The organism is Mucilaginibacter sp. OK268 (genome assembly GCF_900103125.1).
Lineage (GTDB): Bacteria > Bacteroidota > Bacteroidia > Sphingobacteriales > Sphingobacteriaceae > Mucilaginibacter.
Window position 1 is genome coordinate 1 of the sequence record NZ_FNJV01000008.1, and the last position, 57,671, is coordinate 57,671.

Here is a 57,671-nt window from a genome sequence, read left to right on the forward strand (position 1 = left end):
GAAATAAAATCATCCATCGAATCTTCGCTGTTATTAAAAACCAAGTACCTTACCAAAAGCATTTGTTTGTATCATAGAAATCGCAATGACATATTTAAAAAATTATTAGAAAAATAGTAGGACTAGTTTTCGTTGATCAATATATCTTTGGCCATAATCATCGGCACACTGATATACTTTTTCTCCATGTAATTGATCACCTTTTCCAGGATCTCGCGCGATTGCTCATCCAAACCCTGCACCTCATCGGCAAAAACAGAGTTGATGGCCGTATTGCGGATCTCCTTGATCTTTTCGGGTACCTGGCGCATGGCCACTTCAATACGGCGTTGTTTTAGCTGGGTGCAAAACTCGGCGATATTCTGCTCGATAATAGCCTCGGCATGAACCAGTTCCTGGTAGCGCTCCTGCAGGTTACGTTTAGCAACCTCATTAAGGGAATGCACTTCGATAAAGTTAACCGGGAACTGCTCCAATACTTCGGGAGCGGTATCATTAGGGATGGCCAGGTCAACAATGGTTTTACGGCTGGTTTCGCCATTAAGCAGCGATTGGTATATTTCGGTAGTGATGATAGGCTCCACTGCCGATGTACAGGTAATGATCACATCAAAACCTTTATTGTATGTTTTTAAAGCCTTCAGGTCAAATGCTTCACCACCCAGGTCGGCAGCCAGTTCGGCGGCTTTTGACAGGGTACGGTTAAACACCGCGAAATTGGTGAACTTATGTTTTTTAAGATATTTGGAAATATTGCGATTGGTTTCGCCTGCACCAATGATCAACACACGAGCATCGGTAGCACACAGATTAAGGTCGCGCAGTTTGCGGTAAGCCAGTGATACTACCGAGATGGGGTTTTTAGAGATATTGGTATGGGTATAAACCTCTTTAGCTGTTTTTACCACACAGCTCATCACCATGCGTAAACTGTCGCCGGTAAGGCCTGCCCCTTTGCAATGCTCGTAGGCTTTGCGCAATTGGGCCAGTATTTCCTTTTCGCCAACGATCAAACTTTCCAGCGAGCATGAAGTACGTAAAAGATGTACCATGGCCTCCTGCTCTTCATAGATAGAAGCGCTGGCCATAAAGGTACTCAGGGAATGATCACACAATTCGGTATTAAATGATTCGATGAACTTCCGGGCAAAATCCTTGTCGACCTTATGAGCGGTTGTCATAATAAATTCAACACGGTTGCACGTAGCCAGATAAAATATCTCCGGAATCCCAAATTGAGTTTTTACCTGTTGAAGTTTTTCTGTCAGATTTTCCTGGCAAACCACCAATCTACCTAATTCCTTCAGTTCAATCTGTTTGTGTGTAAAAGCAATAACCTTTAAATACTTCAAAGCAGTTTTAAATTTGACCGAACAAAAATATCACTATAAATGACATCCTATGTCAATACTTTGTCATACAGGGCTATTTAGAATGTTTATAAATTATGTGGTCTGACCGTAAAACAACATTAAAACTGCTTAAAACATTATTTAGCAAAATAATGTATATTACATAATGCATCTGATCAAAAATATAAGCCTGATTATACTGGTAATTGGGTATATGCTTGCAGGCATCAATCATTTTATCAATCCAACAGCATATTATCGTATCATCCCGCATTATTTGCCCTACCCGGTAGTTATTAACATGGTAGCGGGCGCTGCCGAAATATTACTGGCCCTGCTGCTTATCCCTACCCAAACCAGGCCATTGGCGGCTTATACCATTATACTCATGTTGATTGCTTTTTTACCGGTACACATTAGCATGGTAAGCGATGCACCGCTAAAGCTGGGCAAACTTACTGTAACACCATTATTGGCCTGGATACGCCTGGCACTACAGCCGCTATTGATGGCCTGGGCATGGTGGTACACTAAATCGTAATTGGAAAATGGATTTTGGAGCAAAGATTTTGGGAGCAAGGAACAAAGATATTAGGAACAAAGATTTGAAGAACAAAGAAGAACAAAGATAAAGGACATTGAGAACAAGGATGGAAAGAACAAAGAGCAAGGACATAAAAGAAGAAAGAAAAATCCTTGCTCCTTGTTCCAAAAATCCTTACTCCGGAAAAGCTCCTTGTTCCCAATATCCTTACTCCCTTTAAAATATAAAAACAACCTATGGATCTGCAAAGTGTCGAAATGCGTAACCTGGAAGTACAGGATTACCAGGAACTCAAAAAATCAATGAAATCGGCCTATATGGATATGGATGAGGACTATTGGGATGCCAATTCCATTAAAAGGCTCATTAAGTTATTCCCCGAAGGCCAGATCTGTATCACCGTAAACAATGTGGTGGTAGGTTGCGCGCTATCAATTATGGTCGACTATCAAAAATTCGGCGATAACCATACCTACAAACAAATAACCGGCGACAGTACTTTTAAAACCCATACCGACAAAGGCGATGTGCTTTATGGTATTGATATTTTTATCCACCCCAATTATCGCGGCCTGCGCCTGGCCCGCCGATTGTATGAGGCCCGCAAGGCCCTTTGCGAAAAGCTAAACCTCAAAAGTATCATCGCCGGTGGCCGGATCCCCAATTATCAGAAATATCAGAACGATCTGACACCCCGGCAGTACATCGATAAGGTAAAGTATAAGGAGATCTATGACCCTACCCTGTCGTTCCAGCTGGCCAATGATTTTCACGTACGCAAAGTGCTGCGTAACTACTTGCCCGAGGATAGCCGCTCCAAAGGTTTTGCCACACTCATCGAGTGGAACAATGTGTATTACGAAGAGATCAGCACGGCCATCAACCAAAAAACAGTAGTACGCATAGGCCTGGTGCAATGGCAAATGCGTAGTTATAATAACATCAGCGAACTGATGAAACATGCCGAATATTTTATCGATGCGGTAAGCGATTACCAGGCCGATTTTATCCTATTCCCCGAGCTGTTCAACACCCCGCTGATGGCCGATTATAACCACATGGATTCGGCCAAAGCCATGCGCGAGCTGGCCAAGTACACGCAGCCCATTATCGAAGAGTTTTCTAAACTGGCGGTATCCTACAACGTAAATATTATTGCGGGCAGCATGCCCTTCATTTTTGAGGATTCGCTGTACAATGTATCGTACCTGTTCAGGCGCAATGGCAGTATGGAGGAAGTTTATAAGATACACCCTACCCCGGCCGAGATCAGCTCATGGGGTATGCGCGGCGGCGATGAGGTAAAAGTATTTGAAACCGACGCCGGTAAAATAGGCATCCTGATCTGTTATGATGTGGAGTTCCCGGAACTATCGCGCATATTGGCCGGCCAGGATATGCAGATCCTGTTTGTCCCCTTTTTGACCGATACACAAAACGGCTATAACCGGGTGAAATTTTGCGCCCAGGCCCGTGCCGTGGAGAATGAATGCTATGTAGCCATTGCAGGTTGCGTAGGCAATTTGCCGAATGTAAATAATATGGGTATCAGCTATGCCCAATCGGCGGTGTTTACACCCTCTGATTTTGGTTTCCCTACCAATGGTATCCAGTCCGAGGCTACCCCTAACAGCGAGATGATCGTGATTGCCGACGTCGATCTGTCCCTGCTGGATGAATTGCATGAATACGGCAGCGTACAAAACCTTAAAGACCGCCGAACTGATCTGTATAATATTACATTCAACGGTAAAAAAGTATAGTTTGTCGAAATATTTAATAAATCAAATACTACTTATATAAATAATATTTACATTCAACACGGGTTAAGCCCGTGTTGAAATAATGACACCTAAACCTGTTACCCTATCCATGAAAAATATTTTTTTGCTATTGCTGTTCATCATTGCTGGCTTTGTAACCCGTGCCCAGGACACCGTTAAAAAGGTAGTTACCCCGCATTTTAATATCAATACGAATACGGTGGTCAAAGACTCCACCGGGAAGGCCTATACCTTTAAGGATTGGATTGGATTAACCCGTACGGGCGAATATGTTTTGCGACCCGATGATATGAACAATGCCAATACCTCGTTTACCCTTATTAAAAAAGGCGCTATACCGCCTAAATACCTCACAGCTGTCAATACGGGCAATACGATACCGGCTGGTCAAAAAAACCTTTCACCGGAGGAGGCCGAAGAACAACGCATGGCATCGTATCCAAAACCTATGGAATCGGAAAATTTCACCATAGGCCAGCAAATAGAATCATTCACTACCTCTGATATGAATGGCAAAAAAGTAAAACTTAAGGATCTGCGCGGAAAAGTAGTGATGCTTAACTTCTGGTTTATTGGCTGTCCACCTTGTAGGAAAGAAATACCCGAGCTAAATAAATTGGTTGAGTTATACAAAGACAATCCCAACGTTGTTTTTTTAGCTGTTGCCTTAGATGCCCGGTGGGATATCAAGGATTTTCTGAAAACAACGCCTTTCAATTTTGATATTATCGACGATGGTCGTTTAATTGCCAATATTTATAAAATACACCTTTACCCCACCAGTGTGATATTGGATAAAGAAGGTAAAGTAGCCTTTCATACGGTAAGTTTTGCAGCAAACTCACCTTACTGGATGAAAAAGACCATCAACGAGAGTTTGAAATAGAAAGCAAAGGCTACTTGGCCCATTCAAGCGTCCGCGCTTACTTTTCTTGATCAGGTAATCGTAAGACGCTTACTTTCATTATAGTTCAAGCGAAAGACGCTTGAACTGGCGAGGGGTTGTATTGTGAAGGAATTTCTTTTACCATAACATACTATGATTATACAAGAATTAATAAAAATCTTAAAAGAAAAAGGAGTAAATGATAAATTATATACATTCGATGGCGCTTCTCAGGAGGACAAAATTGTACTGCAATTGTCGACAAATCACTATGCAAATAATAATGATTATAAAGAGTGGCGTGTTTTTTATTTTGAAAGAGGTGTTAGATATGATGAAAAAGTATATTTTTCTGAAAACGAGGCTTGTATCGATATGTTAAATAGGTTGATTCATTACAAAACTCATTGAATATTCCCTCAGCTTTCGCACGCGTGCCGCGTGTACTACTACTAATTACCCCTCTCCATTAACACCAAAAAAGCGTAATTTCCACCCATGATCCGTAAAGATAATTTAGCCTGTGGTCGGTGTTATCACCGTACCACTCATAGCTAAACTTGATAACGCCTTATATGAAGCATATGTAATAGTGGTACGGTGATAACACCGACCACAGGCTGAATAGAATTAAAAAAATGAGTACACAAGTTACATATACAAACGAATTGGGAAGTATAATTACGCCTCAACAACGAAATTCATTGACTAATTATAACAAACTAACCTATATTTCAGGTAATCTTAAAATAATTGAATCCTATGAACAAAGCAGAAATATAAGTTATAGAACTGTTCGGTATTTCATGGATGAAACAGAAGATAAGAATATCATCCTACAGCAGAATAGTGATGTTACTAATAATGCAAGTTGTATAGTATATTTTAATAAGCAAGAAACTAATGGATTTAATTTATGGGATTGGGAAAGTTATTCTAAAAAAGGTCACCTATATTTCAAAGGCAAAGAAGTGTACGATAGTCAAAGTAGACTAATTTTTACTTGTTCATTTGATTTAGTTACAAACCAACTTCAGGATGGGGCATTCAAAAACTACTACGGTAATCAATTTGAGAACCCAAGTGATGTTTTACTTTTAGAGTTTACTTATAAAAGTAGCGGCGATGTAGATTTAATATTTGATTGTAATGGAAACTACGGCCATACAAAAAGCATTTCCCTTAATGAGTTTTTAGCTGATACACAGTTTTCACAACAACAATTTCCATGGGATCAACATGAATATTACCATGCAATAACTCCATACTTGCCAACTGGTAATTTATAGAACTTTGATCTTGGCTTGCGCATGCGTGTGCATCTATCGGTTCCTTCTCCATTAACACCAAAAAACCGTAATTTTCACCCATGATCCGTAAAGATAACTATACCTTACCCGGCGCCAAGGGTCGCCCTATGCTCATTGATGTAACGTATGACGATGCGCTGAAAAACGCGCCGGTCGTGATCTTCGCGCATGGATTTAAAGGGTTTAAGGATTGGGGTACGCATAACCTCGTAGCCGATTATTTCGCCCGTAACGGTTTCAGGTACCTCAAATTCAATTTTTCACATAACGGCACCACACCCGATCATCCAACCGATTTTGCCGACCTGATAGCCTTTAGCGATAATACATTTTCCATTGAACTGGAAGATCTGGATACCATTATTGATTTTGCCTGCAGCGGCGCGGGCATGGCAGCTGCCGGGGGCGTATCTTTGATAGGCCACAGCATGGGCGGCGGCATCAGCATCATTAAATCAGCCGAAGACAGTCGCATCAAAAAGCTGGTTACCCTGGCCTCCATATCCGGTTTCCGCAACCTGTGGCCGCAGCAAAGCGAAGCGCAATGGTACCTGCAGGGCATTATTTATATGCAAAACTCCCGCACCGGGCAGCAAATGCCGCTCAAATCAAGCCTGCTGGATGACCTCGACAAACATCCCCTACGACTGAATATCCAGGCCAAAGCAGCCGAAGTAAAACAACCCTGGCTACTAGTACACGGTGATATCGACCCGACAGTACCACTGGATCATGCCCGGGAACTACACAAGACTCAGCCCAAGGCCGAATTGATGATTATCAAAGGCGGCGACCATGTTTTGGGCGCATCGCATCCGTATAGTGGAGACACGCTACCTGCCGCTTTACAAGAATTTTGCGACAGGATGGTAGCCTTCTTTCGGGGTTGACCCAGCCCGCTTGGAATTTGCCTTCAGTGAGGGTAATCCTCATCTTCATGCGTCATTGCGAGGAACGAAGCAATCCCCGATAGGCAGATCCGCTTTGTAAGTAGGGGATTATTAATATTGTTAATTATCTTTAAAAGGCATTAATGAGCTCCCTCCGGTCGGTTGTCCACGCTTCGCTCGCAATGACGGTATTTTTTACATATTTCTTCCCTTTCTTTCCGCCACAGGCAAAGAGAGGGGGCAACTGGCCTCTCCTGTGCAGGAGCGGGTATACACCATGCCCAACCGTCATTCCATCGTCAATAAACACCCAGGAAAAAACTTACCGTAACTTTAAACAGTTAACCCTATCTTAATCCAAATACTATTAGCTTACTATGAGTTTAGAAGGATCACGAAAAGAAGGAAAAAAATACCTTAACGTTATACCAACCGACGAGGCCGGTTTTGATAAAATGCTCCCCATACTGCGGCAATACATCAACAACAAGGCCGAGAATATTCCAAAGAAAACATTAGGTCCTTTTAAAACCGACACTACCATTTACCAAAGCCCGCCGGCCAGTGGCCTGCGCATTACCTGGATAGGCCATACCAGTATATTGATTGAGATAGATGGCAAACGCATCCTCACCGATCCGGTTTGGGGCGAACGCGTTTCTTTTTCCAAATTCATCGGTCCAAAACGCTTTTTTCAACCACCACTTTTATTAAGCGAATTACCTCCGCTGGATGCCATCATTGTATCGCATGATCATTATGACCACCTGGATAAGGATACCATCAAATTTTTCGCTGGTTCTGCCACTCCCTTCTATTGTTCTGTAGGTGTGGGCCAACATTTGCGTAAATGGGGTATTGCTGATAATCAAATCACCGAAATGGATTGGGGCAATAGCGCGGTCATCGGTAACGATCTGGTGGTTACGGCTACACCATCACGCCATTTCTCGGGCCGGGGCATTACCGGGCGTAATGAAACCTTATGGTCGTCGTTCGTGATCAAAGGTCCTAAACACAATATTTATTTTGGTGCCGATTCGGGCTGGTCGCCCAGTTTTGCGGAGATCGGCGAAGCTTTCGGGCCATTTGACCTCACGATACTGGAAGTTGGCGCTTACGGCAAATACTGGCCCGATATACATATGGGCCCCGATCATGCCTCCAACGCACACCTGGCCCTCAAAGGCAAACTGATGATGCCCGTACACTACGGCACATTCAGCCTGGCCCCGCATGCCTGGTACGAACCCATTGAATGGCTAACCGACCTGGCAAAAGATAAAAATATAGAACTGTTTGTGCCCAAACCCGGCGAACCAACCGAAGTAAAAGAAGCCTACAACTCCAATTGGTGGAAACCGTTTTTATCGTGAATTGTATCCGATTGGAAATTGATCAATACTTATTGTGTTCAAAACAAAAACCAAACGCTGTCATTTCGAACGAGGCACGAGGAGAAATCTTCTTCGATATGCAATCGGTGCTTTGTACACAGCAGAAGATTTCTCTTTCGCGCCACCCACAATCCACACCAGCTCTATCGAAATGACAACCATTTTTATTTTATTCATTTAGTGACGCTGCCTTCGTATCTGTAATTAAACATGAACCCGTCACCAAACATATCTTGATATTTTCGTATCTTTATACAAGTACCAGCCCGGGATTCTCTAAACCAGAAAACCGGGCTGTTTCGTTAAAGGGAAAAAGGGAACAAAAATCGACCGTTTTATATTCATATATTTGATTACAAGCAAGTTAATACTTTTTAAACCTTTCAAAACACATCAAAAATTTGTTAAAAAGTGTTAAAACGGCGTTAAAACTTTGTTAAAATGGCCAATAACCAAGCGTTTTTACCCTGTTTTTATGCAGAAAATTGTTAAAATTTAAGGTTTAAAAAGTTTTTCTACTTAACAAAGTAACTTCGGGCGTTTGCGATAATCAAATAGCCGAACGCATCACAAAAAATCCTGATCAATGGCTCAAACATACATACTGGTAATTGAAGGTAAACCCCAGGGCCCCTTTAGCATGGATGAGCTAAAAACCCTCAAAGTAAAACCTACCGACTTTATAAAAACCCCCGAAATGGACGATTATAAAGAGGCACAGGAAATTGCCGAACTGCGTACCCTTTTCGGCTTTGCCAAACCCTCGTTGCTCATGCAGTATTATGGCAGTTTTGACCAGCGCCTGCTGGCTTCGGTTTTGGATTGGTTTATACTTTTCGGGGTGTTTGTGATTATCGCTTTTATTGTGGTACTGCTGTTTATCCAGGATAAAGAAACACGTATTATTGTATCCTTCAGCATTTTGGGTATTATCCCATTAGCTAAAGTGATCTACCATATTGTGATGGAAAGCTCGGCCAAACAGGCCACCTATGGCAAACAAATGCTCAAAATCAAAGTAGTTGATATGAACGGCGACCGTATCAGTACGGGTACAGCTATTAGTCGTAATTTGCTCAAGCTGCTTTCTGCATTGCCGTTTTGTTTAGGTTATGTGATTGCCTTCTTCAACAAAAAACAGCAATGCCTGCATGATATGCTGGCTAATACCCTGGTGATCAAGGAAAGGCTGTTTTAAGAAAGCTGCTAATCCTTATTTTTCGCCCTTAAAAGTCTTATAAAAAATAGGCTTACCCAGGCTGTCCTTTTTGAATACAGACAGTTGTAAACTACCAGCCGGTTTAGATAAGGAATCGCCCTTCAACAGGGGTTCAGTGATATTAAAAGTAGAGGTATAAAAGAAGTTACTATAGCCAAAAGATATATCCTCATTGATATTTAACTTAAAACCGGTATTTGACTTTTCGGCAAAAAACACCTTAAACCGGCTGCCGTTTGCTTCAATTTTAGTAATGTGGGAGTTGATCTCATTTTTATAGATCCGGCCGCTGTACGACCAATTATCCGTATTGAAATAAACAAATAAGCCTATAACTAAGATTATGAATACTGTACTTATTAATCTTTTCATGTGTATAAAGTTATATAAACATTACAAGCTTTCCACTTTGCAAGCGTTTAACCTTTAATCCTATTGCTTATCTTTGTATCTTATTAATTTTCGCTGCATGAATACTGATGCTGTTAAATTGCTTCAAGGCCGTTATTGTAATTCACTAACCGAATATTCGCGTTTTGTTACCCGCGAGGTGAACATTGGCGATGTGCCCATGGGCGGCAATAACCCTATCCGGATCCAAAGCATGACCACTACCGATACCATGGATACCATAGGTACGGTTGAGCAATCTATCCGCATGGTTGATGCAGGCTGCGAATATGTACGCATTACCGCACCCAGCATCAAAGAGGCCCAAAACCTGGCCGAGATCAAGAAACAGCTTCGCCAGCGCGGATATAATGTTCCGCTGGTTGCCGATATCCATTTTACCCCCAACGCTGCCGAAGTGGCCGCCCGCATAGTTGAAAAAGTAAGGGTAAACCCCGGTAATTACGCCGATAAAAAGAAATTTGATCAGATAGATTATACCGATCAGGAATACCAGGGCGAACTGGAACGCATCTACAAAAAATTTGCGCCCCTGGTTAATATCTGCAAGGAATATGGTACCGCTATGCGTATCGGCACTAATCACGGCTCCCTGAGCGACCGGATCATGAGCCGTTATGGCGATACCCCGCAAGGTATGGTAGAATCGGCCATGGAATTTATGCGGATGTGCGAAACCCTGAACTACTATAACCTGGTGATCTCCATGAAATCGAGCAATCCGCAGGTGATGGTACAGGCTTATCGTTTACTGGTAGACACCATGGTAGCCGAAGGAATGAACTATCCGCTGCACCTGGGTGTAACCGAAGCCGGCGACGGTGAGGATGGCCGTCTCAAATCGGCAGTAGGCATCGGTACTTTGTTAGAAGACGGCCTGGGCGATACCGTACGTGTTTCCCTCACCGAAGAACCAGAAGCAGAAGCCCCGGTAGCTATTGAGCTGGTGCGCCGATATACCGAGCGGAAAGCAGAATGTGAAAAGCAAAAATCAGAAGAAAGAGAGCTTTCGGCTTTAAGCCTTCAGCCTTTAGCTTCTCATAACCCCTACGAGTATAAAAAACGTCACACCTACGAAGCCAACGCGTTTATTGGCGGGCATATGGTGCCAAGGGTAGTAGTTGACCTGTCGGCCAAAAACTTAAAAGATCCGGCTGTTTTGAAGGATGCAGGATACCTGTATTCGCCATTGTTGGATAAATACAATATGGCCGAGCAATCGGTTGATTTTGTTTACCTGGCCGATGAGTTGCCATCGTTTGTGTTCCCAAGCAACTTAAAACAGTTGTATAACTATAACACCTGGCAAAAACTGACCGATAAAACCAATTGCCATCCGGTATTTTCGTTAACAGAATATATTGCACCGGACACCGATCGTTCGTCCAAATTAAACCTGGTGAGGATATTACCAACCGATATTGATTCGGATGAGTTTGGTTCACTCCCGTTTGATAATTCATTGGTATTTGTATTGGAAACTAATGCCCTGCATGGCATGGCCGATCAACGTTCCCTCTTTTTTAAACTCGAAGAACTTGGATTGGAAGTGCCGGTGATTGTGAAAAGGAGTTACGAATTTGAAGAGGACCATGGACCATCTACCATGGACCATGAACAAACAGACTTAACCACTAAACTCCAACTGTACGCCGCTACCGATCTGGGCGCCCTGTTGGTTGATGGCTTTGGTGATGGGATATGGATAGATGCGCCGGAATTACCTGCTAACGTTATTACTTCAACAGCCTTTGGTATTTTACAGGCCACCCGTTCCAGGATCTCCAAAACGGAGTACATATCGTGCCCAAGTTGTGGTCGTACTTTGTTCGACCTGATGGTGACCACCCAGATGATCCGCAGCCGTACAAGTCATCTCAAAGGCCTTAAAATTGGCATCATGGGTTGTATTGTGAATGGCCCGGGCGAAATGGCAGATGCCGATTACGGTTATGTAGGCTCTGGTACCGATAAGGTAACCTTGTATCGCGGCAAAGAAGCTGTCAAAAAAAACATCAGCTCGGCAAACGCACTTGATGAACTCATCGGCATTATCAAGGAAGATGGTAACTGGGTAGAGCAGGAACAGGCATAAAACAGAACAGGGCTGACCTCGCGCCAACCCTTGTTCAAAGTATAATTAAAAAAGATCATTTATCGCTTTAAATTGAACGCCATTGCGATCAGCTTTTTGTTTTCGGGGTTGTCCCTGTTTTCATTCAGCTTGTTAGACAACTCATTTAAAGCCAGCTTTGTTTTTTCTCGTTTCAAATTTAGTTTGGCGTTAATAGTTTCTTCATAAATCAGCTTCGCATCATCGGTATAAAACCTGATGATTTGTATTTTTGGTTGATTAGCGTTACTCTCTACCACCCAAAAACCGTGGGTAGCAGGTGTTTTGATTTGAGCCTGGCTGCATACAGCGCTTATCAGGATCAATGCGGTTAACATGATTGTTTTCATAGCCCGTTTTATTTAATAATCTAAATTAACCAGGCCAGATCCGATAAAGAAGCGATGCCGTTACACAGCCATTATTTGCATACAAACAACATTTAATGTAGCGCTATCAACATTTGTCAAAAATAATTACCCTTGTTAAATGTTTTATGGTTGTATGTCGATGAAAGTGTGCGGTTTATCGCATTTACGGAAAAGATTTTACTTCTTTCGGCCGATATCAGGTAAATTAGCTTTATGAATAACAGGCTCGATATCCGGCTGCAAAACATCAAGATACCACGGGTTTATCAGCACCTGTTGTTTTGGGGCGTGGCTTACTTTCTGATAGCCAGTATGTACTCGGTACAAACCAGTTTTAGCATATCTCTGCGGAATAACCTCATTTTTATGCCGGTTCAGGTTGCTTACTATTATGCTATCGCTTACTGGGTAATTCCGCGTTACTTGTTTGTTAACCGGTATTTTATGTTCATTCTGCTGTTGCTGCTACTGGTTGTTATTTCTACATTGGCAACCAGGGCTGTCGGTTTAACATTCGTGAATCCGTATGTAATCAGGGTAATGCCTAGTATCGGTCAGGAATTTATCAGGTATAACCAGTTGCCTTTTTTTACCAAACTATTTGATATATCAAGTCTCGTAAACGCCTTTAAGGGGGTAAACCTCATTATTGGTTTTGTACTGGCCATTAAGTTATTTAAGATGTGGTATGAGCGTAAACAGGCTTCGTTAGAGGCTGAATTAAGCGCGTTGAAGGCACAGGTTCATCCACACTTTTTGTTTAATACCCTAAATAACCTGTATGCGCTTAGTCTGGATCAATCTCCCAAATCCCCGCAGTTGATATTGGGATTATCTGACATTTTACGGTATATGCTTTACGAATGCAATGCCGATGAAGTTCCGCTTGAGCGGGAGATATTCATGATGCAGCAATATGTAAAGCTGGAAAAGCTGCGATATGAAGACCGTATAGACATCAGTTTCACCATTACCGGCGATCTGCGGAATAAACTGATAGCGCCATTGCTCATACTCCCCTTTATTGAAAATGCCTTTAAACACGGCACCAGCGAAAAAACCGGGCAGGTTTGGATAAACATCAGCGTAAATGTTACCGGCAACCGTTTTAAATTGAAAGTAGCCAACAATAAACCCGATCATCATACCGAGGAGGCTGAGGAGAATACCCGTGGGCACATTGGTTTAAAAAATGTAATGAAACGGCTCGATCTGCTTTACCCTGCTACCTCAAAATTAAAGATCATGAATGAGGCCGATACCTTTCTGATCGTGCTTGACATGCAGCTGAATATGGTTAAACAGTCCGAAAAACAATTGGTAAACGCATGAAGATCCGGACACTAATAGTTGATGATGAGCCTCACGCCATCGCCGTGTTGGAGAAATATCTGGCCCAGTTTAATCAAATGGAACTGGTAGGGAAATGTTCGGATGCTATACAAGCCTTCCAACTGCTGCAACAAAAACCGGTCGACCTGATGTTTTTGGATATTCAAATGCCGGGCATTAAAGGCACCGACCTGCTCCGGAGCCTCAAAAATCCACCCAGGGTAATTTTCACCACCGCTTACAGCGAATACGCGTTGGAAGGCTTTGAGCTAAACGCGGTTGATTACCTGCTGAAACCCATTTCGTTCGAACGTTTTTTGCGTGCTGTTGATAAAATTTACCAGTTGGCAGAAAGCAGGCACAATCCAGTGATTACTCATGAAGCGCCGGTGAGCGACCGTGAAACATTTATCTACCTTAAGGTTGAACGCAAAACTATTAAGGTAAACGTAAATGATATTTTATGGATTGAAAGCCTGCGCGATTATGTAAAAGTGGTGATCAAAGATCAGGTGTATATCACACGGCAAAAGATCAGCATACTGGAAGAAATGCTTCCTGAAAATAAATTTGTGCGAATCCACCGGTCGTTCATTGTAGCGCTGGGTAAAATCGACTCTTTTTACTCTTATAGCATTGAAGTTGCAGGTCATGAATTACCCATTGGTCGTAATTACAAACAGGATGTTCAAAAAAAGCTAAAAGCCGAACGGCTACAGTTTGACTCATAAGGGTAAAATAATTTTGCACTATCTTTGAAGTTCATGAGTAATAAAATAGCTGTTTTAGATATTCCTGCCACACTTCAACGATACACCGGCGCCAACGGTAATTTTGGCGTTATTCATGATAACTGGAACCAGGATGATTTCGCTATATTAAGTAATGAAACCGGGGTACAGCATGGTTTACCCGTTAAAACAGATTATTATTCGGTTATTTTATGTCTGAGCGGCAGCTGTAAAAAAACTATAGGTCATTTTGTTTTTGAGGTTTATCCTAACTCTATCCACCTGGTGTCACCTGCTTATATTACCTCTTTCGAAGATGCTTCTGACGACCTGCTTTTGTACCAGGTGCTGTTCAAAAAGGAGTTTCTATCCCATAATTTCCTGAAAGAAAATATCCTGGATAACCTGCTGGAAGTAAATCCCGACTATCCCCCCATTTATGGTCTACCAAAAAAAGGAGTAACATCCCTAAAGGCTTTATATGAAAAGATAAGCGACGAATGCAGGGAGCAAGGGGCTTTCCATTTACAGATCCTGCGCCTGCTGTTAACCGACCTGCTATACGAAATGAACCGTGCCTGCGAAAGTTGTCTATTGAATTCAACCCGCCATTTGAGTAAACAATATCAACTGGTGTATAAATTCAAAAAACTGGTAGAAGAAAAGTTTCTGGCCCTGAAAACTGTGCAAGAATATGCCGACGAACTCTTCATTTCGGCTAAGTATTTAACCGAAATAGTGAAGAACGAAACAGGGCAAAATGCACTACATGTTATCCATAACCGGCTGTATCTGGAGGCTCAATACCTGCTATCGTCATCCGGCCTTAGCATTAAAGAAATAGCCGAGCGGCTTAACTTTGATAACAGCTCACATTTCAGTCGTTTCTTTAAACGATTTGCCGGTTATAACCCTTCAGAGTTTAAGCAGCTACAATAAAACCGTTCGATTTTTTCGATCCAAAACACCTTTCATGACCCTTGCCTGACGGTAAAACATATCTACCGGAAAAATTGGTTCTTAAAACCGATTTATTGAGATTGATACGCCTCACTATCCACAGTATCTTTGTTATGTCAATAAGAAATAAAGGTCATGAAAAAACAAAACTTAAACTTACTAAAAGGCAGGTTACTACAGCTCTACTGGGAAACCTATCAGATTTTAACCGTCATTTACAGATAATCTTTTATCGCTGTAAATTCTATTATATATAATACATCAACGTATTGATTGAGGACACATCAATCTTTGATCAATACCAGAAATTAACAGCCGTTTAAGGCTTCTCTATATATTGACACAGAAAAACAGGCAGACTCTTTAAAGTCTGCCTGTTTTGTTTTACACCTCGCTCCAACTCAATCCACCGGAGTAAACTCAGCAAACATGTTTGCTGTTTCGCTTAAACTATTCAGGCTTACATAATCGCAAACTTCGGCATATTCGGCCCACATTTCATGAACAGCTTTGTTCTGATGGGCCTGGTTAATGGCTTCAGCACTCAACCATTCAAAAACTTCAATAATGGTTCCATCGGAGGTTTCCATAATAATGGGCTCCCGATCTGTCACCAATCCCTCCTGCTTAAGCCGGGGTACGTGGGTTTTGGTGAGTTGCTTTAAAGCAGCTGTTTTTCCAGGTTTTGGTTTATATGCCACAATAACTATTCGCCCCATAATTGTCATATTTTACAGCAATTTACAATTTTTAAAACCCACATCATATTCTGTGGTTAGCTTTATACATATCAAAACATTAAATCAACCTGACCATGGCAAAAAACGTTGCAGATCAATTGGTAGAGATGCTGGCAAACGCCGGTATAAAAAGAATATATGCTGTTACCGGCGATAGCCTTAACGAAGTAAATGATGCCGTAAGACGGGAGGGAAATATACAATGGATACATGTGCGCCACGAAGAGGTTGGCGCTTACGCCGCCGGAGCCGAAGCACAACTGAATGGCCTTGCGTGTTGCGCGGGCAGCAGTGGTCCGGGCCATGTACACCTCATTAACGGTTTGTATGATGCGCACCGGTCTGGCGCGCCGGTTATCGCCATCGCTTCAACCATAGCTACTTTTGAATTTGGTACAGATTATTTCCAGGAAACTAATACCATAAAGTTATTCGATGATTGCAGTTATTACAACCAGGTAGCCGCTACCCCCAGGCAGTTGCCACGTATGCTACAGGCGGGTATACAAAGCGCGTTGCATCAGAAAGGGGTGGCTGTAATTGGCTTGCCTGGTGATATTACCAGTATGGATGCTGTGGAGATCAATACGTCGACCCAAAACTTTAACTCAGTGCCCGTAATCAGACCCTCAGATGCTGATCTGCAGAAACTATCAGCCTTGATCAACCAGCACCAAAAGATCACCATTTTTTGCGGTATAGGTGCGGGCGAAGCTCATGATGAAGTGGTGGCCTTATCGCAAAAACTTCATGCTACGGTAGCTTATTCTTTCCGGGCAAAAATGGATATCCAGTATGATAATCCTAACGAAGTGGGTATGACCGGGCTTTTAGGTCTGCCATCGGCCTATCATAGCATGCATGAAAGTGATCTGCTGATATTGTTAGGCACCGATTTCCCCTATACACCATTTATGCCTACTGATTGCAAAATTGTACAGGTAGATATTAAGCCGGAACGTATTGGTCGCAGGGCTAAAATCGATGTGGGTTTATGCGGCGACGTCAAGGATACGTTAACAGCGCTGCTTCCGCTGATCAGTCAGAAACAGGATGATAGCTTTTTAAAAGCCCAGTTGAAAGTATATGCCGATGTAAAAAACAAAATGCAAACCTATGTAGACGACAGCGGCGAACAGGACAAGATCCACCCTGAATTTGTAGCCAGTGTATTGGATAAAATAGCTGCCGATGATGCCATATTTACGGTAGATACGGGCATGTCATGTGTATGGGGTTCCCGTTACATTAATGCCACAGGCAAGCGAAAAATGATAGGCTCTTTTAACCATGGCTCTATGGCTAATGCCATGCCGCAGGCCATTGGCGCGGCCCTGGCTCGCCCGGGTCAGCAGGTTATAGCACTTTGTGGCGATGGGGGCTTATCGATGTTGCTGGGCGATCTGGCTACCATTGTTCAGTATAAGCTTCCGGTTAAGATCATCGTTTTTAACAACCGGTCTTTAGGCATGGTCAAGTTGGAAATGGAGGTTGCCGGCCTGCCCGACTGGCAAACTGATATGTATAACCCTGATTTCGCTTTAGTAGCGCAGGCTATGGGTATGAAGGGTATTAACGTTAAATATCCGCAGGATGTTCAGGAGGCAATTGCAGAGGCACTGGCTTTTGACGGCCCGGCCTTAGTTAATGTGTTTACCGACCCGAATGCGCTGGCTATGCCACCCAAAATTGAATTTGAACAAGTGAAAGGCATGGCCGTATCGATGACCAAACTGATGCTTAACGGCCATATGGACGAAGTATTGGATACTGTAAAATCAAACTATAAACACTTAAAGGATCTGTTGTAGGCTCCTAAATAAAAACTTCGTAAGTCTAAAAAATCATGTCATTGCGAGGAGGAACGACGAAGCAATCTCGTAGCTATTCTTATCTGTGAAAACACGAAGAGATTATTAATGCTGTTAATTGTTTTCCAAGCTATTAATGAGCTCCCCGCGGTCGGTTGTCCACGCTATCGCTCGCAATGACATAATGGGGATAAAAACGAGAAAGGGCCCGTAAACCGGGCCCTTTCTCGTTTTTATTTCTTCCAAACGTTATTGTCTGGATTATAATCTGGCAGTACTTTATCTGGGTCATAAGTAACCGATTCAATTTCTTCGGTTGATGGATATTTGAATGTCCATGAAGTAAAACGTTCCCAAATTTCAACAGGCAGTTTAATACGATCTGTTTTACCACTTTTGGTTTTCACCTCCAGGATAACCGGCATAGCCATTTTACCCAGGTTATCTATAGTGATCATGGCTCCTTTTGAGGCATCGCCATCCACATATTTCACATCGCTAACTGCAACATCCAGGCGCCAGTCGTTCAGGAACCAGCCTCTCCAGAACCATTGCAGGTTTTCGCCAGATGCATTTTCAATGGTACGGAAAAAGTCATCAGGTGTTGGGTGTTTAAATGCCCACCTGTTAATGTAAGTTTTAAAAGCAAAATCAAAACGCTCGGGGCCTAATATCTGTTCACGCAATAACACCAAACCGGCGCTTGGTTTTGCGTACAGCAATGTACCAGTATTTCTTTCCCTGAGGTTGGCCGGCTGGCTCATCATTGGTTCCAGTTCTGGCTTGGTGAAAAAGTCGCCGGTACGGTGCATATCAATAGCGCGGGTGCTTTTATACTCGCCATTGTTAAAATTAGCGGTTGAAAGCGTGTTGATGAAAGTGTTAAAACCTTCGTCCATCCAACCGTACATACGCTCGTTTGATCCTACGATCATTGGGAACCAGGTGTGTCCAAATTCATGATCATTTACACCCCAAAGCGCATTTTTCTTTGCTCTGTATCCGCAGAAAACAATACCAGGGTATTCCATACCGCCTACTATGCCGGCAACAGCGGTTGCGGCAGGATAAGGGAATTCAAACCATTTGGCGGAGTTATATTCAATTGACTTTTTTACATATTCTGTGGAGCGGCCCCAGGCATCGTTACCATCGCTTTCAATTGGGTAGGCTGAAATAGCTAATGATTTTTTACCACTTGGCAAATCCATTTTGGCGGCATCTATAATAAATGCAGCTGATGAAGCCCATGAAGCATCACGCGCGTTCTTTATTTTAAAGTGCCAGGTGAGTTCTGTTTTACCTGCCGGGCGCGATTTAGGATCTTTAACTTCATCTGCAGTACGGATCACTACCGTTTTTTCGCTTTGAGCGGCTTCGGCCCAACGTTTTTGTTGTTCCGCGGTATATACTTCCTGTGGGTTTTGCAGTTCGCCGGAGGCTACTACGATGTGATTGGCCGGAGCGGTGATGCTCAGGTCAAAATCGCCATACTCCAGGTAAAATTCACCCGGGCCTGTATATGGTAGGGTGTTCCATCCCATTACATCATCATATACGCACATGCGTGGGTACCATTGGGCAATAGTATAAATCCTGCCATTTTTGGTATCCTGGTAACCCATACGATCCGACCCATAATTCGGCGGAACAAATGAGTACTCGATTTTAAGTTTAACCTGTCCGCCATTGGCTGTTACCTCTTTAGGTAAAAAAACCTGCATGCGGGTATCACTGATCAAAAATTTAGCTTCGGCAAATTCACCTTTACCAATAGCATATTTTACTGATTTTATTTTGTAACCGGCATCAAATGCTTCGCCACGGCCCCAGTTGCGGCTACCTGTTGGCGGTACAATAGCCGTTCCGCGTGAATCTAATTTAAACAGGTTTTGGTCAAGCTGCATCCATAAGAACCCCAGGCTCTGCGGGCTATTATTGGTATAAGTTAAAACCTCAGAACCGGTGATCTCATTGGTTTGATCATTCAGTTTTGCAGCCAATTGATAATCGGCCCGGTTTTGCCAGTATTTAGGTCCTGGTTCGCCGCTTGCGGCACGGTATTCTGTACCATTTTTGGTATAAAAGCCAGGCCCGAAAGTTTCATGGTAATTGTAATCAGAAGCAGGCGCGTTAGTTGAAGCGGCCTGCTGAGCATCACTTACACTAACCGCCAACATAAAGGCCATGCTGAAACCGGCCATCAGTTTTAAATTCATTTCAATATTTTTTGTATGTATACAGCAAGTATACTACAAAAAAACGTTTTTGGATGTTCGGGTAAAACGATTGTTACCATAAAATTAAATTATTCCTCATCAAACACGAAAACCTATAAATCAGGTAGATATACGAGATTTACAGGCTTCAAACTAAAAAATATGGAGATATCCCGACCCTACTTGTTTAAAAAGTGGGATTGGTAAACTTTTTCATCAAAACCAAAAAACAAAAAGTCTCCATCTTCAATAACCGGTCTTTTGATCATGCTGGTTTTTTGTTGTAATAGCGTAAGCGCGTCGGCATTTGTTTTTACACTTTCTTTTACCTGCGGATCAAGTTGTTTCCAGGTAAGGCCTTGTTTATTCAGGAATTTTTCGTACCCCGCTTTACTATCCCACTCCTGTAGTTTCTCGGTACTTACCCCAAGCTTTTTGAAATCCTGGAAATTATAATCTACCTTATTTTCTTTTAACCAGTCAAGCGCTTTCTTAACTGTGTTGCAATTGGTTATTCCGTAAACTTTCATGGGGCTAATTTATTCTTTTTGTGCCGAAAGTATGTCAGGTGTTTTTAATCTAATACGCAATCTTATTGACTGGCGCCACTGCTTTTACCGCCACCTTTGGTATCATCGTTATTGATACTGCGCTGGTTCTTTTTAATATCGCTATTAAGCTTGCCAAATTTATAATTAAGCCTGATAGCAAAATGGCGATATGGGTTTTCCCTGCTGATGGTTTGAGAAAAATCGGGCGTATTGGTAGTGTTGGTAAATGCCCTGTATTTACTGTATGGGTTATTAGCCACAAGGGTTACCGTAAATTTTTTATTGAAAAGATCCTTGGCAACGGTGTATGAGTTATAAATAAAATTGCTTGATTTACCTTGCAGGGTTACATCACCGCTAAAGAAACCGGCATTATAACCTAACCTGTAAGTATCACCTAATTTATAGGTAAAGCTGGCAAATGCATTACCAATGTAACCGCCGTTTTTAAAGAACTCACTGTTATAGATACCTTTTAGCCAAACATGTGAAACTTGTCCGTTTAAGCTGACCGTAAAGGGCTTGGTGATAGAAAAATTGGTGTTAACATTGAAACCCAGTGTACGGTTGCTGCCCAAATTTTGGTAGGTAGTATAGGTTACCGTATCACGCAAACTGCTTATAGTTTGGATGGAGTTATTGGAGAACGCATAACTTAAGCCCACCGTAACGGAGGCCTTTTTAAAATTGCTGTAAGTAAGCTCAAAGGTGTTGTTAAGCTCGGGGCGCAGATCAGGGTTACCGGTGCTGATGAATTTAGGATTTGAATTATCAACAAAAGGATTAAGCTGGTATATACCCGGGCGCTGTATACGCTGCGTAAAACCGAAATTAATGCTGCTGCTGTTGAGGCTGCGTTGTATAGATATGGATGGTATCAAATTGTTATATCCCTTATCAAGTGGTGTGCCTATAAAATCGGCCGTGACTTGGGTATGCTCAATACGTAAACCGGCTTTGGCTGTCCACTTACTTAGTTTTAACTGGTAGGAGTTGTAAAAACTGGTCACATCCTGGTGATAGTCAAATGTGCTGGTTTGCCCGGTGTTAACCACATATTGGTTTGTAGCAGGATCAAGGTCTTCACGCCCAAAATCACTGAAGTTATTCCGCAGGATGGCTTTGGCTCCGGCTTCGATATTTAGTTTTTTAAGCGGATATACATAGTCCAACTGAATAGTATGTTCGCGGTTACCGGCATTATTACGCTGTCTGAAATCGGGATTGTTCACATCATCATAATTAAACCTGTCGGTAAATGCGTTCGAACTCGTCTGGTCGCTTGGCGAATAGCTGTATTTATATGATAAGGTTAACAATTCATCTTTGTGGTTTTTAAAGTTCCGCTGGTAATTGATGGCTATATCGGCCCCTTTATCTTTACTATTACTGGTAGTGGCGTTGCGGTAGGTCTCATCAAGTGTTCCCACATTGTTTAACCGGTTTGATTGCAGGGAGCCCATTTGATCAAAGTGCCCCTGAAAGATCTCGAATGAACCTGTGATCAGGTCAAGGCTATCAATCTCATAACTTAGTTCGGCATTAGCATATTTGTATTTACCGCTAAAGGTATTGGTACCATCCTGATTTAATATACTTGATATTGATTTATTTAAAAATTGTGTCTGCACGTTGTGCGTTGCCCCGGTTACTTCTTTTTGGGTACCAAAACCCGCGTAACCAGAAAGACCAAATTTACCCTGTTTTACGGTAGCGTTCAGGTTGTATCCGGGGCCCCAAACGGTGTTATAACGCATGTTGATGCTGCCGTTATAACCCTGGTCGGCGTTTTTCTTGGTAATAATATTAATAATACCGGTTAAACCTTCCGCATCATATTTAGCAGGTGGCGTAGTGATCACTTCAATCTTTTCGATATTGGTGGCCGGCATTGATTTCAATACATCAGATGGACTTTTGGCCATCAATGCCGATTCTTTTCCGTTGATCAGGATCTTATAATTACCGCTCCCTTTGAGCCTGATTTTATCATCTCCATCTACGGATAAAAGCGGCACTTTACGCATCATATCCAATGCAGATACCGCTTTACTTTCAGGATCGGCGGTTACGTCGTAAGTAAGGCGGTCAACTTCCTGCTTCAGGGTTGGTCGTACAGCTGTTATGGTAACTTCTTTTAATTCTTTATTGGAAGGAGCCAATAAAATTTTACCTGCATTAAATTCATTACCGGTAAGCTTTACAGGCAAAACTTTGGTAGCATATCCAATAAAAGCAACAACCAGCTGGTAAGTTTTACCATCCGGAGCTTTTAACTCAAAACTTCCGTCGTCTTTGGCAAGGGTACTTTTTACGGGTGTATGGGTAATTGCATCCTGTAGCGCTACAGTAACATAGCCTAAGGGTTTATTTAGTGCCGAATCAATTACTGAGCCCTTTACAGTTATATTTGTTGGCGAGTTTTGTGTCTGGGCAAAACAAATCGCCGAAATGTAACAGGAAAGCAGGGTTAGTAAAAATTGTTTCATAAGGATTTAGTGATAAGACGCCGCAAGCTATCCAACTGTTGCATACGACAAAAATTATTTAACAAATTTTAACTAAGCAATTAGTTTACGATTGAAACGGCAAGTCGAGTTATTTATTATACCGGGTCATAGTTAATTCGGTACCGATGGTAGCGAAACCTTTGATCATTTCGATCGAACGGTCGATAAGAGCCGGGAGCTCTGGTTTTTCATCCTCATCAAAACCGCTTAATACATAATCAACCTGCCGGCCTTTGGGGTAATTATCGCCTACTCCAAACCGGAGGCGGGCGTAGTTATTATGGCTAAGTGTTGTTTCAATGTGTTTTAAGCCATTATGACCTGCAGCACTACCTTTAGGTTTTAACCTCAGGGTGCCCAAGGGAAGAGCAATATCATCAACCAGTACCAATACGTTTTCAATGGGTATTTTCAACTCCTTCATCCAGTGATTCATGGCCTTACCACTTAAATTCATGTAAGTTGTTGGTTTAATAAGATGCAGTGTACGCCCCTTAAATGATACTTCGCTGTAATAAGCCAGGCGCATGTGGTAAAACTTTGCGCCTTCCTGCTTGGCTAATTCATCCAGTATCATAAACCCTATATTATGCCGGGTATCGGCATATTCAGGTCCTATATTTCCTAAACCAACTATCAGATATTTCATTTTGCGGAGCAAAGATAGGATTCTGGACAAAAGATAAAGGACTTTGGGACAAAGGATTTTTTAGCAAAGGACCGGGACCTTGGTAAAAGAACGTTGAGATAGAAGACTATTGTGAAATTGTATATGCAAAGGATGCTATCTGCTTTTGTAAGGCTTGAACCTTGGCAAGCAAGCTCTGGTAATCAACATTTATAGCTAAACCACATTGTTCAGCAATGATTAATTGAGTTTCCAGCTCAAATGCTGAGCCGAGGCTCATTGATAAGAAATGACTAAAATCCTTCTCTGACTTTCTTGAAGAACCTTCAGCAATATTTGAAGGAATTGAAACAGCAGCACGATAAAGCTGACTTGATATTCCAAACCGGTGTTCTGTAGAGAGCTTTTGTGTAAGTAAATAAACATCTTTTGATAATTCCACAGAATCAATCTAGATCCGAAGCTGTCTGAAATTATGTTTTAGCATATCTTAATTATTTCACTCTAAGATATTCTTTATCTTTTATCCTCCAATGTTTTAAAAAAAGTCCTTTGTCTTTTCGTCCTTCATCTTTTGTCAAAAAAAAAGCGCCGAACTAATGTCCGACGCTTTTTTTTAAATCAGGGCAAATTATTTTTTACCTGAAGCAGCTTCCTGCTCTGCCTGACGTAATGCACGTGAAGTAGTTACAGATACGATAGTATCTTCCTGAGCATTGGTGATAGTAAGGTTCGGCAATTTAATTTCCGCAACTTTTACTGATTTACCAACTTCAAGAGCTTCAATGCTTACTTCGATAGCATCTAAATGATCTTTAGGTAATGCTTTGATGCGCAGTTTCCTTAGTTTCTGAACTAATTTACCACCCACTTTAACACCTGGAGAAGTACCGGTTAATTTAACAGGGATCTCGATAGTGATTGGCTTTTTCTCGTCAAGCAATAAAAAGTCAACGTGGATAATTTGTTCAGTTAAAGGGTGAAACTGAATATCTTTAATAATAGCTTGTGATTTAACACCAGCAATTTCAAGATCGATGAAATGAACAACCGGAGTATAAACAACGGTTCTCAAATCAGCTGCGGACACTGCAAAGTGGGATTGTGTTGGCCCACCGTAAAGTACTGCAGGCACTAAGCCTTGGTAACGCAGTTCTTTAGCGTCTCTTTTCCCTACGTTCTCTCTTGGAGAACCGCTAATAGCAATTGATTTCATTATTTGTATTTATTTATTTGTTAAGTTCATGGTTCATAGATCATTGTTCATGGTATCTAATCCGCACAAATGTTTTTATTCTATTCAAAATTCATGCTTCCGGCGATGAACCATGAACTATAAGCTTTCTATCAATCTACCCTAAACAACTGGCTGATAGAACCGTGCTCGTTTACATTGCTGATCGCTTTTGCAAACAGTTCGGCAGTTGACAGTACTTTAATTTTAGGACTGCTATATTTTAAGGGTATGGTGTCAGTAACTATCAATTCGGTTAAAGCCGAGTTTTCAATAGTTTCATAAGCCTTGCCTGATAATACCGGATGTGTACAAACCGCGCGTACGCTGCGTGCACCACGTTCCATAATTAAACCTGCCGCTTTAGCCAATGTACCGGCTGTATCACATATATCATCAATCAACACAATATCCTGATCGGTCACATCGCCAATAAGCGTCATAGATTCGATCTCATTAGCACGTTTACGACGTTTATCACAAATTACAACCTCTGCATTAAAGAACTTCGCAAAACTACGCGCCCTGTATGAACCGCCCATATCCGGCGATGCAATGGTTAAGTTTTCTAAACCCAGGCTTTTGATATAAGGCACAAAAATGATAGAAGCATCCAGGTGATCAACCGGTATATCAAAAAAGCCCTGTATCTGCGCGGCGTGCAAATCCATGGTCATGATACGGTTAATACCCGCAGCAACCAGCAAATTAGCTACCAGTTTAGCACTGATGGCCACACGTGGCTTATCTTTCCTGTCCTGACGAGCCAATCCAAAATACGGGATAACGGCACTTACATAATGTGATGAAGCACGACGGGCGGCATCAATCATCATGAGTAATTCCATCAGGTTATCAGTAGGCTGGTTGGTGCTCTGGATCAGGAATACATCGCATCCCCGTACAGATTCATTAAAATGTGGTTGAAACTCACCGTCACTAAAGCGCGAAAGCACCACGTCACCTAATTCGCGGCCATAAGCATCAGCAATTTTTTGCGCAAGTTCTTTAGAGCCTGATCCTGCAAATAACTTAACCGGATTAAATTGTAATGGCATTTTCTTGTTTTGGATTTGGGATGTTCGATCTCGGATTTTCCTTAATCTATATCACTTTACACTTACAACCTGTATAAAAAACAATTCGGATTTCAATTTTCCATCAGACCTAAATCCGAAATTGAAAATCAGAAATCCGAAATCTTTCTTGTTGCCCGACCAGGATTCGAACCTAGACAAACGGTACCAAAAACCGTCGTACTACCATTATACTATCAGGCAATCTCCTTTGGTTTGTTTTTACTCCCCGAAAAGGAATGCAAATATAAGACGATTTTTTAACTCTCAAAAAGAATTTTAAAAAAGTATTTTTCAGTGCGTTTTAACGCCAAAAACAGGCTAAAAAAGTGTTAATCCAATGCTTTTGGTTTTAACATCATAATACTTTTACTAATTTCGGGCTGCATTCAACCTTTTTTTCTATCGTAAAATTCAGACATGGACTACAAAAAAATCAATAATATATTTGGCTGGGTAGCCTTTATCATTGCTTCGCTAACCTATATTTTAACCTTAGAGCCCTCCTCCAGCTTTTGGGATTGCGGCGAGTTTGTTGCCTGTATTTACCGTTTACAGGTAGCCCACCAACCTGGCGCCCCCCTGTTTACGATGATAGGCAAGGTATTTACCTTATTATCCATGGGTGATGGTACTAAGGTGGCTTACTGGGCCAATATGGCTTCGGCACTGGCCAGCGGGGCAACTATCATGTTCCTGTTCTGGACGGTTACCGCCCTGGCTAAAAAGTTACTGGTAAAAAAAGCAGAAGATATCAGCACAGCAAACCTGATCCTGATCATAGGTGCTGGCCTGGTTGGCGCGCTGGCTTATGCCTGGTCTGATACATTCTGGTTCTCGGCTGTAGAGTCTGAAGTTTACGCGCAATCATCTTTATGTACAGCTGTTGTATTTTGGGCCATACTAAAATGGGACGCCCATGCCGATGAGCAGCATGCCGATAAATGGATCGTATTTATTGCCTATGTAATGGGCTTATCTATAGGCATCCACCTTTTAAACCTGCTGGTAATACCGGCCATAGCGCTGGTTATCTATTTCCGCAGGGCAAAAAACATCACCTCAAAGGGTACTTTCTGGGCATTTTTTGCCGGCATAGTGGCAGTGGCTTTTGTGCTTTGGGGTGTTATTCAATATACCGTAAAAGGCGCGGCTTTTTCCGACCTGCTTTTTGTGAATACTTTAGGCATGGGTTTTGGCAGCGGCGCGGTCATGTTTTTTCTTTTACTGATAGCCACCATTGTATCGGGTATATATTATACTATTAAGCCGCAAAAACCGGCCATCATCATCGCAGCAGTATGTTTTATACTGGTATTGGGTATCAGCGCCGGAATTATAGGCGTGGTTGTTGGTTTAGCAGTATTAGCACTGCTGGAGTATGTGGTTAAGATCCGCGAGAGACGTTTTGCCTTAAATACCTTTTTAATTTGCCTGCTGTTCATCCTGTTTGGTTACAGCTCATTTGTGATGATTGTGGTAAGGGCCAAAGCAAATCCTAACCTAAACAACAGCGACCCCGAAAACGCTTTCTCCCTAAACGGCTACCTGAACCGCGATCAATATGGTGATACACCATTGCTCTACGGGCAGTTTTTTGATTCAACACCAACCGAACAAACAGAAGGCTCAACAATTTATCGTCGTGGTGAAACCAAATATGAAGTGGCTGGTAAAAAACTGACCACCGTTTATGACCGAAATACCCCATTCCCGCGTATGTTTAGTGATAAGGCTGGCCACCCCGATTTTTACCGGGCATGGAGCAAGCTTGGTCAAAGCGAGCACCCTACTTTTGCTACCAACCTGGGCTTTTTTGGCACCTGGCAGGTAAACCAAATGTACACCCGTTATTTTCTGTGGAACTTTGCAGGCCGTGCCAACGATCTTGATGGCCAAACCGGTGCTATCGATGGTAAAGGCGGTATCGACGGTTCCTGGCTAAGTGGTTGGGATTTCAGCAAACCCCTGCCTTATGCTGTTACGGAAAGTAAAAGTTACAACCGTTTATTCTTTTTACCGCTTATTATCGGCCTGATCGGCTTGTTCTTCCATTTTTGGCGTGATCAGCGAAATGCGGGCGTGGTGCTTGTACTGTTCTTTTTTACGGGTTTGGCCATTGTGTTATACTTAAATCAGGATCCATTGCAGCCACGCGAACGTGATTATGCTTATGCGGGTTCGTTTTATGCCTTTGCTATCTGGATAGGTTTAGGCGTACTGGCCATTGCCGATTTTCTGTCTAAAAAGATCAACGCTAAAACAAGCGCCATTATAGCTACACTAATTTGCTTACTGGCAGCACCGGTGTTAATGGCTAACCAGGAATGGGACGATCATGACCGCTCAACCAAGCTTACGCCGCATGACATGGCATATAACTACCTGAACTCCTGCGCCCCAAATGCCATTTTATTTACCTATGGCGATAACGACACCTACCCGCTTTGGTACATACAGGAGGTGGAAAATGTGCGTCCGGATGTGCGTATTGTGAACTTGAGTTTGCTGGGTACCGACTGGTACATACGCGGCATGAAAAACAAAATGAATGAATCTGAGCCATTGCCTATCAGCATGTCAAACGATAAGTTTAAACCCGGCGTGCGTGATGTTATTTACTTTAACGACCAAAAGGTTGCCGGTGCTACGGAATTGAAAGAGGTTTTTGATTTCATTACTTCGGATGATAAATCAACCATGGTAGAGTATAACAATGGCGATGTGGCCAATTACCTGCCTACCAAAAATTTTAAATTGACTATCGATCCTAACCAGGTGGTACAAACCGGTACCGTTCCGGCTGCTGAGAAAGATAAGATAGTACCCGAAATGGACTGGACTTTTAGCGGCCGTTATGTTACCAAAGATGTTTTGGCGATGATAGATATCCTATCGCACAATAACTGGAAACGACCGATCTATTTTTCGGTAACCGTACCCAACGAAAACATGATAGGCCTGGATAAATATTTATATAATGAAGGTTTCGCCTATCGCTTAATGCCATTAAAACCTGATACGGCTTCAAACGCGCTTGAAAACAGCAATACCCCGGTAATGTATCATAACATGATGACCAAATTTAAATGGGGTAATATGAAAACCGCGCGTTACCTTGATCATGAATCCATGACCATGTTTTACCCCTTGATTACCCGGCTTTACTCTAATCTGTCTGATAACCTGATGAAAGAAGGGCATACCGATCTGGCCAAAAACACCCTGAAAAAATATGACGAAGTGATGCCTGGCATTATTAACTCCACCGAGGTTGCCGTGCGTAAATTTTATATGATCGAGAGTTCGTATCGCATGGGCGATATCACATTGGCCAACAAACTATCCAACCAGGTTGATGACTATGTGAATAATCTGCTTACCTACAATTATGCTTTATTGCAGCGCAATGAAATCAGTTTAGATAACAACCGCGATGTACAATACTCCATACAGATTTTGAGCGGCCTGGTAGGCTTTACCAAAGACTTTAAACAAACAGCACTAAACACCAAGTTCAGTGCTCAATTAAAAGGCTTTGAAACGAAATTTGGTATCAGCGCAAAGCGATAGAAAGCACATTAAAAAAGCAGGCCCCGGCATAATCTTATGCCGGGGCTTTCTTTTTAATAGCATTGTGGGTTTACATGGTTTACACTTTTTATGGTTTACACTTTTTTAATTAACTGGTAATCAATCAATTAATTGTATTTTATCATAGAAAAACGATTTACAGTGTAAACCATGATTGAGTCTTTTAACCTGCCTTTATACCTCGGGATCATGAGGAAGACGATAAAGGCTGTTACCCGGAGTTTGCTGAAGGATAACAGCCTTTATTATTATATTAATCTACCCAAATACCGCTTTTAAATAGCTTAGCTTACAACTCGTGGTAATCATGGCTCAGCTTTCAACTGACGTAGCTGGAAGCTTACCACATGCCACCCACGAGATACGCTATGCTAATCTCGCGGGAGCCAAGCGAGAGTCAAGAATTAAGACAAATTACCCAACACGTCATTGCGAGGTACGAAGTAATCTCTACGTAGATAAGGCGGCTATGCTTATTTATTCGCTCTGTACAGTATAGAGATTGCTTCGTACCTCGCAATGACGGGTTGGAGATGGAGGTCATAAAAAAAGCGGCATAAGCCGCTTTTTTATATAGATCATATTTTTTATCCTTCGTTTACAACGCCCATGTTGCAGAACTTATCAATACGTTCGGTAACCAGCTCATTGATATCCCGTTCGCCTAATGTTTTAAGGTCTTTAAGCAATTGCTTTTTCAGGATAGCAGCCATAGCCACGGGATCCTGATGAGCACCGCCAAGTGGTTCTTTGATCACACCGTCGATCAGTTTATTCTTCAACATTTCTGTCGAAGTCAATTTCAATACTTCGGCAGCACGTTCTTTATTTTCCCATGTTTTCCAAAGGATGGTTGAGCAGTTTTCGGGAGAGATCACCGAATACCAGGAATTATCCAGCATCAGTACCCTATCACCAATACCTATACCCAATGCTCCGCCCGATGCCCCTTCGCCTATGATCACACAAATCACAGGTACTTTCAACACAGACATTTCTAACAGGTTACGGGCAATAGCCTCACCTTGTCCGCGCTCTTCCGCTTCCAGACCTGGGAATGCGCCCGGGGTATCTATCAGGGTAACAACAGGCTTATTGAATTTTTCGGCCATTTTCATGAGCCTTAATGCTTTGCGGTAACCCTCTGGGTTAGCCATACCAAAGTTGCGGTATTGACGCTCCTTGGTATTACGACCCTTCTGATGACCGATGAACATCACCGTTTGACCATTCAGCGTTCCAAAACCACCAATAATGGCTTTATCGTCGCCTACTGTTCTGTCGCCGTGCAATTCAATAAAATCATCGCACATTAACTCAATATATTGAAGGGTATAAGGCCTTTCGGGATGGCGGGAGATCTGCACCTTTTGCCAGCCGGAAAGGTTTGAATATATATCCTTTTTAGCAGCATCCAGCTTGGCTTCCAGCTCGGCTACGGTTGCAGACATGTCGAGCTTGTTTTTATCCTCCACCTGCTTCACCTTTTCAATCTGCTGTATCAGTTCAGCCAGTGGCTTTTCAAAATCAAAAGTAATCTTCATACTATTTATTTGGGCCGCTAAAATAAGTAAATCCAACGGTATATTATCAATTAGGGTTTTGCAAAGTTTCCAGCTTTTTAATTTGCTGTGGCGCCAGCAGGTCGCCGGTGCTTAAGCAAGCCTGTAAAATGGCGTTCCTGAGCTCGCCATAGTACAATCCGGAGCGTGTGGCATAAAATATCACATCACCATTATTTAAGCGCTGTTTACGAAAAAGATTGTCTAAAGTTTGCTCATTGGTAATAATGAACGAACCCATTTCCACTCTTTTCCGATGCAGCTCGGTAGCAATCGCCGTAATTTTGGTTACCTGGTTCGGGCTCAACCCCAATTCCTTTTTAAATTTGATCACCTGGTTGGGCATCGGGTAATGGTTGATCTCGGCCGGCAATGCCATGTTGTTATACACATCTTCCCCATTCAACAAAGCGGTATATTGTTTATCGGTCAAGGTTTTTACAGGCGATTTTTTCAGCGTGCTATCTGCCTGCTGCGCCTGAATGGTACTACAAAAGAACAAAAGGGTAATAAGTGAAAGTATTGATCTTAGCATAGGGCATTTTACGAAAAAACCTCAACTATTATACCATCAGTTGTTAAAAGTTAACCAAAATTTAATTTTACTCCACTTTCACCACTTTAGACCGCTGCGAAATACCATTTTCATTAAACGACTCGATCTGGAAGTAGTAGGGTAGATTTTTATCCATCCCGTTAAAATAATACTCGTTTTTACCATACACCAGCATATTATTGTACAGCTTATCGGGCGCTATGCCCATATAAATGGTATAGCCTATGGCATTATCAACCGGCTTCCATTTTAACCAGGAATTGCGGCGTTCGCTGTCGCCCCGCAATACGATGAAATTCTGAACAGTATCAGGTTTTGCCCCCGCGCCCTTCCCAAATACCCGGAAGCCGGATAACGCGAATTTTCCTGTCGGCATGTGCAGATTTACCATTTTGAGATAACGTGCCCTGGCCGGATTTTTTAGCTCGATATAGTCATGCGGTACATCGGTTTTGTTGTTGCTTTTGTCGATCAGGGGTTTCCATATTTTCCCATCCAGTGAGGAATAAACAATATACTGGTGAAAAACGCCTAATGATTTACCCATAAACGTAGCATCCTGATCGGCATAGTTGATCTGTACCGCATTCACCGTGCTCAATCTGCCCAGGTCGGTTTTAAACCATTCGCCTTTATTGGCTGTTTTGGCGCTCCAGTAAGTTTTGATATCCTCGTCTACCGCGTAGTTTGGCTCATACCCGCCCAGGGTTGAGGAAACCTCCACGGGTTTATTATAGTTGAGGATCATCCAGCCTGTAAAATTGCTTTTCAGATGATCTTCAGGACCTGCCGATAAATACTGCGGGTAATCACCGTATGCAGTATTGGAATATAATACTCCATCCTTATCAAAGCCTGCCGGCCAAAAACCGATGCGGCGCTCGAAGTTATTTTTCACCGAGATACCCATGGTAGAGATATGCCAGTAGTTGCCATATTTATCCTGCCAGGTGGCCCCATGCCCCGCTCCCTTGGCGAAGCCACCAGGCTTGTACGAAAAGGGATTATGCTTTTGATAAGTGAATGGCCCCAAAGGCTTATCGCTTATAAAAACACCGTCGGCATAGCCACTTTGCTCGGTACCGGGCGCGCCGAACTGCAGGTAGTACTTACCATTATGCTTGTTCATCCAGGAGCCCTCGATAAAAGGCAGCAGGAAAACATTATCATTATGCTCGCCAAAACGCTCCCAGCCGTGTATTTCGGGGTTTAGCTTAACCAGCTCCTTTTTGGGGCCGATAGGTTCGAAGGTCTTGCGGTCGATCTCCTGGCCGTAAAGGGGGAGCGTATTACTGGAGCCATGGTAGATATAAACCCGACCGTCATCATCGGCAAACATACCCGGGTCCCAGGCGCCTACCTTAAAATAGTCTTTGGCGGCCTTCCAGTCGTCGTGCGTTGGGTTGGTGCTCATCCACAGGGTAAAATCCTTATTATAGGTTGAACCTATAACTAACAGGGTATCACCCAGAACCAGGGTTGCCGGAGCGCAAAGCTCGTCTCCCTGTACCTGGTTGTAGGGCCTCAGGAACTTGCGGTACACAAATTTCCAGTTCAGCATATCGTCGCTCCACCAGTAGCCAAACTGATTGGTACTGAACAGGTAGTATTTCCCCTTGAACAGGGTGACGGTTGGGTCGGCGGTGGCGCGGTGCTTGCCCCAGCCGGCAAAATCGGCAAAGGGGGTATAGCCATAGTCCAGGTTGAGCGGGTTGCAGTAGGTCAATTTTTTATTTTGCGCATGTGCCGGTAGCAGAGCAAAGCCGCACAACATCAGGAGTAAAACGCGGGTTAATACTTTCATTTTTGTAAACTTATAAAATTCAAACAGGTCAAAACTTCTTAAACCTCTTATTTTAACACTTTTCTGCTCGAAAACGGGGTAAAAACATTCAAAAATTCATTCAAAACCATCTATTTTAACACTTTTTAACAAATTTTAACGCGGTTTTGAGTAGTTTCAAAAACTTTAAAAAGTATTAATTTATTGATATTCAAATAATTAAATACAAAACGGTTGGCTTTTGGCCTGTTTTATCCCTTTAACCAAACAGCCCTGCTTACAATTTTCAAAGTAAGCAGGGCTGGCCCGTGGTATACTTAAAGATACGAAAAATGTTTGGGATATACAATGGGTAGACTCACCCGATCTGCGCTTCGCTGGATCACCCTCTTCGTCTGCGGCGGAAAGAGGGTTGAGAACTTTTTCTCTCCACGCGTCATTGCGAGGTACGAAGCAATCCCCTTTATACAGGGCGAGTAATGCAGGCCGTAGAGCGCTCAATTGCCGCTAAGGCTGTTACTTTTGTCTTGATACAAAAGTAACCAAAAAATCAAGTCATCAGAAATGCTTCTTTGCCGCACAAGGCCTTTACCTTTACCCCGCAAATCAGTCAGAACCACGGGCTGCTAAACCTTACCCCTACTTCGTTCGCTCAGTATCCCCGCTTCAGGTAAGGTTTGCTAATGCCCCTCCCAGCCCACTGGCCTCCATATTCTGCCTGCTTTCGCCCGAAGCTGTTCTGCTGACGGAGCAAATAAAAAGTAACGTCATTGGAGCGTAGCGTGGCAATCCCCAACTTACAGAGACGCTATGCATATCGGGGATTGCCACGTCGTTCCTCCTCGCAATGACATGTTTTTTATTACCTCGCGACCGGGTATTCAAACCACCTTCAAGTGCCTCTAAAAAAACATTTTTTATTATTGTGTGTTAAAAACACAATTAATTTGTACATTCATCTCCTGAAACCCTTTTCCCTAAGAAAGCTATTCATGAAGAAGAAATACCTGCTGCTTTTGCTGCTGCAATTGTGTCTTTGCGGACATACGTTTGCGCAGTACCCAAAAATGACCAAACTCTTGTACGGCGTGGCTTATTATGATGAGTACATGCCCTATGAGCGACTGGATAAGGACGTGCAAATGATGAAGGACTGCGGCATCAACGTGGTACGTATAGCCGAATCCACCTGGAGCACAGTGGAACCGCAGGATGGCATATTTGATTTTACCCATATCGACCGGGTATTGAATGCCATGCACAAAGGCGGCATCAGCGTAATTATTGGTACACCTACTTATGCCGTGCCTACCTGGATGGTAAAAAAACATCCGGAAATATTGGCCATTACCCCATCGGGCCAAAACCAGTACGGGGCAAGGCAAAATATGGACATCACCAATACTGATTTTAAGTTTTATGCCAATCGTGTGATCCGGAAGATCATGGAGCATGTGAAGGATAACCCGGCTGTGATCGGTTACCAGGTGGATAACGAAACCAAATCATACGGCACATCAGGCCCTAATGTGCAGGCTTTGTTTGTAAAATACATGCAGGCCAAATACAAAACGCTGGATAATATCAATAAAATATTCGGTCTGGATTACTGGAGCAACCGCATCAACAACTGGGACGATTTCCCATCGATGAACGGGACCATCAATGGCAGCCTGGCTGCTGAGTTTGCCAAATTTCAGCGGCAGCTGGTTACAGATTATATGGCCTGGCAGGCGGCCATTATCCGGGAATATAAACGCCCCGACCAGTTTATCACCCATAATTTTGATTTTGACTGGCGGGGTTACTCCTTTGGCATACAAACCGAGATCGACCATTTTGCCGCGGCTAAGGCATTGGATATTGCCGGTGTTGATATTTATCATGCCAGTCAGGATAAGTTAACCGGCGCTGAAATTTCTTTCGGCGGCGATGTGGCACGTTCCATGAAGGGTGTTAAAAATTACCTGGTGATGGAAACCGAAGCACAAGGCTTTCCGCAATGGACACCTTACCCCGGGCAGCTCAGGCTGCAGGCTTTTAGTCACCTGGCATCAGGCGCCAACATGGTGGAGTACTGGCCATGGCATTCCATCCACAACTCGGCCGAAACTTATTGGAAAGGTTTGCTGAGCCATGATTTTGAACCCAACCCGGTTTATGACGAAGCTAAAACCATTGGTAAGGATTTTGCCCGCTTAAGCCCGCAGCTCATCAACCTGAAAAAGAAAAGTGAGGTAGCCATCCTGTTCAGCAACGAGGCCCTGAGTGGTTTTAAAGCCTTTGGTTTTGGATGGGGCGTACACACCGGTTATAATGATGTATTGCGGCAATTTTACGATGGTCTTTACCACATGAACATCCCCTGTGATTTTGTTGACCCCAGCAGCTCAAGCATCGAAAATTATAAAGTGCTCATCGTGCCCCTGCTGTATGCCGCGCCCGATAGTTTGCTGCAGCGATTAAATCGTTTTGTAAAAAACGGCGGTCATATTATTTATACTTTTAAAAGCGGTTTCTCTGATGAAAATGTAAAAGTTCGCACCACGCACCAGCCCGGTATTATTGAGGAGGCCTGCGGAATTTACTACAGCCAGTTCACCGTACCCGAAAATGTATCGCTCAAAGGCGACCTGGGACTTAGCGCTGCTGATAAAAAGCTCAATACCTGGATGGAGCTGATCACCCCTACCACAGCCAAAGTACTGGCTTATTATGACCACCCGGTTTGGGGCAAATACGCAGCCATTACCGAAAACAATTATGGCAAAGGGATAGCTACTTATATAGGTTGCCTTACCACCAGCGCCGTGACCGATAAGCTCCTGGCCGACGCGGTTAAAAAAGCAGGCTTATGGAGTGAGGATCAACAGCTTTCGTTCCCTGTCATCACCAAATCAGGCATTAATCAAAAAGGAAAAACGGTTCACTATTATTTCAACTATTCGGATAAAGAAACCCATTTCACGTATCCTTATAACAACGGTAAAGAGCTGTTATCTGGCAATAGTGTGAGTAAAAATACTGCTCTACAATTAATGCCCTGGGATATGAAGATCATCGAGGTTAATTAGAGGATGTCACCCTGAGCTCCGTCGAAGGGTCGAGCGCAGAGGCCTGCCCACCATGCTTCGACGAAGCTCAGTATGACACCCTTTTTAGCAATGTCTACTCATGGGCTATTAGCCTCCCGTGGGAAGGGAACCGAAAGATACCAAATCTAAGCCGCAGAATCTCTTGGGGCATTTTGTTTATCCTTTTGCTGATATAATTTTCTGAAAACCGCGGTGTGTAAAAATAAAATGGTTGCGGGCGCAAAAGCGGGAAACCAAACAAAGGGAAACACCGCCATTTCGCGAAGGTTCCCATTCGCGCCGGTAATAACCGCGATCACCAGCAGATCAATAATATCCATGATACCGAAGATGTTCCAGGCATAAAGCGCAATTTTCCAGCCGGGCTTTTTCTTGGAAACCATTTTTGCTACCGGCCATGCCAAAATTGCGGTAATGATATCGCCCAGGCCGGCGAAAAGAGCAAATTTTGCCGGTAGCAGGTGATAGCCATAAATAATAATAAAAAATACGCCAAGGAGCCGGAATACGTGTACCGCGATCAACGATTCCAGTGTGATGGACCGCAGCAATGTTTTAAATAAACCGGTATTGCCAATAAAGCCAAATAGGATGACCAATAAGGGCAGGCCACCCCAAACCATTGTTTTAGGCGGTAGAGAATCGACATCGAGTACCCCTTTTAAAGCCAGCACCGAAACATAAAGGAGATAAACCAGGTAAAACCCCAGAATACCGATCTGAATATTTCTTGATTTCTGCAAGCTCATGCCCGCGTTGAGCGCGGCCTGCTTTACCGGTTGGGTGATGAAAAAAATGGAATAGAGAAAACCCGGAATAAATAGCACTATAGCCCAAAGGGGCATGCCTGATATGTAATTTGCCATTGGATGTTTTTGTTTAATAAAAAACAAAGGAAAAGCAAATAGCCCGGCTTACACTTAGCAAATGGCAAGAAATACACAGCAGTTTTCGTTTACTCAGGGTCCTCTGCGAGAGACCCCGCTGTTCGAAGTCTCTGACTTCGAACGATTATGTCAGTAGTTTTCAACTACCGCGACACAAAATTAAATGTTCTTATTCATTGCCTGTAGTCAAAGACTACAAGCATAGTTAATCCGAAGCCAGAGACTTCGGACAGCAATGATAACATCCTCATTTGCACCACTACATTAAGCTTATTTGCATAGAACGCGAGGAGATTGCTTCGTCGTTCCTCCTCGCAATGACATATTTATTATTAAGCTACCCTTTTCAAAGTAAAGGCAAATCTGCTGCCTGCACCCAATTCGCTGTCTACCGCTATTTTACCAGATTGTGCTTCGATAAAATCTTTGGCGATGGCCAGGCCAAGGCCTGTGCCGGTTTGATCGGCGGTGGCATTGGGGACTTTAAAATAGCGTTCAAACAAACGCGACAGATACTGCTCTTCAATACCTTTACCATGATCCTGCACCGAAAATTCGATCTCGTCGGTATGGCGTTTTTTCACCACCAGTTCTACTGTTGATTTTTCGTGGCTGTATTTGATGGCATTTGATAACAGGTTGATCAATACCCAGGTGGTTTTATCCAGATCGGCGTGCACATCGGGCAGGTTTTCATCACAGTCAACTTTAATATTCACCTGTTTCTGGTCGGCAATAAATTTGATGGCCTTTACGGCATAATCTACAATATTTCTAGGGTGGGTTTTGCCAAAGTTAAGTTGCAGTTTACCGGTTTCTACCTGTGCCATATCCAGCAGTTCGCCGGTTATTTGCAGCAGGCGACGGGCATCTTCCTCAATATTTTCCAGCAGTTGCCTTTGCTCGGGATTTACATCACCAATACGTACATCCTCCAGTAACTTAAGGCTCATTTTGATAGACGATATCGGGGTTTTTAGCTCATGCGATATGGTGGCAATGAAATTGGTTTTGGCCTCATCCAACTGCTGGTATTCGGTAATATTTTTCAGAATGATCACTTTGCCTATCACCCTGTCTTTACTGCTTACCGATAGCGACTCGCGGGAATAAAAACTCTCCCGGTTATCGGCAAATATTTTCAGTCTGGCCTGATCATTCATCAGCAGGTTGCGCAGCAGGTCGTTTTCAATAGCCACATCGGGCGCGTAGCGGCCATTCAACTGATCGGCACTCATACCGATCAATGAGCAAGCTACCTCATTGGCAAATATGATGATCATTTTTTCGTCCAGACCCAAAATGGCATCGTGCATAGAATTGATGATGGTCTCGATCCGTTTTTTCTCAAAAAGGATACTAGCCAGGTTACTGTTCTCAAATTCATCCAGCTTGCGGGTCATATTGTTAAAGGCCTGCCCTAACTCGCCAAATTCGTCATCTGATTTAAAATGGATTTGCTGATGATAGTTACGGTTGGATACTTCTTTGATGCGGGCGGTAAGCTCCTTGAGTGGATTAGCTATATAACCCGGGAAATTAACCGCGAAACTAAAGGCCACCAGGAACAAAAACGCACCGCAAAACGCAACCAGTATGGTGGCACGGCTGGCTGTACCTTTGGCAATATCATTTTTATGAGCAATGGCGGTCATGTTTAATTGCATAAACCCGTAAACCAATTGCCTTGCCTGCGCACGCAACGCGGGTAGTTTAGTAGCATCGTTGTTTACCAGTTTGATCCTTTCAAAAACGGAGCGTAAAGAATCGGCCAGTTTACCTTCGCCGGGTTCGGTAATGTTATGCTCCTCCAGTGCCAGGTTGTTTTCAATTGTTTTTAATTGTGCCAGGCTAAGCGGCCCTCCATTGGCGTCTACTGCCGACAATATTTGCTGACCGTACTGCAATGATTTATAGTTATCTTTTAGAATAGCACCCGCATCGGCCGACAAGCGGTTGAGGAAATATACCGACAACGCGCAGCAGATGAATGATAGTACAAACAAAAAACCTATGCCTGTACGTAGTTTATTTTTAATGGTCATGTTATGATAGTATTACAAGGTCAATATCTGTTTTAGACATTTTATTCAGCAACTGGGTAAACACCGCCGTTTTCATGATCACCTGGTAAAATTTAAACCTCGGTTTACCAATACAAATGGTAGTGATGTCGTATTTTTCGGCTGTTTCCCAAATGGCTTTAGCTATATGGTCGTTTTTTACTTTAAGTACTTCGCCGCCCAACTGTGTAGCCAGTTTCATATTGTTGATGAGATGACGCTGCGATGCCAGGTTTATTTTATCGCTGCTTTCGCGCGAGGTTTGTACATACAGCACATACCATTTGGAACGATAGTATGACGACAGCCTGGCCGTTTTACGGATAATTATTTTGGCCGATGCATCATTGGTACTGATGCAGGCCAAAAACAATTCGGGTCGCAGCTTGATATTTTTGGGTATCTCGATATCAATTTTCCGTTCTACCTGGTGGGCCACTTCGCGCAGGGCCAGCTCCCGCAGCTGCAAGATCCGCTCGGCCTGGAAAAAGTTACTGAGTGCCAGCGGTACTTTCTTTTCATCATATATCTTACCCTCCTTTAAACGGTCAATCAGCTCATCAGCAGTTAAGTCGATATTCACTACCTCATCGGCCATTTGCAAAACCTTGTCGGGGATGCGCTCACCGATGGTTGCCCCGGTAATACGCTGCACTTCCTCGTTCAGGCTTTCCATATGCTGGATGTTCACCGCGCTGATCACATTGATGCCCGCGTTCAGGATCTGCATTACATCCTGCCAGCGTTTTTCGTTGCTGCTGCCTTCAATATTGGTATGGGCCAGCTCATCAACTATCACCACTTCGGGACGCAGGCTGATGATGGCTTTCAGGTCCATCTCTTCCAGCTCCTTACCTTTATAAAATAATTTACGGCGGGGTATTACCGGCAAGCCTTCCAGCTGCGCTACGGTTTCCTTACGACCGTGAGTTTCAATATAGCCTATTTTAACATCGATGCCATTACGTAACAGGGCCTGGGCCTCCAGCAGCATGCGGTAGGTTTTACCCACACCCGCGCTCATGCCTATGTAAACCTTAAATTTACCCCTCCGCGAACGTTTAATCAGTTCCAGGAAATGCTCAACAGACTGCTCTTTATTTTCTTCGCTCATGATGTGATGAACTATTTTTCAAATTCATTTTATCGTTATTATATAAATGTATTAAAACTAATAAAAGGAGATTCCGAAAAATCCCCTTTTATAGTATGAATGTTCGTCAACCAAACTTATAATTAACAACCAAACATTAATTATAAAAAACAATCATACATATCTTCACCTCTCCTAAATCCTCTCCAAAGGAGAGGACTTTAACTTCATTTTTTTAAAAGCCCTCTCCTTTGGAGAGGGTTGGGTGAGGTTAAAAAGCGTAAACCGCTGCCAAAACAAATTGCGAGGCAGTTTTTGTGGGGTCGCCCGACCGATTTGTAAATGCTTCGGCCGATCCGCCATCAAGCCGCACTTCCGGTATTAACGATAACGGGCCTGCTTTAATATTGGCTGTAAACGTTACCGCGGTTACATGTTCACCAGGTGCCGGACCAGCTAAGGTCAGGTCGCCGGTTTTTGTTTTAAAATATTCGCCCCTTAAACCCAGGCTTACATTTTTGGTCACCGCGTATTGCGGGTACAGCGCCACACCGGTAAATCCACCGGTTATGCCGTTGTTCGCTTTATAATCGGCGGCGTTAAGTCCCAGTTTAAAAGCATCTGTGATCTGGTAAGCCGTGGTCAGGTCGAACTCCGTTCCCGAAGTTTTACCGGTGATCACATTTAAATAAGCCGTCCAGCCTTTTACGGGCACTATGGTTAACTGCGCGCCAAAGTTATTTACACTATTGGCCGATTTATAGGCGTTCCACTGATCGTTAAACACACCTGCCATCAGGCTCACTTTATCGGTGAATGCATAAGCAGCCTTAAAGCCGGCATTCTGAAACGGGCCGTTGGTGAACAGGTACGAGGTGGAATAGTTAAAATTCCCCGTTGGGCTGATCACTTCGTAGCCTATAAAGGTAGCCATATAACCACCGGTTAGTACCAGTTTATCGGTTACGTCATAAGCTATGTAAAGGTTTTGGATATGGAACGAATTATTATTTGCTCCGGCGTTAGGGATGGATTGTTCTTGCCCCCGCGGACCAAAAGATAACTCGCCAACAAATGCTGCTTTTCCTACTTTTTTCTTCAGTCCCAGATCTATCATCCCAATGGATACAGAGTTTTGATCGGTAGCGAAGCTGGTTGGTATATTGCTTTTTCGGCCGGAGAAATCGTATTTATAATAAGTATCTACCGAGCCGGATATCACTAGTGGCGGATCTGTTTTAGTACTGTCCTGGGCTTTTGCCGCCAGGCCGGTTATTAAAATAATTGCAGGTATGAATAGTAAGGATTTCATTTAGTATGGTATAATTTGGTTTTGATTGGGTTGTGCAATGGCGGGGATGTGTTTGTTGCAGTAAACACACCCCTCCACCCCTCTCATGAGGAAAATCGCACAGCCCCGGTTATTTTTTTAGCTCTTCTAAAGCTATATTCAGTTTAAGCACATTTACTTTGCTTGGACCAAACAGGCCAAACATTGGTTTTTCGGTATGTTCATCAACCAGTTTGGTTAACTGATCGGCAGATAAACCACGGGCTTTGGCCACACGGGCTACCTGTACCTGTGCACCGGCAGGTGAAATATCAGGATCTAAACCACTGCCCGATGCGGTAACCATTTCGACAGGGATCTGCGCACGGGTTACGCCTGGGTTATGTTTTAAGAAATCCTCAATGCGTTTTTCAACGTCTTTCAGGTAATCAGGATTTGAGGGACCTTTATTTGAACCTCCAGATCCGGCGGCATTATAATCAACCGCAGATGGGCGGCCCCAGAAGTATTCGTCTTTAGTGAATTTCTGGCCTTCCAATGCGTAGCCTACTACACGGCCTTTGTAGGTTAAAGTTTCGCCATCACCATGGCCGGGGGTTAATTTACCTACACCGGCAATAGCCAGTGGATATATGCCTGCAGTTATCACGATCAAAATGAGCGTTAACTTTAATGAGGGCAACAAATATGTTTTCATCGTTTTAAAATTAGATTTGAGATATGAGATTTGAGACGTGAGATTTTTAATTTGAGAAGTGGGATTTTGACTTTTTTTATTTTCGTCTCATATCTCACGTCTCATATCTCACATCTGATTTATAAAAATACGCCTACTGCCAGGTCTATCAGTTTGATACCCACAAATGGTATCAGTACACCGCCCAAACCATATATCAACAGGTTGCGGCGCAACAGCGCGCTTGCACCAATAGGTTTGTATTCCACCCCTCTTAATGCCAATGGTATCAGCAATGGTATAATGATGGCGTTAAATATCACGGCTGATAATATGGCCGATTCCGGGCTGTGTAGATCCATGATGTTCAGGGCTTTTAACGATGGTATAGATACCATGAACAAGGCCGGCACAATGGCAAAGTACTTGGCCACGTCATTAGCTATACTGAAAGTGGTTAATGTACCGCGGGTCATCAATAACTGTTTGCCTATCTCTACAATCTCGATCAGCTTGGTAGGGTCATTATCCAGATCCACCATGTTACCGGCTTCTTTAGCAGCCTGGGTACCACTGTTCATGGCCACACCAACGTCGGCTTGTGCCAGGGCTGGTGCATCGTTTGTACCATCGCCCATCATGGCCACCAGTTTACCACCTTGCTGTTCTTTTTTAATGTAGTTCATTTTATCTTCGGGTTTAGCCTCGGCAATAAAATCATCCACACCTGCCTTTTCGGCAATAAATTTGGCGGTAAGCGGGTTGTCACCAGTAACCATTACGGTTTTAACACCCATTTTACGCAGGCGGTCAAAACGTTCGGCAATGCCGGGTTTAATGATATCCTGTAGCTCAATCACACCCATGATCTTTTCATTCTGCGATACCACCAATGGGGTACCACCATTTGAGGAGATCTTTTTCACATTATCTTCTACCTCAGTAGGGAACGGATTTCCAGCCTTCAAAGCTATGTTACGGATAGAATCAAACGCACCTTTACGGATACGTAAACCATCAGGAGTATCCAAACCGCTTGAACGGGTTTCGGCAGTAAATTTGATGAATACCGCGTCTTTAGGAGCAACCACTTTAGGCATGGTTTTATCCTCATGAGCAAGCTCAACAATTGATTTACCTTCGGGGGTTTCATCAGCCAGTGAGCTCAGCACACAGGCAACAACAAAGTTTTCATTTGTAACTCCTGTAGCCGGGTAAAAGTTGGTGGCCTTACGGTTACCTATGGTAATGGTACCGGTTTTATCCAGCAGCAAAGTGTCCAGGTCACCAGCAGTTTCTACCGCTTTACCAGATTTGGTGATCACGTTAGCCCTTAAAGCCCTGTCCATCCCCGCGATACCGATGGCTGATAACAGACCGCCGATAGTGGTAGGGATTAAACACACGAACAGGGAGATAAAGGCAGCTATAGTTATAGGGGTATTGGCATAATCTCCAAATGGTTTAAGCGTAACGCATACGATAACGAAGATCAATGTGAAACCTGCAAGCAGGATGGTTAAAGCTATTTCATTTGGTGTTTTCTGGCGCGATGCACCTTCAACCAGGGCAATCATCTTATCCAGGAAGCTTTCGCCGGGCTGGGTGGTCACCATTACTTTGATCTTATCTGACAATACTTTGGTACCACCGGTAACGGATGATTTATCACCACCTGATTCGCGGATAACCGGGGCAGATTCGCCGGTAATGGCCGACTCATCAATGGTAGCGATACCTTCTATGATCTCGCCATCGGTAGGGATGTTATCACCGGTTTCGCAGATAAACACATCACCTTTTTTTAATTGGGATGACATTACCATTTGCTCCTTGCCGTTTACCAGCAAACGGGCCGGTGTTTCTTCGCGGGTTTTGCGCAGGCTTTCGGCTTGTGCTTTACCGCGAGCCTCGGCAATGGCTTCGGCAAAGTTGGCAAACAGTACGGTTAAAAATAAAACAATAAATACGGTAAAGTTATAGGCAAAACTACCCTGACCTTTATTGGCAAATGAGTAGATGCTTACAACAAGCATCACAAACGTACCGATCTCTACAGTGAACATCACCGGGTTACGGAACAGGATGCGTGGGTTTAGTTTGATGAATGATTGCTTAAAAGCCTCTTTCATCTGGTCGCCCTGGAATAATGTATTTTGATTTGAGTTCATGATTATTTTAATGAAAAGTGTTCGGCAATTGGACCTAATGCCAGTGCAGGGAAGAATGACAGGGCAGCAATGATCATGATCACCGCGAAGATCATTATCCCGAAAGTTGTGGTATCGCTTTTTAGCGTTCCGGCTGATTCAGGGATGAATTTTTTATTGGCCAGTAAACCGGCAATAGCCAGCGGACCAATAATTGGCAGGAACCTGCCCAGGATCATCACGATACCTGTAGTAACGTTCCAGAAAATGTTACCATCGCCCAAACCTTCAAAACCCGAACCATTGTTGGCTGCTGATGAAGTGTACTCATACAGCATTTCGGAAAAACCGTGGTTGCCTGGGTTATTTAACCAGCTGGATGGCTTAACGGCCCAATCAGCACCCGGCATGTGTACTACTACATAGGATGATATGGCCAAACCTACTAAGATTATAAAAGGGTGTAGCAAGGCTATTAGTGATGCTACCTTCATTTCGCGGGCCTCTATCTTTCGGCCAAAAAACTCTGGTGTTCGTCCTACCATCAGTCCGGATATAAATACCGCGATGATGATAAAGATGTAAAAGTTAAGGATCCCTACGCCGCAACCACCATAAAAACAGTTCACCATCATACCCAGCAACATCATGTTACCAGACATAGGCATGGCGCTGTCATGCATGGAGTTTACCGAACCGGTAGATATAATGGTAGTTACGATACTCCAATATGCCGAGTTCGCCGGACCGAAGCGTACTTCTTTACCTTCCATAGCGCCGGTTGTTTGACTGACACCCATTTTGGCTATAGCCGGGTTGCCGTTCAATTCGGCATTCATGGTTGGGATCAGGAATAAGAGCATCCCTATCGTCATCACCCCAAACACTACATAAGCAAACTTCTTTTTATTAAGATAAAAACCTAAGGCAAATACCAATGCGATTGGGATCAGTACCTGGGCAACCAATTCGGTTGTATTAGTTAAATAATTAGGATTTTCAATAGGATGGGCCGAGTTGGCACCAAACCAACCGCCACCGTTTGTACCCAAATGTTTGATAGCTACCAGGGCAGCAACCGGTCCGCGTGATACGTGAACAGTATCGCCCTGCATGCTGATAAAAGTATCTTTACCGGCATAGCTGGTGGTCATGCCGTTAAAGGCAAATATTACAGCAATTACGAATGATATAGGGAGTAATACGCGGGTAATGGTTTTTACAAAGTAATCCCAAAAGTTACCAAGTTTATCGGTTACTTTATCTTTCATGGCCCTGAATAACACAATCAGCGCGGCAATACCGGTAGCTGCAGATACAAAGTGCAGGAACATGAAAACAAAATGTTGTGTAAAATAAGTAGCGCCGCTTTCGCCGGAGTAATGCTGTAAGTTACAGTTCACCAAAAAGCTGATAGCGGTATTGAAAGCCGTATCCGGCGACTGACCAGGATTAGCATCCGGATTGAGCGGTAAGTGGCCCTGGGCCATTAAACAAACAAACGCATATATCAGCCACACGCTATTAATAGTAAGCAGGGCAAATAAATGCTGTTTCCAGTTCATTTCTTTTTTGGCATCGATGCCGCTGAATCGGAAAATAAAACGTTCCAACGGGGCCAGAAAGTCGAGCCAGGTTTTTTCGCCTTTAAAAACGCGGGCTATGTATCGGCCTAAGGGTATAGCCAGCGCGAGTGTGAGCAGGTAGGTAAATATTACACCTGAAATTTCAGTGTTCATGGTTTAAATAATTAAAATTTTTCGGGTTTAAGCAGCACGTACACCATGTATACAAACACGGCAATGGCCACAATGAATAATGCGATCATGGTGATTAGATTTTTTCGAAGTAATTAACTGATTTGAAAAAGAGCCAGAAGATGGCTATGAAGGCCACCACATAAATAACAACTTGTAAAACATCCATAGTATTAAATATTTTAAGAGTCCTTTACCAAGCAAATGCCAATAAATAAAATATACAAGTAAACAACTGTAATACAGCTATTTATTTAGTTCATTTGGATTACAAAAAGCTTTTTGATCAAAACCAGCCTATCAAAATGATAGGTTTAAGTATCAAAGTGGTAGTTGAATAACGACTGCCTCTTCTCACAACACGTCATTGCGAGCGTAGCGTGGCAATCCCCGACTTACAGAGACGCTCTGCATATTGGGGATTGCCACGTCGTTCCTCCTCGCAATGACGCGCGGAGGGAAAGGCGTTTTTTTCACCCTCTTTGCGGCGAAGCCGAAGAGAGGGTCGCCCGCGAAGCGCAGACAGGGTGAGTCGGTTCTGCGACAAGACAGAATTATTTTGACATTTCAAGAAGATTTCTTCCGCCCAAATAGCCATATATTGGCCCTGGTAACAAAAAAATGAGAGATATTCCATTCCATCAGCTAAGGGATCGGGCCTCAACGGGCCTCGAGATCAGGCGATTTGTTGCCGGGGATGATGTACCCCGCGATGAAGCCGATACCCTGGGTGCGCACCGCGACGATCATTATATATTTTTTGTTATTGAAGAAGGTATGGCATCGCTTATGATCGATTTTCATGAGTTAAAGTTCGGTGCATCCTCCTTATATTATATATTGCCGGGACAGGTACACCACCGTATCCGTAATGAGATAGGTTATGGTTGGTTTATAGCCATCGACTCCCTGTTGATAGCTCCAGACTACCGGAATGTTTTTGAAAGTCAATTGGTATTGCAACAGCCTTTTATGCTCAATGAGGTACAATTTCGTCAATGTACAGATCTGTTAGCCCTCATGCAGGAAAAATACCTGGAAGAAAAACCCGGTCCGTTTTACTTGCAGGTAGTACACTCCCTGGTGCAATCATTTGTAGGGATAGCGGCCTGTTGCTTTAGTGGATTTTGTAACTCGCAGTTTGCACTGTCACGGCCGGTACAATTAGCCCAGGAATTTAAAAAGCTTTTGGCCAATAACATCCGGCAGGTTAAAAGTCCATCAGCTTATGCCTCCATGCTCCATGTTTCGGAAACTTACTTAAATGAGGCTTTAAAAAAGGTAACCGGCCTTTCGGTGAGCTATTGGATACAACAGGAAGTGTTGCTCGAAGCTAAGCGCTTATTGTATTACAGCGAGATGAATGTAAAAGAGATTGCGCACACGCTTGGGTACACCGATCATACTTACTTTTCGAGGTTGTTTAAAAAGACCGAAGGTACCACCCCACTTTTATTCCGGACACATTACCGTAAATAGTCCAATCATTACCGTAAGCCATTCATTGATTTGGGTATCAATACACAGTTTCTTTGTATAATAAAAAAACTACCCATGGAAACATCCACTTTTCAAAAAATCAAAAGAAAAGCCGGAAAGCTGTTTGAAAACAGGTTACAATCCGGCCGGGTGCTTGAAGTGCGGCACTGGGAGCCATCAACCTTAATTGAGGTCGACTTGCACCTTCCTTTTGCCGATATAGCACAATGGAACGAAATACCCTATATAAAATTCAGGGTTGACGATTTTACCTTCCGCGATTATACCCCATCGGGCTGGGATGCCGAAACCAGTACCTGCACTATCTATATAGACGCGGCACACAATGGTCCGGGCAGCGGATGGGCACAGCAATTGAAGAAAGACGACGTGGTGAGCTATCTTAAAATAGGTTCAACCGATCATAGCCCTGTAGCCACCTCGGCAGTTGTTGCCCTTGGCGACGAAAGCAGCATGGGCCACTTGCTGGCCTTACAAAAAATGGTATTGCCACATACTCGTTTTTCGGGAGGTTTGGTTATTGGTAACGAGCATCACCGCAAACTTTTTCATGAATATTTTTGGTCGCCCTTGCAACCGGTGGCACGCAAAGATATTTTTGGCCACCACAGCCTGATCGAGTGGGTGCTTGAACAGCAATACAGTTTGGAAAACACGGTATTTTACCTGGCAGGTAATAATACCATGGTAGCACAACTGCGTAAACTGCTCAAAAACCAGGGTTATCCATCGGGGCAAATTAAAGTGCAGGGCTTTTGGTCGTAGCCTGTTTTACCTTGTAATAGGTAATATATGATGCAGCCAGGAACACCAGGAAGATAAGCGGCATTACGCGGTAGGTTACCGGATCGCCTGATGCACTGTGCGCTATAAAAGCCGAGATAAAAGTGAAAGTAAAACCCGCGTAAACCCATTCCTTAATAAGCGATTTTAGGGGTATCAATAACAAAACAGCGCCGGCCAGTTTTGCCATGGCCAGCTCTACCCTGAAATAGCCCGGATAGCCCAGGTGCTGAAAAGCCTGTGTCATAGTTGGTGCCGTTAGGTAGGTATAAGCCGAGTAGGTCATCATTAATGCTACTATACTTGTGGTAATCCAGTAAGTGATCTTGATTACTTTCATTTTCTTTTTTCAGCAAACTTAGCTACCTTTACTATTAAAAGGATACTACTATCCCAAAGGATAGTGATATCTTTTAGGATAGCAGTTTTATTTATGGAAAGTCAATTGAAAAAAAGAGATCATAATTCAGAGGCCTGCAAAGCCGCCGGAGGCGCGGTTAGGGATGCGCTTTATGTACTCAACGGAAAGTGGAAATTGCCGCTTATTGCCACGCTCTCTGACGGGCCGCTGCGTTTTAATGATATTCAAAGAGCCCTGGGCGATATCACTCCTAAAATATTGTCAAAAGAGCTGAAAGAACTGGAGCTGAACGAATTTCTAAAGCGTAATGTTTTCCCAACCACCCCGGTTACAGTAACCTATGAGCTTACCAGCTATAGCCAGTCATTGGAGCCGGTGTTAGAGGAGTTGAAAAAATGGGGAACGCAGCACCGGGAACGCATTGTTGCCAGTCGCCGCCAATCTGTGGATACAGAAGTATTAACTTAAGGATAGTAAATCATGGGCAAGTTTTTTGATAGCATACAGGAGCAACACCAGGCTTTTATTGAAAAGCAGAAAATGTTTTTTACCGCATCGGCCCCGCTTACAGCCGATGGACATGTTAACCTTTCGCCAAAAGGGATCGACAGTTTTAAAGTATTATCAGCTAATAGAGTCGCCTATATGGATATTATAGGCAGCGGCAACGAAACATCCGCTCATATTTTGGAAAATGGACGCATCACCATTATGTTTTGCGCCTTTGAAGGCCCGCCTAATATCCTGCGTTTATACGGGAAGGGTTACACGGTGTTACCCGGCGACGAAGAATGGGCTGCTTTAGCTCAAAACTTCGATATCTTATTAGCAACCCGGCAAATCATCGTTGCAGATATCCACAAGGTGCAAACCTCCTGCGGGTTCAGCGTACCTTATTATTCCTATGAGGGTGAAAGGGACCAGGCTTATAAGTGGGCGGCTAACAAAGGTGCCGATGGTTTGGAGGCCTACAAAAAAGAGAAAAACATGCTGAGTATGGATGGCTTGCCTACCGCTCTTGTTAAACCAGGTTTAAGCACACGCAAATGGAGTCATTGATCAGTACCATTAAACAACTGATACCTCTTTCTGCCGAAGAAGAAATTATTACTAAAAGCCTGTTTACCGAATTAAATCTTAAACCCGGCGAATACCTACTCAGGGACGGACAGGTGTGTAAGCATGTAGCTTTTATCAATAAAGGCCTCGTTCGTTATTTTATTAATAACGAGGGCGATGAACGGACCATGTTTTTTAGCAAGGAAGGTGAGTTTGTTTGTAACTATATCAGCTTTTTACCACAGGTAGCTTCCGACAAAAATATCCAGGCGCTGGAGCCAACCCAGCTTTACCTGATCAGCTATGAAAAGTTACAGCGTTTTTACCGGGAAGTAGCTGGAGCCGAGAAATTTGGCCGGATGGTTATTGAACAGGTTTTCTTATCGGCCATACAACAATTAGACTCCTTATACACCGACCCTCCCGACGTGCGATACCAGCAATTCCTCACTCATTACCCCGATCTTACCCAAAGGATCCCGCAGTATCATATTGCTTCTTATGTGGGGATCAAACCACAATCATTATCCCGCATCCGTAAACGGATCTTTGGTCAATAGTCCGCTGGTTAAGCCTATTAACAGTAAAATAAACATAACGTTAATTCAATATGTACTTTCATATAAAGTTATGAAAATACATATCATACAATCATTTACCTTCATCACCAGTTAAATCTTAACCCCTTAATCGATTAAGTTTAAATCTTATGGCAAATTTTTGTAACAAATAGTTTACCTTTAATCGCCGATTAAAATTTATAATTAATAAAACACCTAAAAGTTAACCATTTTATAACACAAAAAATTTGGAAATGAATTTAATGTACGTATGTTTGTACATATAATATAACCAATTTCACATTGTGTGTTTTGCCTATTCAAAATACACTTTAACCATATTACATCCTTAACGATCCCTGCATGAAGATACGTTTACTAGGTGTGTTTATATTCCTGTGTCCATTTTATCTGAGTGTTAACGCGCAGGTAAAAGATAAGTCTGCTTTAGCCGGTTCTATACTGGCAGACAGCCGCCTGGATACCATACAGGCACGGGGTTTAAAATTACTTTCCGGTTTCTCTGCAGGCACCTCCTATAACGAAGTATGGATCAGGGATTTTAACACTTTCATCAAAGGATCTTTAAAAGTTCACCCCAAAGAAAAGGTAAAAGAAATGCTCCTGATGTTTTTTAAAATTCAGGGCGCCGACGGCAACATTGTTGATGGTGTGGTTGACAGCGCAAAAGCAGGTGTAGGTTATCAGTACCGCTATTCGGCCTTATTACCGGGCTGGGCGGCACATAAAAACACCGTTGAAACCGACCAGGAGTCATCCCTTATTCAAGCTGTAAAAAAATATGTAGATGTAACCGGCGACAGATCCATACTCTCTGAGGCAATAGGTGCTAAAACGGTTCTGCAACGCATGGAAGATGCTTTTGCCTATATCCAAAAGGATAGATGGTCGGCCAAGTACGGCCTGGTTACCGGTGCTACCACCATTGACTGGGGCGATGTGCAACCCGAAACCGGCTGGGGCGTAGCCATTAATGATAAAACCAAGTGGGCCATTGATATTTATGATAATGCCATGTATGTTATCGCTATCCATGATTTTATGGCCATGAAACCGAAGGGCTATCAAACCAAACAAAACTGGACCGCCATAGCCAATACCATCAAACAAAATGTTCGTAAACACTTGTGGATGCCTGCGGCTCAGAAATACCTCCCCCATATTTATTTAAACGGCAGCCCATTCTCTAAAGATTTTAACGAAAATGAGATCCTGTATAGCGGCGGATCTATCTGCGCCATATTGGCCGGGTTTAATACCCAGGCCGAGGTTAAAGAAATAAACAGACAATTACTTGCCGCAGCAGCCAAAGATAAGTTTGCCACTATTGGTAAAACGGTTTATCCCGCTTACCCGGCAACCCAATTCCCAAACATGCATCCTTACATTTATCAGAATGCCGGCGACTGGACCTGGTTTGGCGGACGAATGATGGCGGCCCTGGTTGCAAATGGCCAGGCAAAAGAAGCTTACAACGAATTAATACCAATGATTGACAGGGCAATTGCACACAAAGGTTTTTATGAATGGTACGATGTGCAAACCGGCGCCCCAAAAGGTTCGGGCGATTTCAGGGGCGAGGCAGGTGTTTTATTTGACGCGATTACAGTTTTAAAGCAATGGGCTACTAAAAATAAATAAACTACTTATTAGCGTAAAATTTAAAAAAACAGTTACTAAATCAATTTTCATGAAAAAAAATAATACCGTAAAGGTAGCGTGGATTGTTTTGCCCTTTTTTAAGGGTGCTCGCTCCGCATATCACCAGCCTCCTTAGTCGTAAGCCGCCTTTCAATATACGGCGTAATATTTCCCTAAAGAATCAATTCTTAAATTATTAATTAATGTTATGAAGAAAAAATTTATCTACTCGATCCTGTTAACCCTGCTTTCTTTGCAGGCCATGGCACAGCTTAAAATTAGCGGAAAGGTTACCAGTGCGCAAGACAACTCGCCTTTACCTGCTGTAAGCATAAGAATCAAGGGTACCTCAACTGGTACCGTTACCGATGCAAATGGTAATTATAGTATAACCGCATCAAATGCCAATGCTGTTTTGGTATTTACCTATACGGGCTTCGCCGCGCAAGAAGTAAGCGTAGCTGGCAGAAGCACCGTGAATGTTCAATTAAAAGAAACAGCCAGCAACCTTAATGAAGTGGTGGTTATTGGTTATGGTACGGCAAAAAAATCTGACCTTACCGGCGCCGTAACTACCATTAAAGCCGAGCAGTTACTTGACAAACCTGTGCCTAACTTAACGCAGGCATTACAAGGCAAGGTTGCCGGTGTTGATGTAAGTGTAAACAGTAATGCACCAGGTGCAGGCGCAAAAGTGCGCATCAGGGGTATTGGTTCTATCAACTCCAATATCGATCCGGTTTACGTTGTAGACGGTGTGGTAGGCGTTGATCCCAACTCCATCAACCCTAATGATATCGCCTCTATCGAAGTTTTAAAAGATGCGTCATCAACAGCCATTTATGGTGTACGTGGTGCAAATGGTATTATCATGGTAACCACCAAACGTGGTAAAAAAGGCCCTGCTACCATTAGTTATGATGCCAACGGAAACGTAAGCGAGCTTTACCGCCACGTACCAACACTAAACTCAAAAGAATTTGTAGACATTTACAACCAATCATTTGCAAACGGATCGAAATTTGATCCTACAGGTGCTACACAAACACCTGCAAAAGCCCTCAACCATACCAACTTCCCCTTGCTGTTTGATACCAACAACAATCCTATTTACGATACCAACTGGGAAAAAGAAACGTATAAACCTTCTTTTTCACAAAGTCATCAGTTGAATATCCAGGGCGGTAGCGAAAAATCTGTTTACAGTTTATCATTAGGATATCTTAATCAGCACGGTTTAACTCCTACATCAGCCTTTAAACGCTATTCCATTAAAATGACCATGGATAACGATGTTAAAGACTGGTTAAGAATAGGTGGTAGCATCAACCTTATCAGCAGCCGCCAGCGTTTGGTAACTGATGGTAACGGTAGTTTGAACGTACCACGTGCGGTGAGCGAAGAAGTGCCGATTGTTCCGATAAAATATCCAAACGGAACCTATGCAGGTAACTTTGATATTGCCGGTCTTGAAGGTGCGCCAAACCCTATCCAAATTGCCAATGAGCGTTATACGCTTAACAATAACATGCAAATGTTGGGTAACGTATACTTCCAGTTCAAAATATCATCTGAATTGGATTTTAAAACAGATTTCGGTTATAACCTGAGCTCACAAAAAAACAATTTCTACTCGTCATTAGCCCTGCAGCATTTATCTGCCGATCAGGGTGGTGTTGCTAACATCAATGCTTACCAAAACTATTTCTGGCAAACAGAAAATTACCTTACCTGGAACAAAAAGCTCAATGATCACCAAAGATTTACCGCTTTAGCGGGTGTATCTTTTAACAGAAACGGATATGAAAGGGTAAGATCTGAAACACAAAACTTCATTGACGACTTTTTCCAGTATCATTATCAACAAGCTGGTTCGGTAAAAAGCGCCAATGAATCTCAGGACGAGAAAAACTCACTGGAGTCATTCTACGGTCGTATCAGCTATAATATCGACGAAAAATACCTGTTCACTGCAACCGGCCGTTATGACGGCACATCACGGGTTGCCGCAAAAAACCAGTTCTCGTTCTTCCCTTCAGTTGGTGCAGCATGGCGTGTATCTCAGGAAGATTTCCTGAAAAACAGCAAATCCATCTCCAACTTAAAAATCCGGGCCAGCTATGGTATACTTGGTAACCAGGAGATCGGTAACTACAGGTCATTGCCACAATACGGCACCGGCCAGACAGTTTTAAGTAACTCGGCTCAAATATCATTGCTGCCAAGCTACCTGGGCAACCCCGATTTGAAATGGGAAAGAACCAAAATGGTTGATGGTGGCATTGAACTGGGACTATTTGGCGACAGGGTAAACCTGAATGCTGATTTTTATATCAAAAATACCAGCGACTTATTATTACAAACACCTATTCCATGGACAGCAGGCTTTACCACTGCTAACGTTTACAAAAACGTAGGTTCGGTTAGGAACACCGGTATCGAGCTTGCACTGAACACCGTGAACGTTAGAACTTCTGATTTTGAATGGACAACTAATTTCATATTTGCATCCAACAAAAACAAAGTAACCAAATTGAATGATAATGGCGCGGATATATTCCCTGGCCCTAACTTCCTTGGTCAAAACTATGTGATCCGTGTTGGCCAGCCATTAGGTTCTTTTTACGGTATGACCCGTGTTGGTACTTACAGCGATTCACCTGCTGATATTGCCGAAGCCGCCAAACATGGTTTAAAAGCCGGCGACAGAAAGTATATTTACAACGCCGATGGAAGCAACTATTATAGCATCATCGGTCGCGCTTATCCAAAATGGACAGGTACTTTCAGCAGCAGTTTCAGGTACAAACATTGGGACTTCTCATTCGATATCCGCTTTGTTGAAGGTGTAAATACTGCCGCTAACTTCAAACACTCGTCTGAAGACAGGCAAACCATATCAAACAGTTTAGCAACGGTATTAAACGGCTGGACCCCGAACAATCAGAATACCATGATATCGCAGGTGCGTAACTACAAATATGCACAGGACTCGCACTTTGATACCTGGTGGGTAGAGGATGGTTCATTTATACGCGGTCAAAACTTCATATTAGGTTATACCTTCCCAACTGCTATGCTTCAACGTGTGCATATGAGCCGTTTACGTATCTATGCAAGCGTTCAAAACCTGTTCGTGATCACCAAATACACTGGTTATGATCCTGAGGTTGATACGTTTAACAGCAGCTATGGTTCCAATCAAGCATTTTCACAAAATATAGATTTCTTCGCTAACCCACGTCCACGTATCTGGAACCTTGGCGTACAGGTAGGATTCTAAAAATTGGCGATATGATCAAAACAGATAGAACAATAGCAATGAAGGATATAATAGAAACAATCTAATAAATCGCATTAAAATGAAAACATTAAAAAATATATTAATCGTATCGTGCATGTTGCTTTCATGCTCATGCAAAAAGTTCCTGGAAGAAAAGCCAACCAACTTTTTAACTCCCGGAGCCGATCTTTCAAGCGCGAAAGTGGCGCGGGCCTTTGCCAATGCGGGCTATCAAAACCTTACCGGTTTGCTAAATGGCCAGTCTGGCTCATACGGTGGTAACACCTGGAACTTAATGGAGTTTATGACAGGTAAGGCAAACAGCGACCTGGGCCAAACCGGCTTTGTAAGCTTTCAGACCCTTACCTACAGTAATACCTCGTTTTATTTTGACACCTGGTGGCAACAAATGTACCTAGGCATTGGCGCAACAAACCTGGCTATACAAAAAATACCAACCATTAACGCTGCCGGTTTAAGTGATGCCGACAAAGCAAATATGGTAGCCGAAGTACGTACTTTACGCGCCCTGTATTATTTTTACCTGGTACGCATGTATGGCGCTGTGGTTAAGGTAACCGAACCCGCTAAGGATCTGAACCTGAATTTGCCGCGTACACCTGCCAAGCAAATTTATGATGAAATAATTATACCAGATTTGCTTGCAGCCGAAAAATCAACCCTGCCATGGAAAGATGCAACAGGTAAAGTAACTATGGCCGCTGTAAAATCGTTACTGGCTGATGTTTATTTAACTTATGCTGGTGCCGCTATAAATGGTGGTGCTGCAAACTACGCAGAATCGGCAAAACGCTCATTGGATGTAATTCAAAATGGCGGCTACACGCTGTTCCCGAACTATACCGATATGATTGTTCCGGGTAATAAAAACACCACAGAGTTTATTTTACAGGTACAGTATTCGGCCGCAGTTCCGGTAACCAATCCACTTACGCCACTTACTATCCCTAACTTCTCCGGTGTATCAAAATACTCAGACGAGTACGGATCAGTTTGGCCTACAGATCAGTTTATAGCATCATTCCCTGCGGGTGATAAACGTGCTGCAGAAAAACAGTTCTTTTACACCAGCTATGTAAGTGCTAAAACCGGGCAAACCATCACCTTTAAAAATCATTACATTTATAAATGGTTTGATGTAAACGCGGTTACCAACACTACTAAATCAGATCTGAACTATACCATTTATCGTTTGGCCGATGTTATGTTAATGTATGCCGAAGCATCAAACCGTGCCGAAGGCTCACCAAATGCCAACGCCATTCAGTATGTTAACCAGATCCGTGCGAGGGCTACCCTGGCCCCGATAGGTGCATTGTCACAAGATGCATTTGAGAAGGAAGTATGGCTGCAACGTTATTTTGAGCTTTGCTTTGAAAATAAAATGTGGTTTGATATGGTGCGCACCCGCAAAATACATAATGACATCACCGGTAACTGGGATAATTTTGTAGGTCATAAAACAGTATTCAATACTACTTATGCCGAAAAACAACTATTGTTCCCTTTACCAAAACAGGAAACAGATGTTAATCCAAAATTATTGCCTAACAATCCGGGCTTTTAATTAGTATGAGTTCATAAAAACAGAACAGCCCCGGTTTGCACCCGGGGCTGTTTTTTTATGATAGGTTAAGATGGGTTATTCGCTTCTGAGGCTTTTGATAGGGTTGGCAATAGCCGCTTTGATAGATTGAAAGCTTACCGTTAACAGGGCAATACTTATGGCAACCATACCGGCAAATACAAATACTTCCCAGCCAATAGGGATCCGGTAGGTAAAATCCTGTAACCACTTGGTCATGGCCCACCAGGCTATGGGCGATGCTATGATAATGGCAATAAATACCAATTTTATAAAATTGA

General features: G+C 43.1%; 47 protein-coding genes and 1 tRNA gene (1 of these 48 running past the window's edge). 23 read left to right on the top strand and 25 right to left on the bottom strand.

From position 1 onward, the window contains the following. Window positions 1–122 precede the first annotated feature (122 nt). A complete protein-coding gene (gene hemA, locus BLR84_RS21755; RefSeq protein ID WP_090472374.1) occupies window positions 123–1,352 on the bottom strand; it encodes a glutamyl-tRNA reductase in 1,230 nt (409 codons plus the stop codon). Between the two features lie 166 nt (window positions 1,353–1,518). On the opposite strand from hemA, the gene BLR84_RS21760 reads away from it, so the two are divergent. The 8 genes from BLR84_RS21760 to BLR84_RS21795 all read left to right on the top strand — a co-directional run bounded on the left by BLR84_RS21760 (window position 1,519) and on the right by BLR84_RS21795 (window position 9,361). Further along, entirely contained in the window at window positions 1,519–1,893 is a 375-nt protein-coding gene (locus tag BLR84_RS21760) for a DoxX family protein (RefSeq protein ID WP_090472375.1), read from the top strand. Between the two features lie 239 nt (window positions 1,894–2,132). After that, window positions 2,133–3,659, top strand: a complete 1,527-nt coding sequence (locus tag BLR84_RS21765; RefSeq protein WP_090472376.1) for a carbon-nitrogen hydrolase family protein — start codon at window positions 2,133–2,135, stop codon at window positions 3,657–3,659. A gap of 109 nt (window positions 3,660–3,768) precedes the next feature. Then, window positions 3,769–4,566 (top strand): TlpA family protein disulfide reductase, encoded by a 798-nt coding sequence (locus BLR84_RS21770; RefSeq protein ID WP_176852126.1) that lies wholly within the window; start codon window positions 3,769–3,771, stop codon window positions 4,564–4,566. 153 nt (window positions 4,567–4,719) lie between these two features. Then, window positions 4,720–4,977 carry a hypothetical protein gene (locus BLR84_RS21775; RefSeq protein WP_090472378.1) on the top strand — a complete coding sequence of 86 codons (258 nt, stop codon included), beginning with the start codon at window positions 4,720–4,722 and terminating at the stop codon, window positions 4,975–4,977. Window positions 4,978–5,204: 227 nt separating this feature from the next. After that, window positions 5,205–5,855, top strand: coding sequence for a hypothetical protein (locus tag BLR84_RS21780; RefSeq protein WP_090472379.1), 651 nt, complete (start codon window positions 5,205–5,207; stop codon window positions 5,853–5,855). An 80-nt stretch (window positions 5,856–5,935) separates the two neighbouring features. Next, window positions 5,936–6,766 (top strand): alpha/beta hydrolase family protein, encoded by an 831-nt coding sequence (locus BLR84_RS21785; protein WP_090472380.1) that lies wholly within the window; start codon window positions 5,936–5,938, stop codon window positions 6,764–6,766. A 377-nt stretch (window positions 6,767–7,143) separates the two neighbouring features. Further along, entirely contained in the window at window positions 7,144–8,142 is a 999-nt protein-coding gene (locus BLR84_RS21790; RefSeq protein ID WP_090472381.1) for an MBL fold metallo-hydrolase, read from the top strand. Window positions 8,143–8,749: 607 nt separating this feature from the next. Next, window positions 8,750–9,361 carry an RDD family protein gene (locus tag BLR84_RS21795; protein ID WP_090472382.1) on the top strand — a complete coding sequence of 204 codons (612 nt, stop codon included), beginning with the start codon at window positions 8,750–8,752 and terminating at the stop codon, window positions 9,359–9,361. 15 nt (window positions 9,362–9,376) lie between these two features. Here the strand turns inward: BLR84_RS21795 and BLR84_RS21800 are convergent, their stop codons facing one another. Continuing rightward, window positions 9,377–9,754: a BTB/POZ domain-containing protein gene (locus BLR84_RS21800; RefSeq protein ID WP_090472383.1), complete on the bottom strand. Its 378-nt coding sequence runs from the start codon at window positions 9,752–9,754 to the stop codon at window positions 9,377–9,379. 97 nt (window positions 9,755–9,851) lie between these two features. Between BLR84_RS21800 and ispG the strand changes: the two genes are divergently transcribed. Beyond that, window positions 9,852–11,888 (top strand): (E)-4-hydroxy-3-methylbut-2-enyl-diphosphate synthase, encoded by a 2,037-nt coding sequence (gene ispG, locus BLR84_RS21805; protein WP_090472384.1) that lies wholly within the window; start codon window positions 9,852–9,854, stop codon window positions 11,886–11,888. Between the two features lie 59 nt (window positions 11,889–11,947). Here ispG and BLR84_RS21810 read toward each other — a convergent pair whose 3' ends face one another. Beyond that, window positions 11,948–12,256, bottom strand: coding sequence for a hypothetical protein (locus BLR84_RS21810; protein WP_090472385.1), 309 nt, complete (start codon window positions 12,254–12,256; stop codon window positions 11,948–11,950). A 234-nt stretch (window positions 12,257–12,490) separates the two neighbouring features. Between BLR84_RS21810 and BLR84_RS21815 the strand changes: the two genes are divergently transcribed. The 3 genes from BLR84_RS21815 to BLR84_RS21825 are packed head-to-tail and all read left to right on the top strand — an operon-like array spanning window position 12,491 to window position 15,279. Continuing rightward, a complete protein-coding gene (locus BLR84_RS21815; protein WP_090472386.1) occupies window positions 12,491–13,609 on the top strand; it encodes a sensor histidine kinase in 1,119 nt (372 codons plus the stop codon). Continuing rightward, entirely contained in the window at window positions 13,606–14,340 is a 735-nt protein-coding gene (locus BLR84_RS21820) for a LytR/AlgR family response regulator transcription factor (protein ID WP_090472387.1), read from the top strand. The genes BLR84_RS21815 and BLR84_RS21820 overlap by 4 nt, the downstream gene beginning before the upstream one ends. Before the next feature lie 33 nt (window positions 14,341–14,373). After that, entirely contained in the window at window positions 14,374–15,279 is a 906-nt protein-coding gene (locus BLR84_RS21825) for a helix-turn-helix domain-containing protein (protein ID WP_090472388.1), read from the top strand. A 422-nt stretch (window positions 15,280–15,701) separates the two neighbouring features. Here BLR84_RS21825 and BLR84_RS21830 read toward each other — a convergent pair whose 3' ends face one another. Beyond that, window positions 15,702–16,019 (bottom strand): hypothetical protein, encoded by a 318-nt coding sequence (locus BLR84_RS21830; RefSeq protein ID WP_090472389.1) that lies wholly within the window; start codon window positions 16,017–16,019, stop codon window positions 15,702–15,704. 95 nt (window positions 16,020–16,114) lie between these two features. Between BLR84_RS21830 and BLR84_RS21835 the strand changes: the two genes are divergently transcribed. Beyond that, window positions 16,115–17,851 (top strand): thiamine pyrophosphate-dependent enzyme, encoded by a 1,737-nt coding sequence (locus tag BLR84_RS21835; protein WP_090472390.1) that lies wholly within the window; start codon window positions 16,115–16,117, stop codon window positions 17,849–17,851. A gap of 233 nt (window positions 17,852–18,084) precedes the next feature. On the opposite strand, the gene BLR84_RS21840 is transcribed toward BLR84_RS21835, so the two are convergent. From BLR84_RS21840 to BLR84_RS21875, 8 genes are all read right to left on the bottom strand, one after another. Continuing rightward, a complete protein-coding gene (locus BLR84_RS21840; protein WP_090472391.1) occupies window positions 18,085–20,070 on the bottom strand; it encodes a M1 family metallopeptidase in 1,986 nt (661 codons plus the stop codon). 179 nt (window positions 20,071–20,249) lie between these two features. Beyond that, the gene (locus BLR84_RS21845; protein ID WP_090472392.1) at window positions 20,250–20,600 is read right to left on the bottom strand and encodes a Spx/MgsR family RNA polymerase-binding regulatory protein; all 351 of its coding nucleotides are present in this window, start codon (window positions 20,598–20,600) and stop codon (window positions 20,250–20,252) included. Window positions 20,601–20,662: 62 nt separating this feature from the next. Continuing rightward, window positions 20,663–23,110 carry a TonB-dependent receptor gene (locus tag BLR84_RS21850; protein WP_090472393.1) on the bottom strand — a complete coding sequence of 816 codons (2,448 nt, stop codon included), beginning with the start codon at window positions 23,108–23,110 and terminating at the stop codon, window positions 20,663–20,665. Window positions 23,111–23,219: 109 nt separating this feature from the next. Beyond that, window positions 23,220–23,780 (bottom strand): aminoacyl-tRNA hydrolase, encoded by a 561-nt coding sequence (gene pth, locus BLR84_RS21855; RefSeq protein WP_090472394.1) that lies wholly within the window; start codon window positions 23,778–23,780, stop codon window positions 23,220–23,222. 106 nt (window positions 23,781–23,886) lie between these two features. After that, window positions 23,887–24,201, bottom strand: a complete 315-nt coding sequence (locus BLR84_RS21860; RefSeq protein WP_218128437.1) for a four helix bundle protein — start codon at window positions 24,199–24,201, stop codon at window positions 23,887–23,889. A gap of 189 nt (window positions 24,202–24,390) precedes the next feature. After that, a complete protein-coding gene (locus BLR84_RS21865; RefSeq protein WP_090472396.1) occupies window positions 24,391–24,975 on the bottom strand; it encodes a 50S ribosomal protein L25/general stress protein Ctc in 585 nt (194 codons plus the stop codon). A gap of 131 nt (window positions 24,976–25,106) precedes the next feature. Continuing rightward, window positions 25,107–26,051: a ribose-phosphate pyrophosphokinase gene (locus BLR84_RS21870; protein ID WP_090472397.1), complete on the bottom strand. Its 945-nt coding sequence runs from the start codon at window positions 26,049–26,051 to the stop codon at window positions 25,107–25,109. A 151-nt stretch (window positions 26,052–26,202) separates the two neighbouring features. Beyond that, window positions 26,203–26,273 (bottom strand) — tRNA-Gln (locus BLR84_RS21875). Window positions 26,274–26,489: 216 nt separating this feature from the next. Between BLR84_RS21875 and BLR84_RS21880 the strand changes: the two genes are divergently transcribed. Continuing rightward, window positions 26,490–29,642 carry a glycosyltransferase family 117 protein gene (locus BLR84_RS21880; RefSeq protein ID WP_090472398.1) on the top strand — a complete coding sequence of 1,051 codons (3,153 nt, stop codon included), beginning with the start codon at window positions 26,490–26,492 and terminating at the stop codon, window positions 29,640–29,642. Between the two features lie 608 nt (window positions 29,643–30,250). On the opposite strand, the gene BLR84_RS21885 is transcribed toward BLR84_RS21880, so the two are convergent. From BLR84_RS21885 to BLR84_RS21895, 3 genes are all read right to left on the bottom strand, one after another. Beyond that, window positions 30,251–31,207: an acetyl-CoA carboxylase carboxyltransferase subunit alpha gene (locus BLR84_RS21885; protein ID WP_090472399.1), complete on the bottom strand. Its 957-nt coding sequence runs from the start codon at window positions 31,205–31,207 to the stop codon at window positions 30,251–30,253. Window positions 31,208–31,253: 46 nt separating this feature from the next. Beyond that, entirely contained in the window at window positions 31,254–31,760 is a 507-nt protein-coding gene (locus tag BLR84_RS21890) for a hypothetical protein (RefSeq protein WP_143013968.1), read from the bottom strand. Window positions 31,761–31,827: 67 nt separating this feature from the next. After that, window positions 31,828–33,585: a family 43 glycosylhydrolase gene (locus BLR84_RS21895; RefSeq protein WP_090472401.1), complete on the bottom strand. Its 1,758-nt coding sequence runs from the start codon at window positions 33,583–33,585 to the stop codon at window positions 31,828–31,830. Window positions 33,586–34,556: 971 nt separating this feature from the next. On the opposite strand from BLR84_RS21895, the gene BLR84_RS21900 reads away from it, so the two are divergent. Then, a complete protein-coding gene (locus BLR84_RS21900; protein ID WP_218128438.1) occupies window positions 34,557–36,638 on the top strand; it encodes a beta-galactosidase in 2,082 nt (693 codons plus the stop codon). Window positions 36,639–36,784: 146 nt separating this feature from the next. Here the strand turns inward: BLR84_RS21900 and BLR84_RS21905 are convergent, their stop codons facing one another. From BLR84_RS21905 to kdpF, 8 genes are all read right to left on the bottom strand, one after another. Then, the gene (locus BLR84_RS21905) at window positions 36,785–37,525 is read right to left on the bottom strand and encodes a hypothetical protein (protein ID WP_090472403.1); all 741 of its coding nucleotides are present in this window, start codon (window positions 37,523–37,525) and stop codon (window positions 36,785–36,787) included. Between the two features lie 353 nt (window positions 37,526–37,878). Continuing rightward, a complete protein-coding gene (locus BLR84_RS21910; protein ID WP_090472404.1) occupies window positions 37,879–39,591 on the bottom strand; it encodes a HAMP domain-containing sensor histidine kinase in 1,713 nt (570 codons plus the stop codon). Between the two features lies 1 nt (window position 39,592). After that, window positions 39,593–40,723, bottom strand: coding sequence for a histidine kinase (locus tag BLR84_RS21915; RefSeq protein ID WP_090472405.1), 1,131 nt, complete (start codon window positions 40,721–40,723; stop codon window positions 39,593–39,595). A gap of 250 nt (window positions 40,724–40,973) precedes the next feature. Then, window positions 40,974–42,014: an outer membrane beta-barrel protein gene (locus BLR84_RS21920; RefSeq protein ID WP_090472406.1), complete on the bottom strand. Its 1,041-nt coding sequence runs from the start codon at window positions 42,012–42,014 to the stop codon at window positions 40,974–40,976. Between the two features lie 109 nt (window positions 42,015–42,123). Beyond that, complete coding sequence (locus BLR84_RS21925; protein ID WP_090472407.1) at window positions 42,124–42,690, bottom strand: K(+)-transporting ATPase subunit C; 567 nt, start codon at window positions 42,688–42,690, stop codon at window positions 42,124–42,126. A 119-nt stretch (window positions 42,691–42,809) separates the two neighbouring features. After that, window positions 42,810–44,840 carry a potassium-transporting ATPase subunit KdpB gene (kdpB, locus tag BLR84_RS21930; RefSeq protein ID WP_090472408.1) on the bottom strand — a complete coding sequence of 677 codons (2,031 nt, stop codon included), beginning with the start codon at window positions 44,838–44,840 and terminating at the stop codon, window positions 42,810–42,812. 2 nt (window positions 44,841–44,842) lie between these two features. Further along, window positions 44,843–46,558, bottom strand: coding sequence for a potassium-transporting ATPase subunit KdpA (gene kdpA / locus BLR84_RS21935; RefSeq protein ID WP_090472409.1), 1,716 nt, complete (start codon window positions 46,556–46,558; stop codon window positions 44,843–44,845). Window positions 46,559–46,569: 11 nt separating this feature from the next. After that, window positions 46,570–46,647: a K(+)-transporting ATPase subunit F gene (gene kdpF / locus BLR84_RS30620; RefSeq protein ID WP_076377293.1), complete on the bottom strand. Its 78-nt coding sequence runs from the start codon at window positions 46,645–46,647 to the stop codon at window positions 46,570–46,572. A 550-nt stretch (window positions 46,648–47,197) separates the two neighbouring features. Here kdpF and BLR84_RS21950 point away from each other — a divergent pair. Both BLR84_RS21950 and BLR84_RS21955 read left to right on the top strand, forming a co-directional pair. Beyond that, window positions 47,198–48,055 (top strand): helix-turn-helix domain-containing protein, encoded by an 858-nt coding sequence (locus BLR84_RS21950; RefSeq protein ID WP_090472411.1) that lies wholly within the window; start codon window positions 47,198–47,200, stop codon window positions 48,053–48,055. Between the two features lie 75 nt (window positions 48,056–48,130). Then, entirely contained in the window at window positions 48,131–48,841 is a 711-nt protein-coding gene (locus BLR84_RS21955) for a ferredoxin reductase domain-containing protein (RefSeq protein ID WP_090472412.1), read from the top strand. Here the strand turns inward: BLR84_RS21955 and BLR84_RS21960 are convergent. After that, window positions 48,816–49,199: a DoxX family protein gene (locus BLR84_RS21960; RefSeq protein ID WP_090472413.1), complete on the bottom strand. Its 384-nt coding sequence runs from the start codon at window positions 49,197–49,199 to the stop codon at window positions 48,816–48,818. The two genes, BLR84_RS21955 and BLR84_RS21960, sit on opposite strands and share 26 nt — an antisense overlap. Before the next feature lie 105 nt (window positions 49,200–49,304). On the opposite strand from BLR84_RS21960, the gene BLR84_RS21965 reads away from it, so the two are divergent. The 6 genes from BLR84_RS21965 (at window position 49,305) to BLR84_RS21990 (ending at window position 57,372) form a co-directional block, all read left to right on the top strand. After that, a complete protein-coding gene (locus BLR84_RS21965; RefSeq protein ID WP_255367017.1) occupies window positions 49,305–49,688 on the top strand; it encodes a winged helix-turn-helix transcriptional regulator in 384 nt (127 codons plus the stop codon). 12 nt (window positions 49,689–49,700) lie between these two features. Continuing rightward, complete coding sequence (locus tag BLR84_RS21970) at window positions 49,701–50,279, top strand: pyridoxamine 5'-phosphate oxidase family protein (protein ID WP_090472415.1); 579 nt, start codon at window positions 49,701–49,703, stop codon at window positions 50,277–50,279. After that, entirely contained in the window at window positions 50,267–50,839 is a 573-nt protein-coding gene (locus tag BLR84_RS21975) for a Crp/Fnr family transcriptional regulator (RefSeq protein ID WP_090472416.1), read from the top strand. The genes BLR84_RS21970 and BLR84_RS21975 overlap by 13 nt, the downstream gene beginning before the upstream one ends. 363 nt (window positions 50,840–51,202) lie before the next feature. Next, window positions 51,203–52,501 (top strand): glucosidase family protein, encoded by a 1,299-nt coding sequence (locus BLR84_RS21980; RefSeq protein WP_218128440.1) that lies wholly within the window; start codon window positions 51,203–51,205, stop codon window positions 52,499–52,501. 208 nt (window positions 52,502–52,709) lie between these two features. Further along, on the top strand, window positions 52,710–55,784 hold the full coding sequence (locus BLR84_RS21985; protein ID WP_090472417.1) for a SusC/RagA family TonB-linked outer membrane protein: 3,075 nt from the start codon (window positions 52,710–52,712) through the stop codon (window positions 55,782–55,784). 79 nt (window positions 55,785–55,863) lie between these two features. After that, window positions 55,864–57,372: a RagB/SusD family nutrient uptake outer membrane protein gene (locus tag BLR84_RS21990; protein WP_090472418.1), complete on the top strand. Its 1,509-nt coding sequence runs from the start codon at window positions 55,864–55,866 to the stop codon at window positions 57,370–57,372. Window positions 57,373–57,447: 75 nt separating this feature from the next. Here BLR84_RS21990 and BLR84_RS21995 read toward each other — a convergent pair whose 3' ends face one another. Then, window positions 57,448–57,671: the 3' portion of an ABC transporter permease gene (locus tag BLR84_RS21995; protein ID WP_255367018.1), read on the bottom strand. Its footprint extends 2,551 nt past the window's final position; the window shows 224 of its 2,775 coding nt (coding positions 2,552–2,775); the start codon falls outside the window, past its right edge — the gene reads right to left on this strand; it ends in the stop codon at window positions 57,448–57,450.

Coding starts and splice junctions, on each gene's coding strand:
- BLR84_RS21920 (WP_090472406.1), bottom strand. CDS start 42,014: ATGAAATCCTTACTATTCATACCTGCAATTATTTTAATAACCGGCCTG.
- BLR84_RS21820 (WP_090472387.1), top strand. CDS start 13,606: ATGAAGATCCGGACACTAATAGTTGATGATGAGCCTCACGCCATCGCC.
- BLR84_RS21840 (WP_090472391.1), bottom strand. CDS start 20,070: ATGAATTTAAAACTGATGGCCGGTTTCAGCATGGCCTTTATGTTGGCG.
- BLR84_RS21915 (WP_090472405.1), bottom strand. CDS start 40,723: ATGAGCGAAGAAAATAAAGAGCAGTCTGTTGAGCATTTCCTGGAACTG.
- BLR84_RS21850 (WP_090472393.1), bottom strand. CDS start 23,110: ATGAAACAATTTTTACTAACCCTGCTTTCCTGTTACATTTCGGCGATT.
- BLR84_RS21870 (WP_090472397.1), bottom strand. CDS start 26,051: ATGCCATTACAATTTAATCCGGTTAAGTTATTTGCAGGATCAGGCTCT.
- BLR84_RS21775 (WP_090472378.1), top strand. CDS start 4,720: ATGATTATACAAGAATTAATAAAAATCTTAAAAGAAAAAGGAGTAAAT.
- BLR84_RS21760 (WP_090472375.1), top strand. CDS start 1,519: ATGCATCTGATCAAAAATATAAGCCTGATTATACTGGTAATTGGGTAT.
- BLR84_RS21800 (WP_090472383.1), bottom strand. CDS start 9,754: ATGAAAAGATTAATAAGTACAGTATTCATAATCTTAGTTATAGGCTTA.
- BLR84_RS21970 (WP_090472415.1), top strand. CDS start 49,701: ATGGGCAAGTTTTTTGATAGCATACAGGAGCAACACCAGGCTTTTATT.
- BLR84_RS21780 (WP_090472379.1), top strand. CDS start 5,205: ATGAGTACACAAGTTACATATACAAACGAATTGGGAAGTATAATTACG.
- BLR84_RS21885 (WP_090472399.1), bottom strand. CDS start 31,207: ATGAAGATTACTTTTGATTTTGAAAAGCCACTGGCTGAACTGATACAG.
- BLR84_RS21975 (WP_090472416.1), top strand. CDS start 50,267: ATGGAGTCATTGATCAGTACCATTAAACAACTGATACCTCTTTCTGCC.
- BLR84_RS21910 (WP_090472404.1), bottom strand. CDS start 39,591: ATGACCATTAAAAATAAACTACGTACAGGCATAGGTTTTTTGTTTGTA.
- BLR84_RS21880 (WP_090472398.1), top strand. CDS start 26,490: ATGGACTACAAAAAAATCAATAATATATTTGGCTGGGTAGCCTTTATC.
- BLR84_RS21790 (WP_090472381.1), top strand. CDS start 7,144: ATGAGTTTAGAAGGATCACGAAAAGAAGGAAAAAAATACCTTAACGTT.
- BLR84_RS21990 (WP_090472418.1), top strand. CDS start 55,864: ATGAAAACATTAAAAAATATATTAATCGTATCGTGCATGTTGCTTTCA.
- BLR84_RS21835 (WP_090472390.1), top strand. CDS start 16,115: ATGGCAAAAAACGTTGCAGATCAATTGGTAGAGATGCTGGCAAACGCC.
- BLR84_RS21955 (WP_090472412.1), top strand. CDS start 48,131: ATGGAAACATCCACTTTTCAAAAAATCAAAAGAAAAGCCGGAAAGCTG.
- BLR84_RS21795 (WP_090472382.1), top strand. CDS start 8,750: ATGGCTCAAACATACATACTGGTAATTGAAGGTAAACCCCAGGGCCCC.
- pth (WP_090472394.1), bottom strand. CDS start 23,780: ATGAAATATCTGATAGTTGGTTTAGGAAATATAGGACCTGAATATGCC.
- BLR84_RS21960 (WP_090472413.1), bottom strand. CDS start 49,199: ATGAAAGTAATCAAGATCACTTACTGGATTACCACAAGTATAGTAGCA.
- BLR84_RS21905 (WP_090472403.1), bottom strand. CDS start 37,525: ATGGCAAATTACATATCAGGCATGCCCCTTTGGGCTATAGTGCTATTT.
- BLR84_RS21895 (WP_090472401.1), bottom strand. CDS start 33,585: ATGAAAGTATTAACCCGCGTTTTACTCCTGATGTTGTGCGGCTTTGCT.
- kdpF (WP_076377293.1), bottom strand. CDS start 46,647: ATGATCGCATTATTCATTGTGGCCATTGCCGTGTTTGTATACATGGTG.
- BLR84_RS21925 (WP_090472407.1), bottom strand. CDS start 42,690: ATGAAAACATATTTGTTGCCCTCATTAAAGTTAACGCTCATTTTGATC.
- BLR84_RS21900 (WP_218128438.1), top strand. CDS start 34,557: ATGAAGAAGAAATACCTGCTGCTTTTGCTGCTGCAATTGTGTCTTTGC.
- BLR84_RS21985 (WP_090472417.1), top strand. CDS start 52,710: ATGAAGAAAAAATTTATCTACTCGATCCTGTTAACCCTGCTTTCTTTG.
- BLR84_RS21980 (WP_218128440.1), top strand. CDS start 51,203: ATGAAGATACGTTTACTAGGTGTGTTTATATTCCTGTGTCCATTTTAT.
- BLR84_RS21815 (WP_090472386.1), top strand. CDS start 12,491: ATGAATAACAGGCTCGATATCCGGCTGCAAAACATCAAGATACCACGG.
- BLR84_RS21830 (WP_090472389.1), bottom strand. CDS start 16,019: ATGGGGCGAATAGTTATTGTGGCATATAAACCAAAACCTGGAAAAACA.
- BLR84_RS21865 (WP_090472396.1), bottom strand. CDS start 24,975: ATGAAATCAATTGCTATTAGCGGTTCTCCAAGAGAGAACGTAGGGAAA.
- BLR84_RS21950 (WP_090472411.1), top strand. CDS start 47,198: ATGAGAGATATTCCATTCCATCAGCTAAGGGATCGGGCCTCAACGGGC.
- BLR84_RS21785 (WP_090472380.1), top strand. CDS start 5,936: ATGATCCGTAAAGATAACTATACCTTACCCGGCGCCAAGGGTCGCCCT.
- ispG (WP_090472384.1), top strand. CDS start 9,852: ATGAATACTGATGCTGTTAAATTGCTTCAAGGCCGTTATTGTAATTCA.
- kdpA (WP_090472409.1), bottom strand. CDS start 46,558: ATGAACACTGAAATTTCAGGTGTAATATTTACCTACCTGCTCACACTC.
- BLR84_RS21825 (WP_090472388.1), top strand. CDS start 14,374: ATGAGTAATAAAATAGCTGTTTTAGATATTCCTGCCACACTTCAACGA.
- kdpB (WP_090472408.1), bottom strand. CDS start 44,840: ATGAACTCAAATCAAAATACATTATTCCAGGGCGACCAGATGAAAGAG.
- BLR84_RS21890 (WP_143013968.1), bottom strand. CDS start 31,760: ATGCTAAGATCAATACTTTCACTTATTACCCTTTTGTTCTTTTGTAGT.
- BLR84_RS21810 (WP_090472385.1), bottom strand. CDS start 12,256: ATGAAAACAATCATGTTAACCGCATTGATCCTGATAAGCGCTGTATGC.
- BLR84_RS21765 (WP_090472376.1), top strand. CDS start 2,133: ATGGATCTGCAAAGTGTCGAAATGCGTAACCTGGAAGTACAGGATTAC.
- BLR84_RS21770 (WP_176852126.1), top strand. CDS start 3,769: ATGAAAAATATTTTTTTGCTATTGCTGTTCATCATTGCTGGCTTTGTA.
- BLR84_RS21845 (WP_090472392.1), bottom strand. CDS start 20,600: ATGAAAGTTTACGGAATAACCAATTGCAACACAGTTAAGAAAGCGCTT.